General features: G+C 60.2%; 43 protein-coding genes and 2 tRNA genes (2 of these 45 cut by a window edge). 20 read left to right on the top strand and 25 right to left on the bottom strand.

The features are described 5' to 3' along the window. The 3 genes in view from P272_RS0108375 to P272_RS0108365 are tightly spaced (each overlapping or abutting the next) and all read right to left on the bottom strand, a layout consistent with a single transcriptional unit that may run on beyond the window. Positions 1 to 1,445: the 5' portion of an ABC transporter ATP-binding protein gene (locus P272_RS0108375; RefSeq protein ID WP_044097940.1), read on the bottom strand. It extends 7 nt beyond the left edge of the window; 1,445 of the gene's 1,452 nt are visible here — the first part of the coding sequence; the start codon lies at positions 1,443 to 1,445; its stop codon lies beyond the left edge, outside the window. Then, positions 1,423 to 2,121 (bottom strand): energy-coupling factor transporter transmembrane component T, encoded by a 699-nt coding sequence (locus P272_RS0108370; RefSeq protein ID WP_044097939.1) that lies wholly within the window; start codon positions 2,119 to 2,121, stop codon positions 1,423 to 1,425. Before P272_RS0108370 ends, P272_RS0108375 begins: the two co-directional genes overlap by 23 nt. Then, on the bottom strand, positions 2,118 to 2,726 hold the full coding sequence (locus P272_RS0108365; protein WP_029679076.1) for an MptD family putative ECF transporter S component: 609 nt from the start codon (positions 2,724 to 2,726) through the stop codon (positions 2,118 to 2,120). Before P272_RS0108365 ends, P272_RS0108370 begins: the two co-directional genes overlap by 4 nt. 219 nt (positions 2,727 to 2,945) lie before the next feature. Between P272_RS0108365 and P272_RS09490 the strand changes: the two genes are divergently transcribed. The 4 genes from P272_RS09490 to P272_RS08750 all read left to right on the top strand — a co-directional run bounded on the left by P272_RS09490 (position 2,946) and on the right by P272_RS08750 (position 8,137). Next, positions 2,946 to 5,009, top strand: a complete 2,064-nt coding sequence (locus P272_RS09490) for an ATP-binding cassette domain-containing protein (RefSeq protein WP_081709125.1) — start codon at positions 2,946 to 2,948, stop codon at positions 5,007 to 5,009. Further along, positions 4,993 to 6,756 (top strand): amino acid ABC transporter ATP-binding/permease protein, encoded by a 1,764-nt coding sequence (locus tag P272_RS08755; protein WP_052323257.1) that lies wholly within the window; start codon positions 4,993 to 4,995, stop codon positions 6,754 to 6,756. The genes P272_RS09490 and P272_RS08755 overlap by 17 nt, the downstream gene beginning before the upstream one ends. A gap of 443 nt (positions 6,757 to 7,199) precedes the next feature. Beyond that, positions 7,200 to 7,421 (top strand): hypothetical protein, encoded by a 222-nt coding sequence (locus tag P272_RS09460; RefSeq protein ID WP_172636737.1) that lies wholly within the window; start codon positions 7,200 to 7,202, stop codon positions 7,419 to 7,421. Further along, a complete protein-coding gene (locus P272_RS08750; protein ID WP_081709123.1) occupies positions 7,385 to 8,137 on the top strand; it encodes a Na+/H+ antiporter NhaC family protein in 753 nt (250 codons plus the stop codon). The genes P272_RS09460 and P272_RS08750 overlap by 37 nt, the downstream gene beginning before the upstream one ends. Positions 8,138 to 8,400: 263 nt before the next feature. Here the strand turns inward: P272_RS08750 and P272_RS0108350 are convergent, their stop codons facing one another. Both P272_RS0108350 and P272_RS0108345 read right to left on the bottom strand, forming a co-directional pair. After that, positions 8,401 to 9,849, bottom strand: a complete 1,449-nt coding sequence (locus P272_RS0108350) for a PrsW family intramembrane metalloprotease (RefSeq protein ID WP_052323254.1) — start codon at positions 9,847 to 9,849, stop codon at positions 8,401 to 8,403. A gap of 35 nt (positions 9,850 to 9,884) precedes the next feature. Beyond that, complete coding sequence (locus tag P272_RS0108345) at positions 9,885 to 10,622, bottom strand: hypothetical protein (RefSeq protein WP_029679074.1); 738 nt, start codon at positions 10,620 to 10,622, stop codon at positions 9,885 to 9,887. Positions 10,623 to 10,947: 325 nt separating this feature from the next. On the opposite strand from P272_RS0108345, the gene P272_RS09590 reads away from it, so the two are divergent. Further along, entirely contained in the window at positions 10,948 to 11,232 is a 285-nt protein-coding gene (locus tag P272_RS09590; protein WP_029679073.1) for a helix-turn-helix transcriptional regulator, read from the top strand. Between the two features lie 393 nt (positions 11,233 to 11,625). On the opposite strand, the gene P272_RS0108335 is transcribed toward P272_RS09590, so the two are convergent. Further along, positions 11,626 to 11,698 (bottom strand) — tRNA-Ala (locus P272_RS0108335). Between the two features lie 37 nt (positions 11,699 to 11,735). After that, positions 11,736 to 11,809: transfer RNA gene (locus P272_RS0108330), tRNA-Ile, on the bottom strand. A 104-nt stretch (positions 11,810 to 11,913) separates the two neighbouring features. Between P272_RS0108330 and P272_RS0108325 the strand changes: the two genes are divergently transcribed. Further along, positions 11,914 to 12,522 carry a M48 family metallopeptidase gene (locus tag P272_RS0108325; RefSeq protein ID WP_029679072.1) on the top strand — a complete coding sequence of 203 codons (609 nt, stop codon included), beginning with the start codon at positions 11,914 to 11,916 and terminating at the stop codon, positions 12,520 to 12,522. Positions 12,523 to 12,574: 52 nt separating this feature from the next. On the opposite strand, the gene P272_RS0108320 is transcribed toward P272_RS0108325, so the two are convergent. Continuing rightward, complete coding sequence (locus tag P272_RS0108320; RefSeq protein WP_029679071.1) at positions 12,575 to 13,717, bottom strand: DNA cytosine methyltransferase; 1,143 nt, start codon at positions 13,715 to 13,717, stop codon at positions 12,575 to 12,577. 202 nt (positions 13,718 to 13,919) lie between these two features. Here P272_RS0108320 and P272_RS09170 point away from each other — a divergent pair, with 202 nt between their 5' ends. The 3 genes from P272_RS09170 to P272_RS0108305 all read left to right on the top strand — a co-directional run bounded on the left by P272_RS09170 (position 13,920) and on the right by P272_RS0108305 (position 17,875). After that, complete coding sequence (locus P272_RS09170) at positions 13,920 to 15,110, top strand: restriction endonuclease PLD domain-containing protein (protein WP_172636736.1); 1,191 nt, start codon at positions 13,920 to 13,922, stop codon at positions 15,108 to 15,110. 9 nt (positions 15,111 to 15,119) lie between these two features. Next, positions 15,120 to 16,988: a Z1 domain-containing protein gene (locus tag P272_RS0108310; protein ID WP_029679069.1), complete on the top strand. Its 1,869-nt coding sequence runs from the start codon at positions 15,120 to 15,122 to the stop codon at positions 16,986 to 16,988. Positions 16,989 to 17,107: 119 nt separating this feature from the next. Then, positions 17,108 to 17,875, top strand: a complete 768-nt coding sequence (locus P272_RS0108305) for an SDR family oxidoreductase (protein WP_029679068.1) — start codon at positions 17,108 to 17,110, stop codon at positions 17,873 to 17,875. A 107-nt stretch (positions 17,876 to 17,982) separates the two neighbouring features. Here P272_RS0108305 and P272_RS0108300 read toward each other — a convergent pair whose 3' ends face one another. The 3 genes from P272_RS0108300 to P272_RS0108290 form a co-directional block, all read right to left on the bottom strand. Then, on the bottom strand, positions 17,983 to 19,365 hold the full coding sequence (locus tag P272_RS0108300; protein WP_172636735.1) for a Na+/H+ antiporter NhaA: 1,383 nt from the start codon (positions 19,363 to 19,365) through the stop codon (positions 17,983 to 17,985). Positions 19,366 to 19,856: 491 nt separating this feature from the next. After that, positions 19,857 to 20,336: a Dps family protein gene (locus tag P272_RS0108295; RefSeq protein WP_015021094.1), complete on the bottom strand. Its 480-nt coding sequence runs from the start codon at positions 20,334 to 20,336 to the stop codon at positions 19,857 to 19,859. Between the two features lie 261 nt (positions 20,337 to 20,597). Continuing rightward, entirely contained in the window at positions 20,598 to 21,983 is a 1,386-nt protein-coding gene (locus P272_RS0108290; RefSeq protein WP_044097938.1) for a hemolysin family protein, read from the bottom strand. Positions 21,984 to 22,139: 156 nt separating this feature from the next. Here P272_RS0108290 and P272_RS0108285 point away from each other — a divergent pair, with 156 nt between their 5' ends. From P272_RS0108285 to P272_RS0108275, 3 genes are all read left to right on the top strand, one after another. After that, positions 22,140 to 22,703 carry a peroxiredoxin gene (locus P272_RS0108285; protein ID WP_015021096.1) on the top strand — a complete coding sequence of 188 codons (564 nt, stop codon included), beginning with the start codon at positions 22,140 to 22,142 and terminating at the stop codon, positions 22,701 to 22,703. Between the two features lie 120 nt (positions 22,704 to 22,823). Further along, positions 22,824 to 24,575 carry an FAD-dependent oxidoreductase gene (locus tag P272_RS0108280; protein WP_029679065.1) on the top strand — a complete coding sequence of 584 codons (1,752 nt, stop codon included), beginning with the start codon at positions 22,824 to 22,826 and terminating at the stop codon, positions 24,573 to 24,575. Positions 24,576 to 24,920: 345 nt separating this feature from the next. Beyond that, positions 24,921 to 25,106, top strand: coding sequence for a hypothetical protein (locus P272_RS0108275; RefSeq protein ID WP_029679064.1), 186 nt, complete (start codon positions 24,921 to 24,923; stop codon positions 25,104 to 25,106). A gap of 776 nt (positions 25,107 to 25,882) precedes the next feature. Here P272_RS0108275 and P272_RS08970 read toward each other — a convergent pair. Next, on the bottom strand, positions 25,883 to 29,365 hold the full coding sequence (locus P272_RS08970) for an RCC1 domain-containing protein (RefSeq protein ID WP_052323253.1): 3,483 nt from the start codon (positions 29,363 to 29,365) through the stop codon (positions 25,883 to 25,885). 305 nt (positions 29,366 to 29,670) lie between these two features. Continuing rightward, positions 29,671 to 32,430: a phosphoenolpyruvate carboxylase gene (locus P272_RS0108260; RefSeq protein WP_029679061.1), complete on the bottom strand. Its 2,760-nt coding sequence runs from the start codon at positions 32,428 to 32,430 to the stop codon at positions 29,671 to 29,673. Positions 32,431 to 32,736: 306 nt separating this feature from the next. Here P272_RS0108260 and P272_RS0108255 point away from each other — a divergent pair, with 306 nt between their 5' ends. Then, entirely contained in the window at positions 32,737 to 34,491 is a 1,755-nt protein-coding gene (locus P272_RS0108255; protein ID WP_253269693.1) for a threonine/serine ThrE exporter family protein, read from the top strand. On the opposite strand, the gene trpS is transcribed toward P272_RS0108255, so the two are convergent. Further along, the gene (gene trpS, locus P272_RS0108250) at positions 34,488 to 35,573 is read right to left on the bottom strand and encodes a tryptophan--tRNA ligase (RefSeq protein WP_029679059.1); all 1,086 of its coding nucleotides are present in this window, start codon (positions 35,571 to 35,573) and stop codon (positions 34,488 to 34,490) included. The two genes, P272_RS0108255 and trpS, sit on opposite strands and share 4 nt — an antisense overlap. A gap of 153 nt (positions 35,574 to 35,726) precedes the next feature. Here trpS and P272_RS0108245 point away from each other — a divergent pair, with 153 nt between their 5' ends. Next, complete coding sequence (locus P272_RS0108245) at positions 35,727 to 36,110, top strand: DUF3073 domain-containing protein (RefSeq protein ID WP_029679058.1); 384 nt, start codon at positions 35,727 to 35,729, stop codon at positions 36,108 to 36,110. Between the two features lie 6 nt (positions 36,111 to 36,116). Here P272_RS0108245 and P272_RS0108240 read toward each other — a convergent pair whose 3' ends face one another. Further along, positions 36,117 to 36,536 (bottom strand): sterol carrier family protein, encoded by a 420-nt coding sequence (locus P272_RS0108240; protein ID WP_029679057.1) that lies wholly within the window; start codon positions 36,534 to 36,536, stop codon positions 36,117 to 36,119. 133 nt (positions 36,537 to 36,669) lie between these two features. Beyond that, the gene (locus P272_RS0108235; RefSeq protein WP_015021110.1) at positions 36,670 to 36,900 is read right to left on the bottom strand and encodes a hypothetical protein; all 231 of its coding nucleotides are present in this window, start codon (positions 36,898 to 36,900) and stop codon (positions 36,670 to 36,672) included. Positions 36,901 to 37,053: 153 nt separating this feature from the next. Here P272_RS0108235 and P272_RS0108230 point away from each other — a divergent pair, with 153 nt between their 5' ends. After that, positions 37,054 to 37,815 (top strand): rhomboid family intramembrane serine protease, encoded by a 762-nt coding sequence (locus P272_RS0108230; protein ID WP_081709120.1) that lies wholly within the window; start codon positions 37,054 to 37,056, stop codon positions 37,813 to 37,815. A gap of 393 nt (positions 37,816 to 38,208) precedes the next feature. On the opposite strand, the gene crgA is transcribed toward P272_RS0108230, so the two are convergent. After that, a complete protein-coding gene (gene crgA, locus P272_RS0108225; RefSeq protein WP_029679054.1) occupies positions 38,209 to 38,628 on the bottom strand; it encodes a cell division protein CrgA in 420 nt (139 codons plus the stop codon). A gap of 90 nt (positions 38,629 to 38,718) precedes the next feature. On the opposite strand from crgA, the gene P272_RS0108220 reads away from it, so the two are divergent. Together P272_RS0108220 and P272_RS0108215 are read left to right on the top strand one after the other, a co-directional pair. Continuing rightward, positions 38,719 to 39,471 carry a DUF881 domain-containing protein gene (locus tag P272_RS0108220; RefSeq protein ID WP_029679053.1) on the top strand — a complete coding sequence of 251 codons (753 nt, stop codon included), beginning with the start codon at positions 38,719 to 38,721 and terminating at the stop codon, positions 39,469 to 39,471. Next, positions 39,472 to 40,587 carry a class E sortase gene (locus tag P272_RS0108215; RefSeq protein WP_029679052.1) on the top strand — a complete coding sequence of 372 codons (1,116 nt, stop codon included), beginning with the start codon at positions 39,472 to 39,474 and terminating at the stop codon, positions 40,585 to 40,587. It abuts the gene before it with no gap. Positions 40,588 to 41,031: 444 nt separating this feature from the next. Here the strand turns inward: P272_RS0108215 and pknB are convergent, their stop codons facing one another. From pknB to P272_RS0108175, 8 genes are all read right to left on the bottom strand, one after another. Beyond that, on the bottom strand, positions 41,032 to 43,194 hold the full coding sequence (pknB, locus tag P272_RS0108210; protein ID WP_081709119.1) for a Stk1 family PASTA domain-containing Ser/Thr kinase: 2,163 nt from the start codon (positions 43,192 to 43,194) through the stop codon (positions 41,032 to 41,034). Further along, entirely contained in the window at positions 43,191 to 44,183 is a 993-nt protein-coding gene (locus P272_RS0108205) for a serine/threonine-protein kinase (protein WP_029679050.1), read from the bottom strand. The genes pknB and P272_RS0108205 overlap by 4 nt, the downstream gene beginning before the upstream one ends. Further along, the gene (locus tag P272_RS0108200) at positions 44,180 to 45,643 is read right to left on the bottom strand and encodes a peptidoglycan D,D-transpeptidase FtsI family protein (RefSeq protein WP_029679049.1); all 1,464 of its coding nucleotides are present in this window, start codon (positions 45,641 to 45,643) and stop codon (positions 44,180 to 44,182) included. Before P272_RS0108200 ends, P272_RS0108205 begins: the two co-directional genes overlap by 4 nt. After that, positions 45,640 to 47,181: an FtsW/RodA/SpoVE family cell cycle protein gene (locus P272_RS0108195; RefSeq protein WP_044097937.1), complete on the bottom strand. Its 1,542-nt coding sequence runs from the start codon at positions 47,179 to 47,181 to the stop codon at positions 45,640 to 45,642. The genes P272_RS0108200 and P272_RS0108195 overlap by 4 nt, the downstream gene beginning before the upstream one ends. A gap of 2 nt (positions 47,182 to 47,183) precedes the next feature. Further along, on the bottom strand, positions 47,184 to 48,752 hold the full coding sequence (locus P272_RS0108190) for a BofC C-terminal domain-containing protein (RefSeq protein WP_044097936.1): 1,569 nt from the start codon (positions 48,750 to 48,752) through the stop codon (positions 47,184 to 47,186). 6 nt (positions 48,753 to 48,758) lie between these two features. After that, entirely contained in the window at positions 48,759 to 49,274 is a 516-nt protein-coding gene (locus P272_RS0108185; protein WP_373564724.1) for an FHA domain-containing protein FhaB/FipA, read from the bottom strand. A 36-nt stretch (positions 49,275 to 49,310) separates the two neighbouring features. Continuing rightward, entirely contained in the window at positions 49,311 to 50,015 is a 705-nt protein-coding gene (locus P272_RS0108180) for an FhaA domain-containing protein (protein ID WP_015021121.1), read from the bottom strand. A 198-nt stretch (positions 50,016 to 50,213) separates the two neighbouring features. After that, entirely contained in the window at positions 50,214 to 51,083 is an 870-nt protein-coding gene (locus tag P272_RS0108175) for an InlB B-repeat-containing protein (RefSeq protein WP_029679045.1), read from the bottom strand. A gap of 348 nt (positions 51,084 to 51,431) precedes the next feature. Here P272_RS0108175 and P272_RS0108170 point away from each other — a divergent pair, with 348 nt between their 5' ends. The 3 genes from P272_RS0108170 to P272_RS0108160 form a co-directional block, all read left to right on the top strand. Then, complete coding sequence (locus P272_RS0108170) at positions 51,432 to 53,840, top strand: S9 family peptidase (protein WP_029679044.1); 2,409 nt, start codon at positions 51,432 to 51,434, stop codon at positions 53,838 to 53,840. Positions 53,841 to 53,896: 56 nt separating this feature from the next. Next, positions 53,897 to 55,204, top strand: a complete 1,308-nt coding sequence (locus P272_RS0108165) for a chloride channel protein (protein ID WP_052323252.1) — start codon at positions 53,897 to 53,899, stop codon at positions 55,202 to 55,204. Positions 55,205 to 55,480: 276 nt separating this feature from the next. After that, positions 55,481 to 57,671, top strand: the 5' portion of a protein-coding gene (locus P272_RS0108160) for a YhgE/Pip domain-containing protein (protein WP_029679042.1). The gene runs 443 nt beyond the window's last position; only the first 2,191 of its 2,634 coding nucleotides appear in the window; its start codon is at positions 55,481 to 55,483; its stop codon lies beyond the right edge, outside the window.

Here is a 57,671-nt window from a genome sequence, read left to right as displayed (position 1 = left end):
GCTTGCAGGAGGTTGCCCAGTTTGCGGCTGTCCCTGACCGGTCTGCCCTGGCGGAAGGTGATGAACCGCTGGCAGGTCTGGGCCAGGAACTCCTGGTCGTGCGAGATGACGATCACCATGACCCCCAGGGAGCGCATGTAGCGGATCATCCCGGTCACCTGGTTCATGTGGAGCAGGTCCAGGCCGCTGGTGGGCTCGTCCAGAACCACCAGGCGCTTGCCCGACAGTATGGCGGCCGCGATGGCCACCCGTTGCTTTTCCCCGCCGGAGAGGGTGTTGGGGTGTCGGCCCAGGAGCCGCTCCAGGTCCAGCTTTCGCGCCACCTCCTCAAAGAGGTCGGTCCGCTTGGCTCCAAGGAGCATCTCGCCCTCCACGGTCTCGCTGAAGAGCTGGTAGTTGACATCCTGAAAGACCATGTAGGAGTCCTCGACACGCTCCCTGGCGGTCTGCTTGGTCCCATTCAGGCTGATTTCCGACCTGTCGCCAGGTTTGAGCAGTCCGGTCAGGACCGAGGCGAAGGTGCTCTTGCCGGCACCGTTGCGGCCGATGATGCCGGTGATGTCGTCGCTGGACAGGGTCAGGTCGTCCACATCCAGGGCAGGATCCTGGTCGTGGTGGTAGGCATAGGTTAGGTTCCTGACCCGCAAGAGGTCGGGGGTCTTCTCGGTAGTGACCCTGGCTGGGGCGCTCGCATTCTCGGTCGCGTCCAGATTCAGGGCCCGCAGCCCCATGGCCTGGCGACTCGGGGCATCCAGCCCCCTCATGGCGGCCGGGGTCAGGTGCTCCGCCAGCCTGCCGTCCTCCATGACCAGGAAGTCGTCGGCCAGGCCGTCCAGGTAGTAGAGGCGGTGCTCGATCAGGACCATGGTCAGGCCCCGGTCCTTCAAGCGGCCCAGAATCTGCGCCAGGCTGGCCACCGCTTCCACGTCCAGATTGCCGGAGGGCTCGTCCAGGACCAGGATCTCCGGGTCCATCATGCAGGAGGAGGCGATGGCGATCATCTGCTTCTCGCCCCCGGACAGGGAGAAGATGTCCCGGTCCATGAGCGGAGCTATGCCGAAGAGGTCGGCCACCTGGTCTATACGCTCCCGGATGGCCTCCGGCTGGACCCCGGTGTTCTCCAGGGGGAAGGCCAGCTCGCTGCGGACGTCGGTGGTGAAGAACTGGGTCTTGGGATTCTGGAAGACCGACCCCACCTGCTCCGAAAGCCGGTAGATGGGCCGGGCCGTGGTGGGTTCGCCCCCGATCAGGCACTCCCCCTCCAGCTTGCCCTCGTAGAGTTCGGGAATCAGGCCGTTGATGACCCTGGACAGGGTGGTCTTGCCGCAACCGCTCGGCCCGGTGACCACGGTAAGCCGTCCCTGGCCCATCCGGCAGGAGACCTCCTGGAGGGAAGGCTGGCTGGCGCCCTCGTAGGTGAAGCTAAGCCTGGAACATTGCAACATAGGCTCCACATCCCATAAGGACCAGGCCCAAGGCGCACATGAGCGCATCCAGTCCGGTGAAGGCAATCCGTTGGATGGAGGTCTTGGGTCCGGGGTCGCCGATCCCCCTGGTCAGGGCGGCCGAGGTCAGGTCGGAGGCCACATTGGTGGCGTTGTTGAGCAGGGGAACGTAGATGTACTCCATGGTTCGCATCGGATGCCGTACCATGTCCCCGGTGGTGACCGCGATCCCCCTGAATTTCATGGCCCGTCTGATCTGGGCATAGTCGTGCCTGACGGTCGGGAAGAAGCGGAAGAGGACGCTGACGGGGATGACCAGCCACTGGGGAGCGTGGATCTTGCGCAGCAGGTAGACCAGCTCCGAGACCTTGGTGGTGCCCATCATGAAGGCCGCAACCAGCACCAGGGGGAGGACCCTGCCCACGCCGACGAAGAGGAAGAGCAGGTAATGCCCCGGCAGGTTCTCGGGAAAGACCATGGCCAGGGAGGCGCCCAGGGCGAAGACCAGACAGACCAGAAGCCAGGCCTGGCCCTTCCTGACCCTGCCCACGATGACCTGGAAGCTGCAGAAGTAGATGTTGATGGCCAGGACCAGCGGAGTGGGGAGGGTGACGAAGATCAGGGCGTTGGCGAAGATGACCAGCAGGAATCTGGTGTAGATGGAGATGGGCCTCATTGCTTGGCGGGTATCCGGTTGAAATGCCGGTCGACGATCCGGGCGCCTATCCATGCCCCAAGCAGGGCGCCGACCAGGGTGGCCAGAATGCAGACTAGGAAGGTGGCTCCGGTGATGGGCGCGAAGACCCCGTCGATGTACTCCTGGCTCTTGCCGCGGCGGACCAGGCTGGCCACATAGGCGTCCTTCATGAACCAGAGGGGCAGAACTGGGCCGGTGCAGCCGAAGGTGAGGATGACATAGCTCAGGTAGCGGGCCAGGTTGGGACAGCTCTCCCCGAGCGAGGACTGAACCAGGTCAGCCAGCAGGCCGCAGAAGGCGTAGGGGATGAAGGAGAGGGCGAAGTGGCCGAAAACCAGCAGGAAGAGGCCCATGATGACGCCGACGATGGTGATGGCCCCGAACCTGGGCACCCGGCGGATCATCAACATGTAGACCGGGCCGGAGACCAGCCCCACCACAGCGGGGATGAAGAGGGAGGACAGACCGGGCATGACCAGGCCAGCCAGGAAGACGGTGATGAAGTTGCCCACCGCCATGCTGACGAAGTAGAGGGCCGTGAAAATGCCGACGTTGACCAGGTCTTTTGTCTTCAGTGCTTTCATAAAGGATCGCTCCCATCTGGGTGGCGGTCGCTCGGCCCTAGGCCATATCCGCCGATTTCAGGTTGTGCCGTCAAGTTTAGGAGGGCCGGGAGGGAAAGTAAATGATATTTTTTTATGTCTCTTGCCAGTGCTTCACAATCAGGGTATTGCCTGGCGCGCGAGGATTTTGTTAGTGTCCACTGAGAGGGGCGTATCAGAAAGGCGGCACGGAGAACAGGCATGATCAGCAAGCGACTACTTCATCTACCGGGAGCCAGGATGGGCGCCAGCCTCCTGCTGGCCCTCCTGCAGACGATCGGCGCGTTGGCGGAGGTCCTCCTCCTGCCGGTGGCCATCGCGGCCGTGGGCCGTTCCCTTGGCCTGCCTGTCCCTCATGCCCTTGCCTGGGTGCCTGGTCGGCCCGGACCCTTGGCGGCGCTGATAGGCGGGCTGATCCTGGTTCGGCTCCTGGCCCAGGCGGTCGCCAGGTCCGTCAGCGCCCGGCTGGCTGATGGGATGGGCAAGGCGCTCTCCCAGGCCCTCTACCTGTCCGTGTTTGACCCCAATAGGCAGGAGGACGACCTGGGCGTTCCGGCGCAGACCCTGGCCAGGCTTTCGACCGAGGGGGTCAAGTCGGTCGTCTCCTACTTCACGGCCTACATTCCGGCCCTGGTCCAGACCGCCCTGATGCTGGTCGTGGCGCTGGCTGTCCTCCTGCCTGTCAGTCCGCTGGCTGCGGTGATCGTCGTGATCGGCATGGTGGCCCTGCCCCTGGCCTCCAAGCCCACCATGGGCGAGAACATCAAGGTGCAGCTGGGCCAGTTGCGCAAGTATGACAAGGTCGGCGTCCACTTCGAGCATGCCCTGAGGGGGCTCAACACTTTGAAGATCTTCGGGGCAGACCAGCGGCAGGCTGATGACCTGGCCGAGGAGTCCGAGGGGTTTCGCCGGATAACCATGGGGGTCCTGGGCGGGCAGCTGCGCTCGCTGATCAAGGCCGACGTGGTCATCTACACCAGCCTTATTCTGGCGGTTGCAGCGACGGTCCTGATCGGGCAGGGCGGGCCCGCTCGAGTGCTGTCCTGCCTGGTTGTTGCCCTGGCTGGGGTCCGGCTCTTCGCCCCTGAGCGGCAGCTGGTCTACATGATGCATTCTGGCATGGTCGCCATCAAGCAGGGCAAGGCCATCGACGATATTCTCCAAGCTCGGCAGGGGAGCGACGGGGAGTCAGCGGCTCTGGGGACGGCTCCTGAGTCACGCAAGAAAGTGGCGCCGGAAGAGGTTCCGGCAACGATTCCGGAAGCCTCCGAGGAAGTGGTTCCGGAAGCGAGTCTTGAAGCATCTGAGGAAGCAGCTCGGGAGTCTGAATCGGAATCCGCCTCTGAACCTGCTTCGAAATCTGCATTGGATGCTGTTCGGATTTCTGTGCCGGGATCCGCCTCGAAGCCTGCTCTGAGTGCTGTCGGAATGCCTGCAACGCGTTCTACCGATGTGATGAGACAGAATGCTGGTTCGGTGCAATCGGGCTCGGATCATGCAGATCAGGCGGATATGTCTGACGACGATTCGTTGGGCATCCGCGCTCGCGCTCTGACCTACACCTATCCTGACGGCTTCCAGGCTCTGACCGATTTGAACTTCAATCTCCCGGCCAAGGGACATGTGGGTCTGGTCGGCGCTTCGGGCTCCGGCAAGAGCACCCTGGCGGGCCTGCTGTCCGGGCGCCTTCAGGGGTATGCCGGAGAGCTGACCATTGGCGGGCGCCAAATCAGCGACCTGTCGCGCGAGGATCTGGTCGGCCTGCAGACTGTGGTTCGGGGAACCGATCACCTCTTCACCGGAACCATCAGGTCCAATCTGGACCCGGCCGGACTGGGCTACTCGGATTGGGAGCTGCAGGATGCGCTGGACCAGGTCGGCCTGACCGGTCTTGTCCAGAGCAAGGGCGGGCTGAATGCTCCCATTGATCCTGAGGGAGGCAATCTCTCCGGAGGGCAGCGCCAGCGCCTGTCCATTGCCCGCGGACTCCTGCGACGTTCCCCCGTCTACATCTTCGACGAGGCTACCAGTGCCGTGGACCGTGAACATGACGCCACTCTGGCCGCCTTGATGGACGCGCTGGGCAAGGAGTCCCTTGTCCTGACCATCACCCACCGCCTGGCCGGGGTTCGTAATGCCGATGCCATTCTCTTCCTGCAGGGAGGCCGTTTGGCGGAGTGCGGTGGCTTCCATGAACTGATGGATGCCGGGGGCGGATTTGCCGCCCAGTGGAAGGAGCAGGCCCAGTATGAGGACGGGGAGTGACGACGTGCAGCAGACGACTGGCAACCTGGCGATGATGCGCCGCATGGCACGGCTGATGAAGCCTCTGGCCGGTACGGAGGGCAAGGCCATCCTCTGCGGCAGCCTGGGCCACCTCTTCGCGGTCTGGAGCATGATGGCAGCCGCAGCGGCCCTGATTGGCCTGGTTACAGACTGGTCCCCGTTGAATGGCCAGTGGGTCGTCTGGGCCCTGGTGGCGGTCCTGACTGCTCTCAGCCGTGGGGTCATGGCTTATGGGGAGCAGTACTACAACCACGATATGGCCTTCAGCATGCTCCGTGACATTCGCACGACGGTCTTCGACAAGATGCGGTCCCTGGCCCCGGCCGGCCTGCGCGACCAGGCGCGCGGGGACATGGTGACGGTGATCACCAACGACATCGAGCTACTGGAGATTTTCTACGCCCATACGCTTTCGCCCATCGCCATCGCCCTGGTGACCTCCTTGGCCAATTTGGCCCTGCTCACCTGGCTCTCACCCTGGATGGGACTTGTCGCCGTGGTATCCTACCTGATCGTCGGTCTACTCATCCCCATCCTGAGCGCCAGGCCCACTTTCAAGGTGGCCATGCAGGAGCGGACGGCCCAGGCCAGCCTGCACTCCCTCCTTCTGGAGACCCTGCAGGGCCGCACCGAACTGGCGGGGCTTGGGGCTCTGGGAAATACTCGTCGCCGGGTGGGAGCCGTTACGGACCAGATGCTGGATGCCCGCGGGCGCACCTCTGGGCGGACCATCGCCAACGATATGGTCACCAACGTGGTCACTCTGATCTGTGCTGGAGCCTTCACGTTGATGGCCTGCCATCTAGGTTCGGCAGGGTTGGTGGATCCTGCTCGGGGAATGATCGGACTGGTCGGTTTCCTCTCTTCCTTTGCTCCCTTGATACCTGTGGCTCGGCTAGGGGCTGGCCTGCAGCCTACACTGGCTGCTGCTCGGCGGGTCTTCGCGCTTTTGGGCAAGGAGCCGCCTGTGTGTGAGGTGGAATCCGATCATGGGAATCCTCTGGCGGAGTTCACTGGAGAGGAGGCCAAGGCAGTTTCTTTCTCCTACGCCGGCAAGACTTACACGGGTAAGGACGATCCAAGCAAGAATGACTCGGGTGAACATGGCGGCCGGACTTCGATTTTGGATGGCCTGGATCTTTCCATCAAGCCTGGCGAACTGATTGGCATCCAGGGGGCCAACGGGGTCGGCAAGTCCACTCTGATCGACCTGCTAATGCGGTTCCAGGAGCGTAGCGGCGGAGATCTGGCCGTCTCTGGCCTGCCTATCGAGACCATCCGCACCGCCGATCTGCGTGCTCAGCAGACTCTGGTGAGCCAGGACACCTACATATTCAGTCTCACCTTGGCTGACAACATCGCCTTGGCTCGGCCCGAAGCCAGCAGGGCGGATATCGAGCAGGCGGCCCATGATGCCTGCCTGGACGATTTGATTGACCAGCTGCCCGACGGCCTGGATCATCTGCTTGCTGATAATGGCTCGGACCTGTCCGAGGGGCAGCGGCAGCGGGTGGCCTTGGCTCGTGCCTTCCTGAGCTCAGCGCCTTTCATGCTCCTGGATGAGCCAACCAGCAACATGGACGCTCTCTTGGAGGGCCGGGTCTTGACCAGGCTGATCGAGCAGAAGGGCGACCGTACCTGTCTGATTGTCTCCCATCGTTCCTCGGTCCTAGCCCGGGTAGACAGGTTGCTGACGCTGCAGGATGGCAGACTTATCCCCGCCTGAACGTTTCATAAAGAACGAGGTGCAATTCGAGGTGCAATTTATGGTGTCGCTTCGAATTGCTGCTGGCAGTGTTACCGACGTAATTTGATCCGGCGCTGGTCCATTTCAACGGGTGATTCCGGCAGCGATTCCGTCTACTGACTATGCAAATGGGAAGCCCGATTGGAGTCAGTTCTGAGAAAAGTGGTTCAGCCAAATAGGAGTCTGCTCTCATTAGGGGTGGTGGTATTCCGACAAGGTTCCGCATAAGTGAGGTTCACGGAGCTTAGCTGTCTTAGAACAGCTGAAAGGCGGACGATTCCGTTTGATAAAGTCGAGGTCTTTTAGTGCATAAGTAAAGTTATCGCTTTACTGATTCACTTCACTATAAATAGGTGAATGTTAGCTTTGAACAACGGCGCCTATTTCGAGGACAAGTTATTCCTTTGTCCGGAGACGCCAACTTGGCCGCGGTCATTACCCATGTGAATGTGTTTACGCATATGACGCACCTGTTGTGGATCACCTTCCTCTCCTTGTTGGTGGCAGCGATAGCAATGTTCGTGGCGGGCCGTGGTGTCCAGTCCACAGTTGGCAGCGGCTTTGATAAGGTCGCTGAGACGAATAACACGCTTTCACAGGCCTTCACTTGGAACGTGCCCATGCTGCTTTTATACCTCTCCTGATCATCCTGATCAGGTCAGCGTGGAAGAAGCCGACTATTCCGGTCATGCCGCTTTCATCGGTGGTGGCCATGTTCAATACCGTCGTCATCCAGCATTTCTCCTTCGCCAACGCATTCAACGCCATCGTCAACAAATTCGACATCCCTGTGCTCCCCAAGGGTTTCAACTTGGGTCCCGCAGCCAAGGGTGTCACCAGTCTGCTGAACAGGGGAGGCATGGAGAGCATGATGACCCTCCTGATTGCGTTCTGTACCCTGTCCTTCGCAGGGGTGCTTTCGGCCTTCGGAGCTTTGAACAAGATCGTGGAATCCCTGCTCAAGATCAGCAAGAGCACCGGCTCATTGATTGTCGTCACCCTGCTGACCGGCATCCTGACCATATCCACTACCTGCAACGGTCAGGTCTCCCTCCTGCTGCCTGGCGAGCTGCTGAGGCCTGCATACATTCGCCGAGGTCTGCATCCCTGCAATCTGGGCCGAAGCATAGAGGATTCCGGTACCATATTCGAGCCGATCCTACCTTGGACCGCTGCTGGTGCCTATATGGCGGCCACATTGGGCGTACCCACTCTTTCCTACATGCCTTGGGCAACCCTCTGCTGGACTGGCGTGATCTTCGCCACCATCTGGGGGTATACCGGAATCGGCATCCGCAAGCTGACGCCGGATGAGCAGAAGACCATGCTCGCCGAGCTGGACAAGGAGAAGGAAGCATAGAGTAATTTCCCCTGCTATAGCTAATCAGCGCTGCAACCGGGCAAATCGTGTTGTGGCGCTTTTCGAAGCTCACGTGCCTGTCCCAGAACCTTAGCGGTCGGTTCGGTGTTGACGATAGTCATTGGAACGACAAGGACTGTCACGATGATTAGTGCTTAACGTGCAATTCGAGGTTATTCTCGTGAGCCGTTCTCCGCGATTCAATTATTTTCATATCCCTTGCACGCTTATGGGCCAGTTACATGTGGTGACTGTTGAATGGTTTACTGCTGGGGTTGAGCAGTGTTGCCCGGTATGGTTTGCAATCGGCTGATTTGTTGCAGACCTGAGTTGATGATTACGAAGAGTACTGTCCAAGCGAGCACGATAAGAATTAAACGGTACAGGTTGGAGTTGATAACAGCATTGTATCGGAGCTGGGGAATGAGGCCCAGGTCCCAGGCGGTGTGCAGAACGATAGGGATCCAGAAAAGGGAGAGGAATCTCCTGTCCAGAAAGTGCCTGGTTTGTAGCTTGTCCCCGTTCATAGCGATGAGCAGTGCTGCGCCGGTGATGGCTGCCCAGGCGACGTGGCCGCCGATCGACATCCACCCACGCAGAATCAAAATACTGTTCATGGCGGGGAATCCGCATGTTTGAATGATCTCATCAAGAGTCATTTGTGGGGTGCAATTTGAATTTTGTACAATTGCTTTCACGTTAGTTAATTGATCGAATCCGTATCCGGCAGTTTCAAAGACGGCAAATCCAGCTCCGATCGCACCACCGATGAGCAACCCGTTGAGAATGTACCGGGGTTTGAGAATCTTGACGAATACTGCTAATGCTGCCAGTTTTGCCAGTTCTTCTACAATGCCAGTCATCAGCGGTAAAAACCAGCCCACACTGACGGCTGCCGTAAACCGATCCAGGAACATGGTCGCAATGAGTGAGAGCACGCCGCCAATGAATAGCATCTGGAGCACGGACCAGAAACTGATGTTTCGTGGCGCGTTGCATTCGAAGAAGAAAATAAGCGTGGAGAACGGTACCGCCAAGGCCCCAATGAAAATCAAGCCAACGTAAGAAGGGACTATTTCGTTTACGGATTGTAGGAAGTAGAGGAGCACATAGGTGGCAATGAAAAATACGAGGATGCGCGAAAACAGCCAGGGTCTGGGCCAGGTGGCTGCGATGTCGCCTTCCCGGGGAGTGGTGAAGGTGGTACCACCGATGAAAATTCTTTCGGCTTCCTTTCGTGAGTGCTTCTTGAACACGTTGGAGAAAGTGTCCTTGAGGTTGATATCTACTGCTCCTTCACCTCCAGCAAGCCGATTGATCGCTGCCGTGACGTTGAAGCTTGCCTTCTGGGTCGGCTGCGTTGCAGGCCCTCCGGGAGGCGTTAGAGGCTGCTGCGAGTATTGGTAGGGCTGCTGATAGGCGGTATTCTGCTGTGGAGCTGCCATGTAGGGAGTGGATGGTGATGGTGGAAATTGTTGCGGTTGGGGTGGTTGCGGTGCTGTGAACTGGCTGGGTCGCGTTTCCTGTCCTATTGCAGACGCCGACTGCGGGGGCGCGATCGGTTGCTGGGTATCAGCCGGAGTTTGCACATGGTCTGGGGCCGTGCTCTTTTGGAATTCGCCGTTTCTTAGTGCCGACTGGTATTCCTCCATGGTAGGTTCCCTGCCGTTGGTGGTGATGAAACCTTGATGCCACTGTTGTGGTGTCATCATTGCCTGTTCTCCTTTGGGTGTGACGGATTGTGGTTTCAGTTGTTGCTTGAGGGGAATGCGGCAGGGAACTCCTTGCGCAACATTTGAATCGCGTCATATGCAGTGTTGGCAAATTCCTTGTTCGATTCGCTGGCCTTGTCGAGCTCTTCGTAATCGTCTGACGCGCATGAAGTGATTGGGTTTTTCGTGTTAGCAATCTTTTCAGCGGACTGATAATCGTTCAACATGCTTTGGGTCAAGGTTTCGTGTCCTGTATTCGCTAAGTTGTAATCATCGGTATCCTCGTCGATGGTTTGCAAATCCTCTTTGAGGATCTTGAGATTATTCTGAGCCGTTTGCTGGTTTGCTTGACATGAGGCCAGTGATGTGGTTTTGAGGTGATAGCTGTAAGCGACCAGCGCCCCGAAAATAATGGCTATGACCGCAATAATGGTGATGATGATATTTCTGACTGTGTGTGGTTTCTTGGCCGTGCTCACCGGGGCTGAAGGCATCATCATGCCGGTCTGTGGTTGATACGCATACGCTGGCTGCTGGATCGGCATGCTTTGAGGCTGCATTGTTGCCTGTTGTTGGCCTGCCGGCGGCTGTGGGTACTGTGCGGCTTGAGTAGGGACTCCCGTCGGTGCCTGGACAGTGTTTTGGGAGTTGCCGTTGTTGGGGTCGTTGAGTTGGACATCGCCATTTTCTATGGCGTGCTGGAGGTCGTCAGAACTGGGGTCGCGTCCGTTGACCATCTGGAAGTAGTCCTTCCATTCGTCGATGCTGGCCATGGGTATTCTTTCTCTTTCTTCTGGGTGGATGGAATTGATGGCGATTGTTTTTGGGTCTGTTAGGTGCCGTAGTTGGCTTCATGGAGTGCGTGATCTGGCATACGGTGCCGATGGTTGTGGAGGGTTCATCCTTTTCTGAAGCCAGCCGTGCCACGAGCGTGGTGTTGCTCCCATAGGCCCTCCTCGGCGTGATCCCAACTACGGTGCGTGGCATTTTCTGTCCTCGGCCCGGACTGCTGTCAGACCTTCCCTAAAATCGCCAAAGCTGAAATTATGCTACATCTATGTAGCTACATGAATGTAGCAATTCGTTTTGCTGGAAACCGTGGGAACGCATATCAAGACAGCCCGAGACTGGGCCGATTACGTCAGAGAGCTTGGTCAGAGCCTGCAGAGGATACGAAATGCGCGCGGCCTGAGTCAGGAGCAGGTGGCCTATGGTGCCGGCCTGTCGCGATTACAGTACCAGCGCTTGGAATGGGGGCATAGTTCCCCAAGCCCAAAGGCTTCGAATCCGACGTTGAAGAGCCTGATAGCGATCGCTGAGGTGCTTGACTGCACGCTGGACGAGATCATTCCAACCGACTGGCCGGATCTACGCGCACGATAGAGTTGTAGGCGCGACGTTCAGCCCGGATCCCATAGCTCAAGGTAGCCAGCCACATGATAGCGAGCGCTTAGTCGACGGCGAAGATGTTGTGCAGTCTGGGACTGGCGGGGTGCCGGGGCTTGGTTCTCCACGTTCAAGCTTCCAGTTGGTGAAGCGTGAGAGGCCTCAGCCCAGGTACTATCCGGGGAATTGATCCTTGTTAGGTGAAGGTTGGCATATATTTAGTGTTGTAAAGATGACAGAGAAGATGCATTTCGCTCTATGAGCTTCATTCCTTAGAGTGTCCACACCCATGGCATCGTTTTCAGCCATATCCTAGGTACAGTTAGATAGTCAATTTGCCAAAGAGATGAAGTACAAGGAGTCTTGAAGAACCTCGGAAATCCCTACCTGTGGAGCTAGCCGGATTCGAACCGGCGACCCTCTGCTTGCAAAGCAGATGCGCTACCAGCTGCGCCATAGCCCCGTGAATGTGAAAAGAACTTCAACCGCGCAAGAATGCGTGGGCCTGGGAGGACTTGAACCTCCGACCTCATCCTTATCAGGGATGCGCTCTAACCAGCTGAGCTACAGGCCCATGCCGTGTGACCGAAGAATCACACAAATGGATAGCTTACCATAGTGTCCTCTCAAGTCAATCTCGGCGGCGTCGCGTCGCGTCTTGGCGGAAGAATAGTGGCCATGAGGCGGAAACGGCGTGCGGAACCAGTCAGGTCGGAGCAGCTGGAGGTCGGTGGTGAGACGGTTCTGGTCATCAGGAAGCGGATCGCCAACGTCTATCTGCGGGTCAAGCCGCCTGACGGCCATCTGGAAGTGACGGCGCCTCTGGCCCTGAGCGACGACCGGATTCGTGCCTTTATCGACGGCAAGCGCCGCTGGATCGCAACCACTAGAGAACGTCTGGCCCGCTCGTGCGATGTCTACGCCCAACCCGGAGCCGATGGTCAGCTGTCGCCGGACCGGTCCGAGGCCGAAGCCAAGAGAATTCTCCAGGAGAGGCTGCCGACTCTGCTGGATCGGTGGGTCCCTGTGGTAGGTCGCCGGCCTGAGCGCATCAGTCTGCGGAAGATGAAAACCCGCTGGGGGTCCTGCACCCCCGCCACTGCCAGCATCCGGCTCAACACCGACTTGGCCTGGCTGGATCCTGACCTGCTGGAGTATGTGCTGGTTCACGAGCTGACCCACCTCTACGAGCATGGCCACGGCCCCGGCTTCCGCGCGCGGATGGATTGCTATATGCCTGACTGGACCGAGCGCCGTCGTCGACTCAACAGCTATCTGGCTTTGTGACTCATATGGTGACTGCCTTACCTACGTCCATTTCTTCTATGACGGCTGAGGATTATAGCTTCACTAAGCTGGCGATTTCAGAGCCGCTGATTTTGCTCAATGCATCAGGCTGAAGTTTAGCTGTAGGACAGACATAAGGATACTTAATTCCAGCCAGGGTATTCAGAACGGCCTTTAGTATGTAGTGCATACCTTTTGGGGGGATGGCCATGCCAATTTGTTTCCTTACAGATTCTTTTCCCCCTAGAAAGTAGAAAGAATCTGGGAAAGTTTGCAGGCGGGCACGTTCTCGGTTGGTCAACGCGCGGTTTTCGCTCCAGTGGTACATGTGCGTCCCGCCTCCTCCTGAGCCAGTAACGGTGTAAGAGGGCTTGTGTCTATCTAATCTTTTGTAAATATTAGATAACTTGGCTCCTTTAACTTTTAGCCGATATTGGGGTGGTATCGACAATGACCAAGCATTACCACCTTCAGGGATGTATGACAGCATTTTTGTCGTTTTTTGATTGTGTTTAGTCGGTTCATTATTAAAAGCATTTTTAGGAATAGGTGGTTTAGTCAGTGCTTCTTCTGCTGTAACATACTCTTCTGGATTTGGTGTCGTTGGTGCCGGTACACGATATATATAGCCTTTTTTATGGAGGTCGTTTCGAATACCGACGATGATAATACGATGTCGTGTTTGGGGGACGCCATATTGTTCGAATTTAAAAAAATGTGGAGTAACGGTATAACCCGCATGAATCATAGCACTTATAACTTGCATAAAGGCCTCGCCTTCATTTGCAGAAGATAACCCACCGACGTTTTCAGCAATAAAAACACTTGGCTGGAATTCTTTTAAAGCTTTTATGCCATACGTGTAAAGAGGACCGAATGAGCCTGAAAGACCCTTTTGCTTTCCAACGACAGAAAAATCGTTGCACGGAAAACCAAATATCAAGGCATCTATATCGCCCAGTAACCTATGGTTTGATAAATCAAAGCGACGCACATCTTCGCAGAACACAGTGTCAGCATAAGGATCTCCAAGAATATTTTCTTTGTATGTTGCGACTGTGTCAGGGTCAATGTCATTAGCCCAGGCGTGTTTAAAGCCCCAAACATTGCCAGAATTGTCCATGACTTTAGTTGTTTTGGCAGCATAAGCCCCTCCGCCGGGACCGGCGAATAGTTCTGCTGTTTTTAATAGCATCGGTGGTTACCTTTCAAATCGAGGAGACTTAACTACCTTGGTTAAGCATATGCATATGCCTAAACCTAGAAGTTGATTCTATCCCTCATGTTTTTGTGGATCGCTGTTCTTTTATGCTTAATATGATAAAAGCGAATGAGTATGTCTCTAGCTGAGTGAGGTCAATGTGGTCAACTGTGTCTTAACATCAGTCATTCCTCCATTGTCTGATGATGAAACGACTGTTTCGTTACCAGCTACTATTAAGCATCTTCTTTCTGAAGCATCTGTAGTTGATATTGCCGTTGGATATGTGTCTGTTGAAGGATTAGATGAGCTCAAGAAGCTTGTTCAGGCAAATGCTAATCTTCGGAAAATCAATTTGATAATAGGTATGTACTACTATGCAGGTATCCCCAAAAGCATAAACACCAAAGTGCGCCAGTTACAAAAAGAGTGGGAATCAAGACAAATAGGCTCTGTTTGGTTTGTTACCAGTATGCAGTATCACGGAAAACTCTATTTATTCCAGAACGGACCAGATGTAGATAAGGCCAAACCATATAAGGCTGTCATCGGCTCCGCTAACCTCAGCATACTTGAAAATACACAAAGAGGACAGTATGAACTTGGCACAACAGTTGATAATGCCACAGCTCTTCAACAACTCGTAGAACATGTGAATGAACTTAAGGAAAAGTGTTGTGTGAAAGTCGATGATGATGAACACTTGCAAAAGCTGAGAATTGTATCGGAGCAAATCAAATCTCTGAATGGAATTACGGATGTCTTTGCAATTTCTCAGGATCAAGTCAATTTCTATAAGCGACAAAAAGCTTCTGTGCATTTTACAATTCCCATAAAAGCACCTGCATATGAACACCGGTTTTCTATTAATAGATCAGACTTCGCAAGGTCAAATATCAACGTTTGTTATGGTGCTGGTCGTCTAAATCCAGCAGGTGGATATACACCGCGTAGCTGGTATGAAGTCCAGATAACGGTGTCTCGAAGAATTACAGAACAACCAGGATATCCTGTCGACCGGCCCTTCTGGATAATTACTGATGATGGGTATAAATTCGAAGCTCACACGACTGCAGCGCACAATAAGCAGCTAACAGCCTTTGTCAGTGAGAATAACGATAGGGTATTTGGGCGTTGGATAAAAGGTCGCTTAGCGACGGCGGGTTATGTAAAACCGGTAGATAAAGTCAATGATGATACTGACCGGGAAGGAGTGATTACAACTGAAATGTTGGAAAACGCAGGAATGCGTAATTTAGTCCTTACAAAAACAAGCCTTCAAGAAACCGGGCGGCTCGTTGAACGTAACTGGAATGTTCCGCAGAAACAGACAACTTCGGATGAGCTTGGATTACTTGATGTATGGACAGCAGAATTCACAAATTAAGGGGAATAGATGAAATATCTGGATGAATACACAAGGCAATATGTGGAGCAAGGAAAGGGCGCGCTGGCACAATCTGTAACTGATACAGCTAACAGGTTTGTTGATAATTATTTTGACAAATTTGATTATCGCTCTAATTTAGTCATACTTCTATTTGGGAACATTCAGTCTGGAAAGACCAGCCAAATGTTTGGAGTAGCTGCTGCCGCCGCCGATAAAGGATTTCCGTATTTCCTATTAGTCACAACGGATAATAAATTATTGCAACAGCAAACTTATGAAAGAGCAGTTAGGGATCTGCCCGGATTCGTGGTATGTGATGAATCCGAAGAGGAAAAATTTAAAAAATGTAGGGACCGCCCAGTGCTTGTCGTCCTAAAAAAGAATGTAAGAGTGTTGCAAAACTGGCGCAATATACTAAAGAATTCGAATAGGTTGAGAGGTAACCCATTATTTATCATCGATGACGAGAGCGATGCTGCCTCATTGAATACTAAAGTGAATGAAGATGACGTATCCTCGATTAATGGGACTCTCTCGGACATTAAAAATGATGCCTCTTCCTCCATTTACTTGCAAGTCACAGGAACTCCACAGGCATTGTTCCTGCAGTCAGAATCTTCTGGGTCAAAGCCTGAGTTTACTTATTACTTTAAACCCGGTGAAGGTTATCTGGGTGGTGATTTCTTCTTTCCCCCTTATAACACACCGTCCTTTGTCAACTTTGTGGATAATGAAGATCCAATTGAAGTAGCAAAGAGGGTGGTGATCAGACACTTGGTTGTGTCTGCTCAGGTTCTTCTTTCTGGAGATCAAGTATCTAATTGTTTGGTGCATCCGGGAGTAAAACAAATTGCCCATAAAGAATACAAAAGAGAGATAGAAAAGGGTCTTGCATGGTGGACATGGAATCACGGTGGAGATCTTGAACGTGCTGTAGCTAAGGAATATGACAGCATTCACCCTGTCAAAACACCGAAAAGGTCAATGGGCGATATACTAGCTAAAGTCAAAGAAATGCTGGAAAATCAGGAGTACAACATTGTGACCTTAAATGGTAGGTCGTCTGATGGCAGTGATGAATATGCTTCGGGTTGTAATTTTATAGTCGGAGGCCTATCTCTTGGCCGCGGAGTAACGTTTGACCAGCTTAACACCTTTTACTATACGAGAACAAGTAAAAGACCACAAGCTGACACTATGTGGCAACATTCTAGAATGTTTGGATATGATCGAGATCCCGGGCTTATTTCTATGTTCATAAGCCACGAATTGTATAAACTCTTTTCCGAGATTAACGAGACCAATAATTCAATTATTGCTCAGATCACAAGTAATCATAACGCCGTTATTTCTTATCCCGAAGGATTGAGTCCTACAAGAAAAGGAGTTTTAGATATGTCCTTACTTAATATTATTCCCGGCGGCGCTAATCGGTTCCCATCTTCTCCGCGGAATAATTCTTATAAAGATATCTGTGATTTGTTAACTGATTACAGCGGCTCTGAACCTCCAACACCTATCAATCTAAAGTTGATGATTGAAATACTCAAACATGTTTCGGCAGATGATATGAATATCGACGCTTATGCGAAAATGCTTGAATCTGCTCAAAACGAAAATCCTTTAACGCAGGGCATGCTCTTAGTGAGAAGGCATCGCAACATTACGAAGAACTCAGGCGCATTGCTTTCTGAAAATGACTGGAAGGCTACCAATCAGTATGCAACCCAATTTGTGCTAACCATGTATCAAGTAGACGGGAAGAAAGAGCAAGGTTGGGACGGAAACCCTGTATGGATTCCAAATATAAAGTTGCCAAAATCAAAAGATTTTTATTATTTATCTGACGATACAGTGTCGCTCGATAAACAATAAATTTCTCACCTCTCCCGATTGGCGGTTGATAGGCCAATAGACTATAAGTATTCACTTTCATATGCACATATTCAATCGCGTTAAGGCAAAACTAAATATGAGCATAAGGAGCAGTTGAAATGACGGAATCCAAGAAGACAATCAAGCGTGCTGTGGTGACCGGCGCCTCCAGTGGCATCGGGCAGGCCAGTGCGCGGGCCTTGGTGGACAAGGGCTGGAAGGTGGTTGGCCTGGCCCGGCGCGAGGACAATCTCAAGGCTTTGGCTGACCAGCTGGGTCAGAACTTCACCTATGAGGTCTGCGATGTGACCGACGAGGACTCCACTCAGGCGGCCGTCGATGCCGTGCTCAAGGGCGGGCCGGTCAAGGCTCTGGTCAACTGCGCCGGCGCGGCCTTCGGCAAGGACCCGGTGGCTACCTCCAGCCTGGAGGACTGGCGCGGCATGTACGAGCTGAACGTTATCGGCACCCTGAGGGTCATACAGAAGCTGCTCCCGGCCCTGAAAGAGTCGGAGGGCACGGTCCTGGTCATCTCTTCGACGGCAGGCATCGAGCCCTACGAGGGCGGCGGCGGATACTGCGCTTCCAAGGCGGCGGAACGGGTCATGGCCCGCATTCTGCGGCTGGAGCTGATTGGCCAGCCGGTGCGCGTGGTCGACATCGCTCCGGGTCTGGTCCACACCGACGAGTTCTCCCTGAAGCGGTTCGGCGGGGACAGCGACCGGGCCGATGCGGTCTATGCCGGGGTGCCCGACCCCCTGACCGCCGACGACATCGCCGGATGCGTCACCTGGGCCCTGGAGCAGCCCGACACTGTGGACATCGACCAGATTGTGGTCCGTCCCCGGGCCGAGGGCTCCTACACCAAGCTCTACCGCCGCAGCTGAGTATGGTTGGGGGCCGATTCCGTAGGAAACGGAGACTGGCATGGGATGATTCTGGCAGAGGGATGATTCTGGCAGGGGAAGAGCCTGGCTGTGGCTGAGGCATGCAGTCAAGATGAGACGCGCTTGGTGGACCGTAACCGACCGGGAATTGTGCCGACGGCCACGATGAGTACGGACAGGACCGAACCTGCCAGCACGCCCAGCAGGGCTGATTCCAGGTGCGGGGATCCGGCGAAGGCCAGGTTGGCGATCAGGAAAGACATGGTGAAGCCGATTCCGCAGAGCTGGCAGAGGCCGATCATGTTTCCGGTCGTGGAGCCGGCAGGTCGCCGCAGTCCCAGATGACCTGCCAGGACCAGCATGGTCAGGATCCCCAAGGGCTTGCCCAAGGCCAGTCCCAGCGTGGCGCCCCAAAAGACCCGGTCCGTCAGCAGTCCGGGTCCCAGCTGATCCAGGGAGATGGACAGCGAGAAAAAGGCGAACACGGGCAGGACCACCAGGGCGCTCAAAGGGGTCAGGAAGTGGTCCAGCCGTTCAGCCGGTGATGACGTCGGGTTGCGGTTTGGCTTAATCCCAGTTGGTTCAAACCCAGCTGGTTTGGTATTAGCTTGACTGGTCACTGGTGGATGGGTCTCGGTCGGCTCGGCACCGGACGGTTCTGTATCGGTTGGCCTATGCTCGGTCGGCTCAGTTAAATTCGGCGCGGTACTGGCCGAAGACTCTTCCGCTTCTGCTGCTTCCGCTTCAGTCGCCTTCGACCTGGCGACAGGAGCCAATAGCCCCATTGCAACTCCCGCCAGCACCGGATGGATTCCAGCCTTGAAGAGGCTGTACCAGGCCAGCAGACCGCCTGCGAGAGCGCCCAACAAGCAGAGAAATACCAAGGGTCGCCAGAGCAGGGCGGAACGGCTCACCGCTCGGACCAGCAGGGCCCAGACCACAAGACCGACCAAGCAGACAAGCAGCCAGCCCGGTTGTCCCAAGCTGGAGTAGCCAAGTGCGATCAGCAGGACGCCGATCAGATCGTCGAAGATGGCCAGGGTCATCAAAAACGCCTGCAGGGCGGGTCCGGCCTTGGGCAGGAGCAGTTGCAGAGCCGCCAGGGAGAAAGCTACATCGGTGGCCGTTGGGACAGCCCAGCCACGCAACCCGGCAGGGGAGCCCAGGTTGAACAGGCAGTAGATCAGGATCGGAACGGCCACACCACCCAGAGCGGCCAGCATGGGCAGCAGGACCTGCCTGTGGTCGCGCAGAGTGCCCGTGGCAGCCTCCTGGCGCAGGTCAAGACCCATGGTCAGGAAGAATATGGTCAGCAGCCCATCCTGTATCCAGTCCTTGAGAGACAGGTTCAGTCCACCGGGCAGATCCAGAGGAATCCAAGTGACAAGAGCGTTCAGCCCCGGCCCGGTCTCTGGCAGATTGGCCAGGATCAGCCCGGCCAGGGCGCAGACCATCATGAATAGCCCGGTGATCCGATCATTTTCAGCCAAGGATGACAGAGCGGCGAAGAAGTTTGAAGGATGGAGTCGGTTGTGTCGGTCCCTGTCAGATCCACCCTGCCCACGCTGTGGATTTGATGGTCGGGCATTCGATGACTTGGAATCCGACGGTTCGGAATTCGGTTGGGTGTCTGATGGTCGGGAATCCGACTGCCCGGGATTGAAAGGTTTGAGATTCTGTTGTGGATTCGAATCGTCGTAATCCTGACGACGTGGATTGACAGAGAATGCTGGGAATGTAGGCGTGGGCGGCATGATGCTCCTGGTCGGGCGGGTAGGGTTCGGTCTTCCATGGCCGACCAGTCTTCCCGGCGTGAGGCGGCGCCCGGCCGTCTCCCAAGTGTCAATTCTATCCTGAAGCCCAGCAGTCTATCTCGGTTAGAGAAAATGCCGGCGGCCCTGCACCTTTCACGATGCAGGGCCGCTGGCATATCGCTTATCGGAGCTGTGACGAGCTCTCAGAACTCAGCAACTCAATAAACTCAGAACAGGTGGCTGCGCATGAACCACTGGAAGTGCTCCAGCTCCTGCACGTGGTCCTGCAGAATGTTGGAGCTGACGATGTCCAGGTCGTCCAGCTCCTTGATGGCCTCGCGGTCGCGCTTGATGAAGGTGGTGTAGTAGGTGTCCAGGGCCTTCAGGTAGTCCAGAGCATCTTGGCGGCCGGTCATGGTGATGCCATCCCAGTCGCGGTTCTTCATGATGTCGTCGGGCCGTCCGGCGGGGGAGCCGCCCAGGGTGGCGATGCGTTCAGCGGTCTCGTCGGCCATGTTCAGCACCGAATCAACCTCGGGGTCCATCATCTCATGAATGCCGATGAATTCCTTGCCCTTCATGTTCCAATGGGCGTGCTTGAGGATCAGGGCAGTCTCCTGTTCCTGGCTCAGACGGCTCTGCAGGATGGCGATGACCTTTTCACTGGTCGCTTCGTCGAGTCCCGGTACAGTGAAGTTCAATGCCATAATCGCTCCTTAAATATGAAATTATGCCTGCGGTCGGGTCAGCCCGACCTTGTATCTCCAGACTAGAGGAAAAAGCAAGGAAACGCTTGGATTTTGCGGGAATCAACCAGTGAAATCATTCACGGACCATCTGCTACGCTGATAGTCATTTTTTCTTGACCGGCGTGGGACGGTCCCCGGCTGACTGCCAGCTGGGATTCGGTTGGACCATAGCTAGGCTCCGGTCGTAGCGTCGACTCGGTCAGATTGGACCCGGTCCGGTTATCTTCGGTCTGCTCCCGCTTTGGAATTCGACCTGTCTTCATCTTTCCTGTCTTCGCCGCCTTCGTCATCATCGCCAGCCTGGTCCTCAGCCTCCTGGCGCCGCCTGACCTCGATGGTCTCGATGCGCCGCCCGTCCACCTTGGTCACCACCATGTCATATCCGTCGTCGGAGTGGACCACGTCGCCGACCTGCCCCATCCGTCCGGTCTGGGCCAGGAAGTAGCCGGCCAGGGTCTCGTAGGGGCCGTCCTCCAGCTCGATCCCGGTCAGGTCGGCGAAGTCCTCGATGGTCATGCCGCCGTCGACCGTGGCAACCCCGTTGACGAAGGCGGTCGCCTGGGGATGGGCCGGGTTCTGCTCCTCTGGCAGGTCGTACTCGTCGCGGATGTCGCCCACCAGCTCCTCGGTCATGTCCTCCAGGGTGACGATACCGTCGGTGCCCCCGTACTCGTCGATGACCACGGCCAGGTGGATGCCCTTCTTGCGCAGTTTCTCCAGGCTGGGCAGAAGCCTGGAGGTGCCGGGCAGGGCGATGCCGGGCCTGGTCACGTCGGCCACGGTCTTGGCATGGGGGTTGCGCACGTCCATCAGGTCGCGCACGTGGACGAAGCCCAGCACGTCGTCGAAGTCGCGTCCGGTCACCGGGTAGCGGGAGTAGGGTTCGTCGTGCACGAATTCGACCGCCTCCTGCAGCGGCATGTCCCCGGCGATGAAGACCACGTCGGCCCTGGGACGCATGACCTCGGCCACGCTGGTCTCGGAGGCATCGAAGACGTCTCCCAGGATCATCCGCTCGTCCTTGCTCAGGTTGGTGTTGGATGAGACCAGCATCCGCAGCTCGTCGTCGCTGACCTCGGTGTCGGTCTGCTGGGGGTCGAAGCCCAGGATGCGCACGATGAGGTCGGTGTTCTTGCCGATCAGCCAGATCAGCGGCCTGCACAGGGTGGTGAAGACGTCGATGGCCGGAACGACGGCCCTGGCGATGGCCTCGGTGCGCTGCATGGCGATCCGCTTGGGCACCAGCTCGGAGATGACGATGGAGCAGTAGGAGATGATCAGAGTCAGAATCACCGTGGTCAGAGTGCCGGCCAGACCCTCGTGCACGCCCCACCCGGTCAGGACGGGCACCACGTAGGGGGCGATGGATGATGCGCCGAAGGAGGCCGAGAGGAAGCCCGTCAGCGTCACGCCGATCTGCACGGCGGAAAGAAAAGTGTTGGGGTCGCGGGCGATGCGGGCCACCCGGGCGCCGCGCGCGTCCTGCTGCTCCATCTGCTCCAGCTGCGAGCCTCGCAAGGAGACCAGCGCCAGTTCAGTCCCCGAGAAGACGGAACCGAGCAGGAGGAAGAAGAGAATGAGCAGGATGTTCAGCCATAATGCCATGCCTTCAATGCTAGGGTATGGACGTCCCATGTGCCCTATGTCACACCCCAGCGGTGAACCTCCGTCTTCCCCATATAGCGCTACCTGACTAGCATGAAACACGGAAGCAGGTTCGGCTTCAAGCCGACATTCCCAACGCTCCCGAAAGGATTTTTCATGTCACAGCTTCAGCACGAATTGACTGAGTTCACCACGCAGGCCTACCAGGACAACAAGACCTTCCCGGTCTCCAAGAAGGATCTGCTGGGCCACTGGTCCCTGCTCTTCTTCTACCCTGCGGACTTCAGCTTCGTCTGCCCCACCGAGCTGGAGGATCTGGCCAGCAAGTACGAGGACTTCAAGAAGATCGGCTGCGAGATCTACTCCGTCTCCTGCGACACCGAGTTCGTCCACAAGGCCTGGCACGAGGCCAATGAGAAGATCGCCAAGGTCCAGTACCCCATGCTGGCCGATCCGACCGCAACCCTGGCCAAGGACCTGCAGACCTACAACGAGGCCGAGGGCAAGGCCGAGCGCGGCGACTTCATTCTGACCCCTGAGGGCAAGGTCGTGGCCTACGAGGTCATCTCCTCCAACGTGGGCCGCAACGCCGACGAGCTGCTGCGTCGCGTCCAGGCCTCCCAGTTCGTCTACGAGCACGGCGATCAGGTCTGCCCTGCCAAGTGGGAGCCCGGCGAGGACACCATCGAGCCCAGCCTGGATCTGGTCGGCCAGCTCTGATCCGCAGCTGCCAACATCGGGAACTCGCCGATCGGAAGCGACCAGGGCGGGTTCCCTTTTCTGTATTCACGACCAGCATCCAAAACAGCACATCCGTGCATTCCTTCGGAAGAGGCATTCATGACGGAAGACAAGAATCTCTATGACGTGGTCGTCATCGGCGGCGGCCCTGCAGGCCTGAGCGCAGGACTCTATCTGGCCCGGGCGAGGTATCGCACATTGATCCTGGAGAAGGACGACTTCGGCGGCCAGATCACCATCACGGCCGACGTGGTCAACTACCCGGGCGTGGCCAGCACCGACGGCCGCAAGCTGACCGAGACCATGCGCCAGCAGGCCCAGAACTTCGGAGCCGAGTTCATGAGCGCCAAGGCCACTGGCATCGAGGCCCAGGGCGACATCAAGGTGGTCCACACCTCCCGGGGCGACCTGCGCACCTTCGGCATCCTGATCGCCACCGGCGCCAGCCCCCGCAAGATAGGCTTCCAGGGCGAGCAGGAGTACGCGGGCCGCGGTGTGGCCTACTGCGCCACCTGCGATGGCGAGTTCTTCACCGGGCGTGAGGTCCTGGTGGTCGGCGGCGGGTTCGCAGCCGCCGAAGAGTCGGTCTTCCTGACCAAGTACGCCACCAAGGTGACCCTGCTGGTGCGCGAGGAGGACTTCACCTGCGATGCCGCCGTGGCTGACGAGGCCCGTGACAACGACAAGATCGAGATTCACTACTCCACCGAGCTCAAGGGGGTCTCCGCTGGCCCCGGCGGGCTGGTCGAGGCCACCATTTTGGACCGCAAGAGCGGACAGACCACCACCTGGAAGCCCCAGGACGGCGGCACCTTCGGCGTCTTCGTCTTCGCCGGCTACGTGCCCCAGACCGGCATGCTCAAGGGCGTGGTGGATCTGGACGACCACGGCTATGTGCTGACCCACGGCTACCTGGAGACCTCGGTGCCCGGCATCTACGCCGCCGGGGATCTGCGGGTCAAGAACCTGCGCCAGGTCATCACCGCCACCTCCGATGGTGCTGTGGCCGCCGTGGAGCTGGAGCGCTACGCCTCCAATATGTCGGACAAGACCGGCCTGGTGCCGCCGCGTCCCGAGGATTCCCCCTACGCCCGCTCCGAGCGGCAGGCCGAGAACTCCGCACTGGCCTCGGGCACCTCGCCCGCGCCTGTGGCCCAGGAGCACGACCAGGCCCCGGCCAAGACCTCCGGCTTCTTCGGGCCGGACATCCGCAAGCAGCTGGACATGGTCTTCGGCAAGATGACCGGAAAGCTGGAGCTGGCCCTGGATCTGGACGGCAGCCAGGTCTCCAAGGAGTTGGAGGCCTTCGTGGGCGAGTTGGTCGGGCTCTCCGACGGCAAGCTGACCTCCAGGGTGGACTCCCGCACGGATGAGGACGGCAAGGATTACGATCCCGCTGGCGACCTGCCCGATGCCCGCCCCAGCGTGCGCATCTGCCGCGTGGATGACCAGGGCGTCTCCCAGCCGACCGGGTTGGCCTTCCATGGCGTGCCCAGCGGCCACGAGTTCAACTCCTTCGTCCTGGCCCTCTACAATGCGGCGGGCCCCGGCCAGCAGGTGGATCAGCCCACCTCGGACCGGATCGATGCCATCAAGGACCAGGTGGACGTGATGATGCTGGTCTCCCTGACCTGCACCATGTGTCCGACCACGGTTCTGTCCGCACAGCGGGTGGCGGCCCAGAACGGCAAGGTGCGCGCCGAGGCTTACGACCTGGCCCACTTCCCCGAGCTCAAGGACCAGTACCAGGTCATGAGCGTCCCCTGCATCGTGATCCGCAAGGATGGCCAGGAGACCGTGGAGTTCGGCAAGAAGTCCGTTCCTGAAATGCTGGATCTGATCGGAGCCTGACCTCGGGTCCGAGCCTGAACAGAGTCTGAAAGGGCGCTGGTGTCAATGCCTTTGTGGCGATGATGCCAGCGCCTTTTTTGGTGTAAGCCTCTGAATTACGTTGATGGAAAATTGCTGATGCTATCCACGGTCTACACGGTCCGCCGCCTTCATAGCGCAAGCGGTGACCGTTGTCATCATGATCGGCTTGACAGTATGGGATGATTACGCTTTATCCTGCTACATCCTGACCAATCCTCCGACCCAGACCACTCCTTTCGGTCCTGGCTCATGGCGTAATGGCCCCCGGCCGCAGCCGTGCCATCCTGGTCCACGTCCAGTTGGACGAATCCCTGCATAATCGTGGTGTTTATCTACGTATTCCCGGTCTGGATCGGCCCAGCCAAGCCCAGGGCATCGCTGGAGCAATTGGATCCGACGGATCCGCTGGGCACCGTCGAGGTCACCGCCACCTATCTGGAGCGCGTGGGCATCCGCATACCTCGCTGCCAGCCCGATACCATCTGCCTGATTGACCTGGTCCGGGTCTGACCCGCCGCCATCAGTCATACCGCAGGGATGAAGGAGCACTGAATCATGAACCCAACCAGCCTTAGCCTGGGAGAGCCGGACTGGATTACGCTGACCATTGATACCGACAGGGAGACGGCGCTCGCAGGCCCTGGACTACATCCGCCAGGACATCGCCCAGCCCGGACGGCTGGCACTTCTACAACCGGAGCCTGACCGCCGACTAGAAAAACCAGTTCAGGCAGGCCCTGGCCTCAACCGGGGGCACCCATGCTACTCCGTCGGACTGGCTGGTCAATGCCTGCCCTGAGATCTGGACTGACGACAGCGGCATCCGCCGATACTCCTGGTATCAGCCGGCTGGCCTGGAGTTCGCGGACATGCCCGAGCGCACGACGGGTATCTTTCCGCCGTTTAAAAGTAGATGGCGACCGTGCTCGGTTGGGATGGGCACAGCCGCCAGTTCGCCGGATTGCAGTGATGGGAACCCGGCCTTACTCGTGCGAAGTACAGTGGGGAATATTCGATAATGCCATTTACAGAGCCTCCCAAGAACTCTGCCGACTGTCTCCCCAACAGACGGTGCATGTCATTCGCTTCTGCATCTTTGTACAGTGATACAACCCTATCATCGCGCAATGACTATGACAGCCAGATCCAGTGTCGGCGGAACTCATGGCTGACGGAATGAGTAAACAGCGGCCGGGCTGGCTGTGGTTGTATGCCCGTGGCCGTTCCGGCCGTGTTTCCGCCTCCTCCAGGCGCGGGCGGGGGGATTGATCCGTCCCAGGCCTGTCTTACTCGTGCGAAGCGTGCAACAGTTGGTGTGCTTCCCTCCTGTGGCGGCGTGAAGCCAGAACCCCGCCCATGCCGGTCATGCCCGTAGCGAAGGCGAGGAGGATGCCTTCCCCTCCAGCCCGGGGAAGCACGCCTGCAGGCAGGTACGTGTAGGTGAGGGACTTGTTAATCAGGGTGCTTCCCTCGCCGCCCAGCGTGTAGCCCACGCTGACCGTGACCGGGCCCGGCAGGTGTTCAGGTGTCAAGACCGTGACACTGCTGTCGTTTATATAGTTCAGATTCGTGGCAGGGCTGGTGTCGAACGTAACGCTGCTGATCACCGGGGACAGGCTGAACGCCACCGGAGTGGGAATCGATGAGTTGCTGATAGTGCCGTTGCCGAGCTGACCAAACTGGTTGTATCCCCATGCCCAGGTTTTTCCCTCTTTATCGATTCCCAGCGAGTGATAGCCGCCAGCGCTCACTTGTACGGTTGTCACCGCGCCTGCATTCTTGGGGTACTGTACCAGCGCGGGAATCTCCGATTTGCTAGTAGTGCCGATACCAAGCTCACCGCTATCGTTGCCTCCCCACGCCCAGGCGTTACCGTTCTTGTCGATCGCCAGCGAGTGATAGCCGCCGGCACTCACCTGTATGGCTGTCACTGTGCCCGCGTTCTCGGGATATTTCACCATTCCTGGAACAGGATTCGCATCAGCGCTGCTGGAACCGTTGCCGAGCTCACCCAGTTGGTTCCATCCCCATGCCCAGGTGTTTCCTTTTGTGTCTATTATCAACGAATGATCGGCTCCGGCACTCACCTGTATGGCTGTCACTGTGCCTGCATCCCTGGGGTATTGCACTGGCACAGGGATTGCTGAGTCGATGTTGTTGCCGTTGCCGAGCTGGCCGAACCAGTTCCATCCCCATGACCAGGTGTTCCCCTTCGTGTCTATTGCCGCCGTATGGTGAAATCCTCCGCTGACTTGTATGGCTGTCACTGTGCCTGCATCCCTGGGGTATTGCGCTAGCGTGGGGATTGCTGAGTTGATGTTGTTGCCGTTGCCGAGCTCGCCAAACTGGTTGAATCCCCATGCCCAGATGTTCCCTCTCGCATCAAGCGCCAAGGAATGATAGTATCCGGCGCTCACCTGTACAGCTGTCAGCCCACTGCGGGGATCGTTAGGGTCAATCACGCGCAAGGGAACGGTCGAATAGCCGCCGCTACTGCCGTTGCCGAGCTGACCCGATTCGTTATTCCCCCATGCGTACACGTATCCGTCGCTGCCCACTGCCAACGACTGCTCATCCCCAGCGCTGACCTGCACGTAGGTGAAATCCGCCGACGCGCCTGCAGGCTTTTTCACTATGACGGGTTTGTTTCGCTGTGTGAGTGTCCCGTCGCCGAGCTGGCCGTAGTTGTTTCTTCCCCATGCGTAAGCGTTTCCGTCACTGCCGACCGCCAAAGTAAACCCTCTGTCTCCGAAATCTCTTGAGCCGCTGATCTGGTTGAATTTGATGCCTTGGCCAGGGGGTGGGGTGATGGTGGTGGTTTCGTTGCCGAACTGGCTGCCCTTGTCGGGGTTGATGGTCCATGTGCTTGGTGTCCATTTGGCGGTGAGGGTGAGGTTGTCGGTGACGGGCTTGCTGAAGTCGTAGGCGATGTCGCTAATGAACCATCCGTCGAACTGGTGGCCTTCGCGCACTGGGTCGGGGGTGGGCCGTTGCACTCGCCCGTACGGGTAGGGGACCTGTTGGGGTTGGGGCGCCTGGCTTCCTCCGTTTGTGTCGAAGCTGACCGTGTGGGTGGAGCCTTGTCGGATGTCTCTGGTCAGCGGCTGGTCGACGGTGTAGTTGAGGCTTCTGGTGAAGGGCTGGCCGTCCTGACTGCCGGTGATGGTGATGGTGGCTGGTCCTGGCGTGTGGGCTGGTATGTCCGTCTGCCAGGCGTCGTTGCTCTTGTCGGGTGTCAGTGGCTGGCCGTCCATGCTGGCTGTTTCCAGGGTGGGCGTTGTGGTGGTGTCGGGTCTTGCCGGCTGGCCGGGCCGGCCCTGCCCGTCCAGGCTCCACTGGTGGAGGCCGTCCTGCCTGCTGATGGCGGTGATCCTGCCGTCTGCAAGGACGGCCTGCGTGTATGGCTGGTTCCCGTTGTCGGCGCGCATGGGTGTTTCGCCGGGCTTCCATGCCCAGACGTGGCCCTCCCAGTCGGTGATGATGGCCTGGTTCTTGTCTGCCGTGATCCTGCTTGCTTTCATGCCCTCCGGCAGGCTGACGGCTGTCGGGTTGGTTGTGCTGTCGGCCAGGTACCAGGCCTGCCCGTCCGCGTCCAGGAGGAGGAACCCCTGGTTGAGGGCCTGCGCCTGGACGGTGCGCGTGCCCGGGTCCTGCCTGACGGGTTCGGGCTTGACATCGCCGGGGCTGCTCGTCTCCCAGGTCCAGGCCTGCCCGTCAGAGTCCACGATGAGGGTCCGGCTGGCGGAGGCGGAGGCGGTGACGGCCTGCGCCTTCCCGGGCAGGATGGTCGTGGCCTGCTCCAGGAGTTTCGGATTCGGGTCCCGGCTGTCTTTCTGGCTGTCTTGGAAGGCGTGGACCTGTCCTTTACGGTCCACGGCCAGGAGCCGGTCTCCGTTCAGGCTGATGCTGGTGAACCGGGTGTCCTGTCCGGTGTCGAGGATGGTGGGCGTTGATTGTTGGCTGTCCCAGGTATAGATGTGCTGGTCGGATCCGAGTGCCGCCTGCCATTGGTCGCCTGCCGCGGCCTGCAGGTAGTGGAACCCGTCGGATGCCTGCGTGGGGGAGGGCACCTGCACGGGTGTGTGGTCCTGTGTCCAGGTGTGGATGCGGCCGTCCCCGGTCAGGCCCACAATCTGGTCTCCTGCGGCTTGGATGCTCGTGTAACAGGGTTCCTGCCTGTCGGGCGGGCTGATGGTCAGCCGGGTGCCGGTGGCGGGCCCGTGCTCCGGGCTCAGCGTCCAGTCCGTGATCCTCGACCATTGGGCTTTCAGGGTGGTGTCCTTCAGGACGGGGGTCCGGAAGTCATAGGGCCGGCCGTCGAGCGTCCACCCGTCGAACCGGAATCCGGGACGTTGCGGGTTTTCTTGCGGGGGAGTGGCGAGGGTGCCGGTCTTCACGCTCGCCTGTGTTGGCTTGCTGCCGTCGGCCGGGTCGAAGCGCACCGTGTGCGCGGCCTGCTCGTCCGTCTTGTCGGATGGCTTGGCCGGAGAGGGGTCTGCGCCGTTGGTGGTGTCCTTCGGCGTTAACGGGGTGCCGGGGTTTGATGCCTGGGGGTTCAGGGGCGGGGCGGTTTCCAGCGGCGAGGGCGAGGGCAGCGGTGTGCCGGCTGCGCTGCCGGGGGTGTGCTCAGCTGTGTGGGGGGTCCGGCGGCCCCCCTCGATGGATGGGGGAGCGTCCGCCTGGGCGGACGCGGCGCCCAGGCCTGCCAGCAGGCCCAGCAGGAGGATCGTCGCCGGTAAGACACGACGCAGACGGGTACCCAGATGCATAAGCCGACAACCTTTCGCCCATACCGGACACAGCCGCTTCCACCATCCCTCTAAGCGTGCCGATGAATCCCTGCTTACAACGTTCCATCCGTCAGGAAGCCGTCCAGTTCCCCAGTCCTCAAGCCGCCCCAGCGCCAGCCGTACAAGCCATATCGAAACCCAGCCAACTCCCCAACACCACTACACTCAACATTTTACTCGAAAAAACGCAAAACTCGTGTCAAGAGACGACTGGATGTAATGAGGCCCCGCCTCCTGCTATCTGCAAGAGAACGGGGCCGCATTCTTAAACTACTAAGCGGAGATCAGCCGGTGTTCTGCAGGCCGGCGGCGACTCCTGAAACGGTGCAGAGGATCAGGTAGATGAAGTCGGCCTGTTGGCTCTTGCTGAGCTCCTCCTTGTCGTTGCGACGACGCAGGGCACGCAGGGCGCGCACCTGGGTCACCGATAGGGCGTCCACATATGGAGAGCGGATCCGGATGGCCTGGCCCAGCACGTGGCGGTGCTGCAGGGGCCATTCGTCGCCCACGATCTGCAGAACCCACTTGCGGGTCAGTTCCATCTCCGAGAGAACCTTCTGGCTCAGGTCATCCCGGTCTCCCAGGGAGAGGTACATCTTGGCGATTCGCTCGTCGGTCTTGGCCAGGCTCATCTCGATGTTGTCGATGAAGGTGCTGAAGAGCGGCCACTCCTCGTAGGCCTGACGCAGGGTCTCCAGGTCGCCGAACTTCTCGCAGGCGGTGCCCAGGCCGTACCAGGCTGCCAGGTTGATTCGGGCCTGCGCCCAGGAGAAGACCCAGGGTATGGTCCGCAGGTCGTCCAAGGACTTGGCGCCCAGACCGCGCTTGGCCGGTCGGGAGCCGATGGGCAGCAGGCCGATCTCGTTCAGGGGCGTCACGATGGAGAACCAGGGGGCGAAGTCCGGCGTGTGGAGCAGGTCCAGGAAGCGCTCGTGGGCGGCCTGGTCCAACTTGTCGGCCATGTCCGCGTACTTCTCGGTCATGGTGGTGTTGCGCTCCTCCACGCTGGGCGCGGACTGAAGCAGGGTGGCTGCAGCCACGGACTCGATGTGGCGGATGGCCAGGACCGGGTTGCCGTAGCGGGCGAAGATGACCTCGCCCTGTTCGGTCAGCTTGAACCGGCAGTTGACCGAGCCCACAGGCTGGGCCAGCACGGCACGGTTGGCAGGGCCGCCGCCACGGCCTACGGCGCCGCCGCGTCCATGGAAGAGGGTCAGGTCGATGTCATGGCTCTCGGCCCACTTGGCGATGCGCTCCTGGGCGGAGTGCAGGGCCAGGGTCGCTGAGACGGGGCCGGCATCCTTGGAGGAGTCGGAGTAGCCCAGCATGACCTCCATCTTGTTGCCGGTCTCCTTGAGCCGGGCCTGGACCTCGGGGATCTTGATGATCTCTTCCAGCACGTCCACCGAGTTCTGCAGGTCCTCCAGCTGTTCGAACAGGGGGATCACGTCGATGACCGGCACGTCCTCGGCATGCTCGAAGGCCAGCCGGTTGAGCTCGTAGACGTCCTTGACGTTCTGCGCTGACTTGGTGAAGGAGATGATGTAGCGGCGGGCGGCCTTCTGGCCGTTGCGCTTCTGGATGGCTCCCAGGGCCCGGAAGGTGTCGAGCACCTCGTGGGTCATGGGCTGCAGCTCGCCGCGCTCGCCGTGCAGGCCGTGCTCGCGGATGTCCTCCAGGGCGCGGGCGTGGACCAGGGAGTGCTGGCGGAACTCCATCTCCACCATGTGGAAGCCGAAGGTCTGGGCCTGCCAGATCAGATCCTGTAGGGGGCCGTAGGCCTGACGGACTGCGCCCGCCTTGGCCAGGGAGTCCTGGACCACGCGCAGGTCGGCGATGAAGTCGTCGCAGTCGGCATACATGAGGTCGGCATCACGCTGGATGGTGGCCTGCAGACGGTCGGCGATGACCAGGACCACGGCCCGGTGCAGCTCGTTGTGCGAGATGGTGGTGGCCCGGTCGGTCAGGCGCTCGCTCATCTCCTTCTGGTGGCTCCACAGGCTCCTCAGCTCGGGGCTTGGGGGCGTGGTGGTCACCTCCATGGTCATGTTGCGGCCCACGGTGGTGGTGGCCTTGACCAGTGCCTCGAGCATGTGGTCGGAGAACTTGCGGGCCACCTTGCGCGAGACCTTGGCGGTCACGTTGGGGTTGCCGTCACGGTCGGAGCCGATCCAGCTGCCCGGGTGGAAGAAGGCGGGGCAGGCAGGTTTGACCATGCCGGCCTTCTTGCCCAGCATCCAGTCGTCGAAGCGGCGGTAGACCTTGGGAATGGTCTCGAAGAGTGTGGCGTCGAAGATGTCCAGAATGGTGTTGGCCTCTTCGACGGGCGTCGGCTTCTTGGCTGCGATGGGCGAAGTGCGGAAGAGGGCGTCGATCTCGTTGTGCAGCAGACGCTCGTTCTCCTCCAGCTCGGAACCGCCCAGACCGCGGCGAACGGCCAGCAGGTTGGCGATGCGCCGGATTTTGCCCTCCACGGCCTTGCGCCGCGCCTCGGTGGGGTGGGCGGTGAAGACGGGGTGGAACTCCAGCTTCTCCAGCAGTTCCGAGGCCTTGGCCGGGCCCATCTCCTGAAGGAGCTGGCTGTAGGCGCTGGTCATCTCGTTGATGGGGTCGGTGCCCTTGACCTTCAGGTCCACCTTGCCCTCGCGCTCATGCAGGACCTTCACCCGGTAGTTCTCCTCGCAGAGGTTGGCCAGGTGGAAGTAGGTGGTCAGGGCGCGGGCCAGCAGCTGGGAATCCTTGACCGAGGTGTCGTCGATCAGGGCCACGGCCTTGGACAGGCCGTCCTCGTCAGGCACGGGGTCCGAGGGGTGGCGGTTGAAGTGCTCGGCGCTGGCCGTCATCACGTCCTCGCGCAGGGAGTCGAAGCGTTTGAGCAGCTGTTGATCGAATTCCCCCAACACATCCCTGAGCAGCCGCAGGCACAAGGCCATGTCCTCATCCAACGATTGAGGTAGCTTGCGTTCCTCCGGCCCCTTGGTCCCGGTGCCGGATGTGACCAGGGTCGCATCGGCAGCCGTGATTTGCTGATTACTATCTGTCATCAGTCCTCCTTGTCGAATCGCAGGTTGCCCGGTCTTCGACCATTCCACGGCTCCTCCGCGGTTATTGGTGGTCGGCGTTGCAGGCCCACAGCCTTCGGTTCGATGGCTCGCGGCCCATTCTAGGACGCTTTCGGGTCGAATACGTTTCATGGCCCTATGCGGCGGTGCAAGGGTACGTGACCCGGGTGGAGTATGAATGTGGGTGTGAAATTCAAGAGCAGGAGTTCCAAGGACGGCTATCGCGGCAGGACCGCAGCCGAGGTCAAACGGGTCAGCAAGTACCACACCCACTCCATTCCGTTGGACATGGAGGATATTGAACGCGATTATGACAAGCCCATCGTCGAGGCCTGCATCGCGGCCAAGACCAGCCTGATCGTGCGGGTGGGCATGCTGGAGCTGGGGGCCGGTACGGGAAGCTTCCGCGTGCGCGAGATGATGCACAGGATCGCCTACCCCATGGGCGTGCATGTACGGGCTGACGTGAACCTGACCGACATCGAGGCCACTTGCACGGATGGCGTGTCTCGGATCACCGAGGTGGTGGACCTGCCCACCACCGGGGTCAACACCGAGCGGATCTGGCTCCTGGAGCACTTTGCGGACTGGCTCAGCGTCAAGTGTGGGCAGGCGGGGACCTACCACACCATGACGGTGGTCTCCCGGGAGCTGGTGGACAACCTGGACGAGCCGAACGTCTACGCGGCGGCCCGTAAGGCGGTCAAGGAGGTGCTGGCCCAGGATCAGGAGGCGGCCAAGGCGCTCAAGGATGCGGTGGCCACCGCTGTGCACAACGAGGACGAGATCAGCCAGAGCCGGATCGATGCGGCAGCCATAGACACCAGGACGGCCGCCGGCTTGGGCACCGTAGGCTCCACGCCTCGGCTGGATGATTCCAACGATTCCGGGGTTGCTTCAGCTTCTGCTGTCGCCGCGGTTGAGAATTCGGATTCGAGTGCCGCTGGTTCTGCAACCACTGAATCTTCTGCAACCAACCAAGAGCCCGACTCTGCGACTGGGCGGCCTACCTCCTCTGATAAGTCCGCGTCACCAGAGCCGCAGGCAACGGGTGGCATCACAGTCCGGCAGGCGCATGAACGCCTGGACTTGATCGAGCGACGCAAACCCCTCTACTCGCCCCTCTTCTCGGGCTTCGCCTCGGCCGTGGCCTGCGCAGCCTTCGTCTTCCTGCTGGGCGGCGGCCCCTACGACATGGCCGGAGCTTTCGTCGGCGCTGGCATAGGCCAGTGGATACGTCGTCAGATGCTGGGCAGACGGATCAACCAGTTCTTCGCCACCGGGGTTGCAGTCATCATCGCCGCCCTGGCCTGCGTCGGCACGCTGAGACTGGTGGGCATCTTCGACCCGGTGGCCCTGAAGCACGACACGGCTTACATCGGTGCCATCCTCTTCGTCATTCCTGGCTTCCCCCTGGTCACCGGCGGCCTCGACATCGCCAAGTTGGACTTCCCCTCGGGGGTGCAGCGCATCACCTACGCCTTCTCGATCATCCTGGTGGCCACACTGGGTGGCTGGGCCGTGGCGCGGATGGTCATGCTCAACCCGCAGGGTTTTGAACCGATGAACCTGAGTCCCTGGCTGATGGCCGGACTTCGTATGATTGCGGCCTTCTGTGGGGTCTGGGGCTTCTCGGTCCTCTTCAACTCACCCCAGCGCATGGCCCTGGTAGCCGCTGTCATCGGCGCCCTGACCGACACCATGCGCCTGGAGATGCAGGACCTGCTTCATGTCCCTCCGGAGATGGCTGCTTTTCTGGGTGCCTTCCTGGCCGGCATGCTGGCCACGGTCTGGCGCTCCTCGGTCCGTCACGGCCTGCTGCCGCCCCACCTGGGCTACCCAAGGATCAGCCTGACCGTGCCCTCCATCGTCATCATGGTGCCTGGCTTGTATATGTACCGGGCCATGTTCTACCTGGGGCAGTTCAATACGCTCAACGCCCTGGACTGGGCCTTCCGGGCCTTCATGGTCATCATCTGCCTGCCCATCGGCCTGGTCACGGCCCGGGTGTTGACCGACCGCTCCTGGCGGTACGACGTCTAGTAGCGCATCCCCATGGCCGAGCGGACCTGGTCAAGGGTCTCCTCGGCTATCTGGTTGGCACGCTTGTTGCCCTCGACCAGGATGTCACGCACGGTGTCCATGTCCTTGGCCAGCTCGGCCCGGCGCTCACGGTGAGGTGCCAGGAACTCGTTGACCGACTTGGTCACATAGGCCTTGAGGGCGCCCGAGCCGGCATTGCCGATCTCCTCGGCGATGTCCTCGGGCTTCCGGTCGGTCACCAGGCCGGCTGTGGTCAGCAGGGCCGAGACCTGGGGGCGGTTCACAGGGTCGAAGGTGATCCTGCGCTCGGAGTCGGTGGGGGACTTGCGAATCAGCTTGGCCGTCTCCTCCGCAGTGGCGCCCAGCATGATGGAGTTGCCGTAGGACTTGCTCATCTTGCGTCCGTCCAGACCCGGAATCTCAGGGGTGTCAGACAGGATGGCATCAGGTTCGGGGAAGACCGGGGCTTGGCCGGGGTAGCGCTCGTCGAAGCGGCGGGCGATTGTCCGGGTCAGCTCCACATGCGGCAGGTTGTCCTTGCCGATGGGAACCACGTTGGCCTTGCAGAAGAGTATGTCGCAGGCCTGGTGGACCGGGTAGGTCAGCAGCAGGCCGGTCAGGGCGTGGCCGCTGGCCTCCATCTCGGACTTGACGGTGGGGTTGCGGTGAAGCTCGGCCTCGGTCACCAGGGAGAGGAAGGGCAGCAGCAGCTGATTCTCTGCGGGGGTGGACGAATGGGTGAAGATCATGGTCTTCTTGGGGTCGATGCCCGCAGCCAGATAGTCCAGCACCAGGTTGAGCACGTTGTCGCGGATGTGCTCGGTGGTGTCCCGGTCGGTGATGACCTGGTAGTCGGCGATGACGATGTTGGTGTGCACGCCGCGATTCTGCATCTGGACGCGCTCGCGGATGGAGCCGAAGTAATGACCCAGGTGGAGCCTGCCGGTCGGGCGGTCGCCGGTCAGCATGGTGTAGCCGCTGGGATTCTTGTCCAGCTCGGCCAGCACCTGGTCGGACCGATGCTTGGCGGCTCTGAAGCTGTCGCTGATCTCGTTGCCTGCCGCTGTGACTTCTTCCTGCATGGTCCCACCCTCGTCGTCGTGCCGAATGTCCTTCTGGGAATTGCTTTTATGGTAAAAGTCCGAGCCGACAAGATGCGTAGGTGGTACTCTCATAAATGATGCAAATTCACATTCAAGTTGCCTAAGTGCACGTTACCTGGCGAAGGGGGTCGGATGGGCCGCGGACGTCAGAAGGCTAAGCAGACGAAAATAGCCCGGAAGCTCAAATATCTGACAACGGACACGGATTACGACGAGCTGGCCAAAGAGCTCAGCAGCAAGGAACCCGGAACCAGGGGCAAAGATCCCTTCAAAATGGTTGAAGAGGAATACTCCAAGCCGGATTCTCGCAAATCGGGGGGCCAGGACCCCGAGGACTCCACGGACGATGATCTGGACGATTACGCCCGGTGGGCCGCCGAGGCTGCTGCCAAGGCCACCTCTGGGGAGATGCCAGCCACGCCCAAACCGCACAAGCGCATACCCATTCCCGTGCCCAGCGCGCTCAAACATCACAAGGATCAGAAGAGCGCAGCCAAGGGGTCGTCGAGCAAGTAGCCGGCCTCATACCAGCGGCAACAGCTCGTGCAGGTCGTCGCGCTCGCCCACAGCGCTGATATGCCCGGCGGCGGTTTCTTCGCTCCAGCTGGTGATGCCGGCGGCCAATCGTAGCCAGACATCCGGGTCCAGTTCGATTACGTCGGGCGGGGTCAGGTTATGCGGGTCGGATGCCGGCCCATCCAGAATCTTGACGGCTCCCCAAGGGGCCACCCTGACCTCCACGCCGGGGCCGGGGGCCTTGATTTCCAGCATGTGCAGGGAATAGCGGACAGCCATGGCTTTGCTGCGCCTAGCTGTTTGTGGGGCCACTGACAGGCGGTCACCCTCCGGGCCCAGATTATTTGCAGCCTCCTTGGCCGCATCCCGCCAGGCCAGGAAATCCCGGCGGCCTTCTTCCATGTCTGCTTCCCGTATGGCACTCATGGCTCCATTGTGACGCGTCGCCCCAACAGGCGTGTCCAGCAGGTTGCGGTCAAGTCAAATTCAGGCATGAAAAAAGGAATCCGTTGCCCTCACGTCCTTGACGCTGGGTCGGATTCCTTCCCGACCGGAACGGTCAGGCCTGTGCGCCCGCTTGCAGAGGGGTCTCGGGATCCTCAGACCCCTTGTCCTCCTCGTCCTTGGCCAGGCCCAGGTCGACTGGCGATGAGCTGTTCTCCCAGGGCTCCTCCCAGGGATCATAATCCGGGTTCTGCTGCTTGTATACGAACAGAGCGACAACGCCGGCCAGCAGCGTGCCGAAGAGCAGTGCAAAGAACTTCCAGCCGTTTGAAGATGAATTCTCCATGTTTGGCTCCTTTCGACGACTTTCGTCGGTCCTGCCCACTTCGACCGACCTAGTCATCATCCTAGTAGAAAGCGGCGAACTGTGGGGCGCATCGGTGCCATTGCGGCACGGAAACCGCACACCCCGGCCGGACGGTCAGGTAAGGTAAGGTTCATGGTCAATGGCACGGGCACCAGTTTCACAGGCGGAGGAAATGGTCGGGGGCCGCTGGGATGGATCCGGCGGTACTGGGGTGACCATGCTCCGGTGGTGACCATAGCCATCACTCTGATCTGCATAGTGGCCTGGGTCATCCAGATGGCCCTGTACCTGCTGGCCCCACTTCGTTATCAACGGCTTTTGCTTGGCTACTGGGCCTTCGTGCCGATTACGGCCATTCATGAGCCCTGGATGTTTGTGACCAACATATTTCTGCACGCCACCAATGTCTCGCACATCCTCTTCAACATGATCACCCTCTGGGTTGTGGGGCCGGTCCTGGAAAATCTGATAGGGCATGGACGTTTCCTGGCCCTCTACATGATCAGCGGGCTGGGCGGAGACCTGGGGCTGATGGTCTATGCGGTCCTGGCGCCCAATGGCTGGGGCACGTCGGCCATAGGGGCCTCGGGCGCGCTCTTCGGGCTCTTCGCAGCCATTCTGGTGGTCTACCGCCGTCTGGGGATTGACATCCTTTCCTTGGTGGTCTGGATGGGCATCAACTTCTGTATGCCCCTGTTCGTGCCCGGCATTGCCTGGCAGGACCACGTTGGTGGGTTCATAGTCGGCGGCCTCTTCATGCTGGCCCTGTTGCACATGGGCCGGCCCGGCTCGCGGGTGCATGGTCTGCTCTCCTGGCTGCTACCCACGTTGATCTTCCTGGCGGCCCTGGTCCTGCTGGCTCTGGGCTGCAACATGTTCAACCCCATGCGCTGAAAATCAGCGTCTACCTGTTGCTGACCGCCTGCTGTCGATTGCGAACTATTTCGTCCCCGGTTCGGGTCTGGTAATTGATAAATGACATGGATGTCATCTATCCACATTTGTTGACAATCGTGTGGATAACCTGGGAATAAGTATTCAGAACTGGTGCATATATACCAGTAAAAAGTGGATAAGTGAAGGAAGAACCCAATCAGCAGTAGGGTTGTGGATGAGTGCATTAGGTCATCCACGTGGAATCCGGGCGATTGTGGATAACTTTGGCTCGAGTCTCGAAACAGTGGATGAATCCCCACATGCCTGACGTAAGGGTGTGGACGGATATGCAAAGAACCCCACAGCCGTGCCTGCGCGGTTGCGGGGTTCTGAAAGAGTGATACGGCTGGGTCAGTGCCACCACATGGTCATGAGGAAGCCGACCAACAGAATGCCAAAGCCCACTGCCAAGTTCCAGTTGCCGATGCCAGGGATGGGGAAGACTTTGCCCATGGTGGAGGAGATGTAGTAAACCACGATCCAGATCAGGCCCACCAGCATCAGCGTGACGAAGAGGGGCACAAACCAGCGCGGATTAGCCTTGGTGTTCTTGATGGTGTCCTCCACGCGGCGGGTGTTCTCTTCCTGACGCTGCACGATGCGGCGCATCTGCGGTGTCATGTGCTTTTTGTCAACGCTCTGGTTGAGCACTGCCTCCACCTTGTCCATGGACAGGCCGTACTCCTCGTCCTCGGCATCCTCGCCAGTGTCGGCGGTCTTGCTCCTGTCCACCGCCTGGTCCTCGTCATCATGGAGTTGATGCTCTGCCATGAGGTTATTCTCCTTCAGTAGATCTACTAAGACATAGTAGCGGTTAGACTCGAACGTAATACTATCGCAGACGAGGATGAGGGTATGCCTATGACCAGACGGACGGGACGGCACGGTGCGCACAGGTCCCTGGTCGGCACAGTGTCCGTGGCTGTGGTGCTGGCCTTGGTCGGGTACATGCTGACCACCAACATCCGTGTCAACAGGACGGTCACGGTCACCTCGGACACGGCCGGATTGGTGGAGGAGCGCGAGAACAAGGCTGGTGAGTTGCGCAAGGACATCAATGACATGAGCTCGCAGATCAACGCGCTGAAGACCCTGACCGATGACAAGGGCAGCTCGGACCAGGCCCGCGAGGACCCCGGCTCGGGCACGGTGCTCAAGGCCGTCCAGGGGCCTGGACTGACGGTGACGCTCAATGATTCCCCGCTCTGGCAGCAGAAGGTGGGTTCCGACGGGTCGACGGCCAACATCAACGATTACGTCATCCACCAGCAGGATGTGGAGAGTGTGGTCAATGCGCTCTGGGCCGGTGGGGCCGAGTCCATGCGGATCCAGGATCAGAGGGTTCTGCCCACTACAGCCGTGCGATGCGTGGGCAATGTGTTGCTGCTGCATGGCCGAAAGTACTCGCCGCCATATAAGATTTCAGCCATAGGACCAGTCGACAGGATGACCAAGTCCCTGAATACTTCGCCATCCATCCGGATTTACAAGGAGTATGTGAATACGGTAGGTCTGGCTTGGAATGTCGAATCTTCGGATAATCTGAGATTCCCTGAGACGACGGCTGTCCTACAGCCACTCCAGTACGCATCGGTAGATGAGAAGGCACGGTAAATGACGACAGAGGACTCGGAGAATGACACAACGCCGGTCGATAAACCGGCGGATAAGCGGCGAACCTGGCTGGTGGGCATTGCAGAAATCGTGGGGGAGCTGCTGATCACGCTGGCCGTCGTCTGCGCACTCTACGTGGTCTGGCAGCTCTGGTGGACCGGTGTGCAGTCCGAGCATCAGCAGTTGGAGGCCCGGGCCTCGACCTCCTGGAGCAACCCGGGATCGGGCGACACCCGCAAGGTGGCCAAGCCTCAGAAAGGGGCGCCCCCGGTGCAGCCCAAGCAGGCCTCCGAGGGTGAACTGATAGCCCAGGCCTACATTCCTCGTTTCGGACAGCATTGGGAGCGCAACGTGGTTCAGGGCACGTCGCCCCGAGAGCTGGCCTACGCGGGACTAGGCCATTACCCCAATACGCAGATGCCGGGCGAGATGGGCAACGTGGCCATTGCAGGACACCGCGCAGGTTATGGTGAGCCGCTGGGCCATGTGGACGAGCTGCGAGTGGGCGATGCCATCGTCCTGCGCACCAAGGATTACTGGTACGTCTACCACTACACCCGCTATAAGATCGTCGCTGCCGACGAGGTCAGTGTTATCGCTCCCAACCCTTATTCGCCCAAAGAGGCTCCTGATCGGCGCATGATCACGCTGACCACCTGTGAGCCCAAGTACACCACGGCCACCCACCGCTGGATCAGCTGGGGCGAATTCGACTATTGGGCCAAAGTGTCCGACGGAGTGCCCAAGGAACTGCTGGGTGACCGCGGCAGCGATGTGGCCTTTGCAGATGACAAGGGCTCGGTCATGGCCAGGCTGGGTTCTCTGCAGCCGGTCTTCCTGGTTTTGGCAGCAGCCTATCTGATCATCTACCTGGCGGCCCTGGCTGCCTGGCGTTACCCCCTGCTGCGGCAGATTCGCAAGGGCGAGAAGCCTCAGCCCATGATCAGCCTCTACGGCTGGCTGCTGCGGCACCAGTCCGGAATAGCTCCGATTCGATGGCTTCTGCTGATTCTGCTCCTGCTGGCTCTGGCCTGCGCCCTGATGGAATGGGGCTTCCCCTGGCTGGCCAGCAACGTGCCCATGCTCAGACAGATGTCCAACTACTCCACCTTCTGACCTAGGGGTGTAGAAGAGCGGCGGGGCCGCAGGATTCAATGTGATTCTGCGGCCCCGCCGCTTGTTGATGCCACAACTTCGCCGACTGCCAGAAGCGACTGTCCAAGGTCTATCTAAGACGCCTCTGTGGCCATGGTTTGATAGCCATGAATTTTCGGTCGCAGTACAGATGACGCCAGTCTGGCGGCCGAGGCGGATTCGTCGCGATATGGCGGTGCGACTTGGCAAGGTCCAGTCTGGAAGTTGTGCATTGGTCGTTATGAACCGGTCGCTGGACCCTGACGCTTAGCTTGGCCGAAGTCATGACCGGGATTTGTGGACGCGAAGTCGCGATTCGCAGCCTAATGGCGTGGCCTGATAGCCATTACTCCGTCCCAGACCGCATTCGCTCTGCCTAGAACGATATGGCCCGGCGGCAAGACTGTGGTCGCCGGGCCATAGGAGTCAGTTGGTGGAGCTGACGGTGGTCACCGTGATGGGGGTGTTGTCGTCCACCTTGCTGCCGGCTCCGGGACTTACAGCGGTCACCTTGTCCGTGTCCTTGCCGACGGAAGTGATCCTGTCGGCGCTGACGCCGCTGTTGGTCAGCTTCTGCCGATAGCTGCCCAAGGTCTCGCCCTGGGAGAAGGGCGGGACGCTGATGGCCGTGGTCAGGGTGATGGTGTCCTTGGACTTGTCGAAGGAGGAACCTGATGCGGGATCCTGGCCGGTGACCACGGCGTTGTCATTGTTGGGACCATTGACTGTTATGTTGACACCCTGGCCCAGGTTGCGTTTAGCCTCGCCCAGGGTCATGCCGACATAATTGCCCAGCTGCATGCCGTTGCTGACGGTGACCGTGATCATGGCTCCCTGCTGGATGGAGGACCCGGCGGCCGGATCGGTGCTGATCACCATGTCCTTGGCCACGGTGTTGGAGGCTTGCTCGCGGATGGTGATGTTGAAGTGCAGACTCTGCAGGATATTGGTCGCGTCGTCCTTGGTCTTGCCAGACAGATCGGGCACCTTGGTCATGCCCGAGGAGATGTAGATCAGGATGCTGGTTCCCTTGGCCACGCTCTGGCCTGCAGCGGGGTCCGTGCGGGTCACATGGTCCTTGGGAACGTCCTGGCTGTCTTCCACGGAGGCGGCGGGGGAGACCTTGAATCCGGCCTTCTCCAGGGCGCTGCGGGCCTCCTGCTGGGTCATGCCCTTGACGTCGGGGATGGCCGTGTCCTTGGGCCCGGAGGAGAACCAGACGGTCACTGTGGAGCCCTTGGGAGCCATGCTCCCGCCCTTGGGGCTCTGCTTGGTGAAGGTTCCCTTGGGCTCGGCCGAGTCGTTGTCTTCCTTCTCCTGGTAGTGGAAGCCTGCGGCAGTGACCTTCTCACGGGCGAGGATTCGCGACATCTGCGCGTTGATGGTAGGCACCTCGGCCATCGGATGGCGGTTTCGGCCCAGGACGTTCCACGCGCCCAGTCCGACGAGCACCAGGACCAAAGCCGCCACGATGGCGCCGATGATGATCTTCTTGCGCCGTTTGGACTTCTTCTGGGCCGCCTTGGTGGCCGTGCGCTCCGCTGTGGCAACATCGGTGGCAGCGGCCGGGTTGAGCGGGTCCTGAACAGGGTTGAAGGCCTGGGTGGCGGCCGTCTCCTCTTCGGTCAGTGGCATGGTGGCCGTTTCGGTGCCCTGCTCGGCGTCCTTGCGGGCCTTGACATTGGCCAGGTCGGTCAGCGGGTTGAAGGCGGCAGCCACCGGGGTCCCGCCGTTCATGAAGGCCAGGATGTCGCTCTTGAAGGCGGCGGCCGTGGCGTAACGGTTCTGGCGGTCCTTGGCCATGGCCTTGGCGCAGATGGAATCCCACATCTTCGGCAGGCCGGGCACGATGGTGCTGGGCGGGGTGGCCACCTCGGTGACGTGCTGGTAGGCGATGGCCACGGCCGAATCCCCGTTGAAGGGCGGCCGTCCGGTCAGCATCTCGTAGAGGACGCAGCCGGCCGAGTAGAGGTCGGAGCGCATGTCCACGCTCTCGCCACGGGCCTGCTCAGGGCTCAGGTACTGGGCCGTGCCCACCACACCCTGGGACTGGGTCATCGTGGCGGCCGAATCGTCCATGGCCCGGGCGATGCCGAAGTCCATGACCTTGACGATGCCCTGTTCCGAGATCATGATGTTGCCGGGCTTGATGTCCCGGTGGATGACGCCCATGTGGTGGGAGTAGTCCAGGGCGCTGAGCATGCCCAGCATGACCTGCTCGCTGTCGCGCTGGCTCAGGGCCCCGTTCTCCTTGAGGATGGAGCGCAGGGTCTGGCCCTTGACGTACTCCATGACCAGGTAGGGCACCCGCTCATGGTTGCCCTGGTCGTCGGTCAGTATCTCCTCGCCCGAGTCGTAGATGGAGACGATGTTGGGGTTGTTGAGCAGCGCGACCGAGTGGGCCTCCCGCCGGAACCGCGATAGGAAGACCTCGTCGTTGGCCAGATCGGACCGCATGATCTTGACCGCGACCGTCCTTCCCAGACGCGTGTCCACAGCCTTGTGGACCTCGGCCATGCCACCGCGTCCGATCAGCTGTCCCAGACGGTAGCGTCCGTCCGCTAGGGACGGCGGCAGTGTGATGCTCATAGGGTATCCCCTCCGTTCGTCGCTTCAAGGCCGCGCTGTGCGCTTCCTTCTCCATAGTGCCCCCAGAAGGGCCTGAAGATGTCTTTTGCCGCGTGTGGCCTGCTCATAATGCGTCTAGGCATGGGTGCGCGCGGGTCGATGACCTCCGTCTCGCCCAGCTGCTGGTCCAGCAGCCGTTGCTCGATCCTGGCCAGTGTGTGCGAGACCACCAAGGCATTCGCCGGGCGGTCTCGCGGGTCCTTGGCCAGCATGGACATGACGAAGTTCATGAGTTGGTTGTCCACCGAGTTAGGCAGCGGTGGCACAGGGTCGTTGACGTGTGCTGCGGCGATGTCCACCGGGGTGGCGCCAGTGAAAGGTCGGTGCCCGCAGAGTCCCTCATAGGCCACCACACCCAGGGAGTAGATGTCGGACTGGGGCGTGGCCTGGAGGCCCTGGGCCTGCTCGGGAGAGATGTACTGGGCCGTGCCCACCACCATGCCGTCCTGGGTGATCTGCCCCTGGTTGGTGGAGTATGAGACGCCGAAATCCGTGATCTTGACCTCACCGGTGTCGGAGACCATGATGTTGGCCGGCTTGACGTCCCGGTGGATGACCCCGTGCGAGTGTGCCACGTAGAGCCCCCGGGCCGTCTGTATCAGGATGGGCAGCAGCTCGATGGGGTCCAGGGCACCCCGGTCCCGGTAGATGTCTGCCAGGGATTGGCTGGGGACGTACTCCATGATCAGGAAGCCGATGCCGTCGTGCTCGTAGTACTCGAAGAGGGCGGCGATGTTGGGGTGGGCCAGGTTGGCGGAATTGTGCGCCTCGGCCCGCAGCCGCAGCAGCTTGGACTCCTCGTTGGTCAGATCCTCGCGCAGGGCCTTGATGGCCACCACGCGGCCCAGTTCTATGTCGTAGCCCTTCCAGACTTCGCCCATGCCCCCCTGGGCCAGGCGGCGGTCCAGACGGTACCGTCGATGAATGAGCTGTCCTTGTATCAGTTTCACTTGGCAGCCTCCTGCATGACGCGTTTCATGATCGGCCCGGCGGCATCTATGCCGTAGGAGGAGATTCCATGCACCACAACGGCTACGGCTACCTTGGGTTTGTCGGCCGGAGCGAATCCTATCATCCACCCGTCATTTGCCGTATTGCCCGCACCGATCTGAGCCGTGCCGGACTTGGCGGCCACCTGCATGCCGGGGATGGCCAGATTCGGATAGCTCTTGGTGGTCACTGCCTCCATCATGGTGGTCAGGGCCTTGGCGGTGTCCGATGAGAAGGCCTGTGAGTAGACCGAGGGCGTTGTCTCACTGATGACGCTCAGGTCGCTGGAGCGTACCCGGTCCACCAGGGTCGGCTGCATGAGCTTGCCGCCGTTGGCCACGGCAGCGGCCGTCATGGCAGCCTGTAGCGGTGTGGACAGGGTGTCCCCCTGGCCGATGGAGGCCAGGGCCAGCCGGTCCTGGGACTGGTCCTCGGGGAACTTGGAGGCCACGGCCTTCATGGGCCGTCCTGTGGAGTTGGTCCCGTCCAGGGTGATGGTGGAGCCGTAGCCGAACTTGCGGGCCTGTGCTGCCAGCGTCTTGTCGCCCAAGGCGACCCCCAGCTGGGAGAAGGCCGTGTTGGATGAGTAGGCCAGGGCGTTCTCCAGGCTGATCTTGCCGTTGGACCCGTTGGCAGCTGAAGTGGAGTTGGTCAGATTGTAGTTGGTGCCGGGCAGGGTGTATGAGGCCCCGGCCGGCAGTTGGCTGTCGGGGTGATACTGGCCGGACTCCAGGGCGGCGGCGGCCACAACCACCTTGAAGGTGGACCCGGGCGGATACAGCTGCGAGGTGGCCCGGTTGAGCATGGGGTTGTCGGAACGGGAGGCCAGCTTCTGGTAGGCCTGGGAGGCGTCGCCGCTGTCGTGGGCGGTCAGGTCTTCGGGGTTGTAGCTCGGCGTGCTGACCATGGTCAGGATGCGGCCTGTAGAGGGCTCGATGGCCACCACCGAACCGGACAAGTTGCCCAGCATGGCGTAGGCGGCCTCCTGCATCTTGGGATTGATGGAGGTCTCGATGGAGGCGCCCTTGTTCTGGGTGCCGGTGAAGAGGGACTTGAGCCGGTCCATCCACAGGCTGTCCGATTGGCCGCTCAGCAGGCGGTCGCGCGAGGCCTCGATTCCCCGGTCCGCCGGGCTGGTGATGGAGTAGTAGCCGGTGATGGGCGAGTAGACGGCACCCTTGTGGTAGTGCCGCTGGTACTGGAAGGAGTCGTTGATGGGGTCGGACTGGGCCATGACGGCGCCGTCCGAGGTCAGGATGGCCCCTCTGGGTGCCGCGTACTCGTGGTAGAGGGCACGCAGATTGCGGGGGTCCGAGTTAAGGCTGCCCGCCCGGATCACCATGATGATGGAGCTGGAAAGCCCCAGGATGACGAAGAGGACGATGACGGCATTGAAGAGTTGACGCAGGGCCTTGTTCACTGTCCACCTCCTCGTACCTGGCGGGCGGGGATGCGGCCGGTGGCTGGCAGGTCGGTCTCCTCATCCTGGTCGGTCGGCTCGGTCGGCCCGGCATGACGACCGTGGGATTCCTGGTCGTCAGAGCCTGAGTCGGAGTCCGAGTCGTCCTGTCCGCTGCGCTTGCTGGTCTCCTGCTGACGCAGCACGGCCAGGGCCTCGTACTTGAAGGTGTCCGAGCTGACCTCCGGTGCTGGCTTGTTGGCCGCGTTGGAGATGATGATGAGCAGGACGGCCAGGATGCAGTTGGCCACCAGGCTGGAGCCGCCCGCCGCCATGTAGGGCATGGTCAGGCCGGTCAGGGGGATGACCAGGGTGATGCCGCCCACCACGGTGAAGACCTGGAAGGCCATGGTGAAGACCAGACCGGAGGCCAGGAGCTTGCCGAAACCGTCCTTGATCTTCATGGCCGTGATCATGCCCGAGGCCACGATGACCAGGTAGAGGGCCAGAACCACCAGCAGACCGCTCAGCCCCAGCTCCTCACCCACCGACGTGTAGATGAAGTCGGAGTTGGCCAGGGGGGTGATCCAGGGGCGTCCCTGGCCCAGGCCGGTGCCTGTCAGCCCGCCGGCGGCCAGGCCGAAGATGCCGCGCACCAGCTGGCCGGACCCGCCGAAGGCCTTGCCGAACTCAGCGTCGCTGAAGGGGTGCAGCCAGGCGTCCACACGGGCGCCCACATGGGCGAAGATCATGGATGCGGCCACGGCTCCGATGACGAAGAAGACCGAACCTATGGCGATCCAGCTGGTGCGGCCGGTGGCCACATAGAGCATGGAGACGAACATGGCGAAGTACATCAGCGAGGTGCCCAGATCGTGCTGGATGACCAGGACGGCCAGCGAAATAAGCCAGACGATGATAATGGGGCCAAAGTCCTTGATCCGGGGCATCCGCATGCCCAGGAACTTCTTGCCGCCCACGGCCAGCTGGTCCCGGTGGTCGAACAGGTAGGCGGCGAAGAAGAAGGCCAGGAAGAGCTTGGCGAATTCGCCGGGCTGCAGGGTGTGCGACCCCACGCCTATCCAGATGCGGGCGCCGCCGATTTCGCGGCCGATGCCGGGCAGCATGGGCGACAGGAGCAGGACCAGACCCACCACCATGCTCACATAGGAGAAGCGACGCAGCAGCCTGTAGTCCCGGAGCAGCACCACCAGCAGCCCACACAGGACCAGGGCCAGACACAGCCAGATCAGCTGGGTGAAGCCCACCCGTGTGGGCTGGCCGATCCGGGCGTTGCGCAGATCTATGCGAGTGATCAGGGTGATGCCCAGGGAACTCAGGATGACGATGCTGGGCAGGATGGCCTGGCTGCCATAGGGCTGGAAAATCTCCAACAGGACCCAGAGGGCGATGAAGAGGGCGGCGGTGACTACCAGCAGGGCGGCGTAATCCCCGGGGAAGCGGCCCGCCGCACGGGCGAACATCTGGAAGAAGCCGATGAATCCCACCAGCAGGGAGAAGAGCAGAAGGCCTATGCGGCGCAGACGGGTGATGATCATGACTATTGCCGCCCGCTCTGGTCGGTTTCCGACGGTGAGGGCGAGGCTGAGGGAGAAGTCGATGCCTGGTCGGACTCGTCCTTGGCCTCCTTGGTTTGCTCGCGTTTGAGGTCGCCGGCCTCCTTGCGGATCAGACGGGCATGCTCCTTGGCGTCGTCCATGCTGGAGACGGTGATGCCCTCTTCCAACTGGTCACGCCAGGACTGGGGCAGTCCCTTGACGGCGATGTCCGTGGTCTGCACCGGGTGGGACAGCGAGAGGGCGAAGGCCTTGGTGGGCACGCCCTGGTAGATGGCCACTCGGCCCTGGTCCGTGCCCAGGTAGTACTGTTCCTGGCTCCAGTGGTAGGCAGCCGCCGTGCCTCCGGCCAGGACCAGGATCACCAGGGTGATGATGCCGGCCAGAATCAGCCGAATCCGCCGGTGCCGTGAGCGCTGGCGCTTGCGCTGCTCCAGGTGCTCCTTGTGGATGGCGTCGGCCACGTCCGGGTCGTAGGGGTCGGCTGAGTCCGAGCCGTCCTTCTTGTGAACGATGGGGATTTCGCTGGTATCGGGCACATGCCGTTCGCCGCTCTCCTCGCGGGCAGCCGAGGGTTGGGCGGTGCGGCCTTCGCCATCCTCGTCCTCCTGTTTGTCGGCATCCCGGTCCTGTGTCAGGTCGGCGGCCCGCTTGGCGGGGGACTCCCGGGACTCGTCGCGCAGGCGCGGTGCGGCCGCTACGGGCTCATCCAGGATGTCGGCCAGGGCCTCCAGGTTGGAGCTGGCCGCCCCGCCGACCAGAGGGGTCTGATGGGGCAGGTCGAATGCATCGGCGTCCAGGGCCAGTGTGGCATCGGCGATGACCACGGTCACGTTGTCGGTGCTGCCGGCCTTCAGGGCGAAGGTGACCAGTTGCTGGGCGCACTCCGCCTGGTCCGAGACCGAGGACAGCACCTCGGCGATGGTCGAGTCCTCCAGAACGCCGCAGAGGCCGTCCGAGCAGATCATCCAGCGGTCTGCGGGCAGGGCCTTGGAGATGGAGATGTCCGGGCGGGGGTCGATGTCGAAGTCCCCCAGGACCCGCATGACCACGTTGCGCTGAGGGTGGTTGCGGGCTTCGGTCGGGGAGATGCGGCCGGTGTCGATCAGATGCTGCACGTAGGAGTGGTCCTGGGTCATCCGGATCAGCTTGCCCTCCCGCAGCAGGTAGGCCCGGGAGTCGCCGATATGGGCCAATACCCAGGAGTCGTCGGCCAGAGCCAGGGCCGTGACCGTGGTGCCCATGCCTGACAGGCGATGTTCGCGCTTGGCCTTGCCCACGATGGCGTCATGGGCCGCGATGACCGAGGTCTCCATCATCCGGGCCAGGGACTGCACGTCCTGCTCCCGGTCGTCGCGTTCGATGTGGGCCAGGGATCGGATGGCTATGGTCGAGGCCGTATCCCCGCCTGCGTGGCCGCCCATGCCGTCGCACATGGCCACAAGGCGCTCACCGGCGAAGGCGGAATCCTGGTTGTTGCTGCGCACGTACCCCACGTCTGAAACCGCCGTGGAATAGAGGAACAGCTTTTGGCTCGCATCGTTCCTGGTCATGGGCGGCTACCTCAACTCGAAGGTGGTGGCTCCGATGCGCACGGGAACCTCCGCCGGTAGGATTGTCGGCGCCGTGATTTTCTGTCCCGAGACGACGGTGCCGTTGGTGGACCCCAGATCCTCGATGGCCCATCGGCCCGATGCAGGATCCTGGTAGACCCGCGCATGATGGCCGGAGACGAACTCGTCGTCCAGCACCAGGGTGTTCGAGGAGGAGCGGCCCAGGGTGATGGGTCGTCCGGACAGCGGCGTGGAGGAGCCGGCCAGAGGTCCGTCGATAACCACCAGCAGGGAGGGTTCATCGCTTGCAGGCTCTGTCTTGCTGACCGGGGCGATAGGCACGGATCTGGCGGCCGCCGGCAGCTTGCGCTGGGCTGCGCGTTCACTGCGTCGGCGGGTATGAGAAGTCTTGGGGCTGAAGGTTTCGATGTCTTTGCGGAGTGAACGGATGGCCAGCCATACGAATACCCATAACAGAGCCAGGAATCCGTATTTGAGGATGGCGAATGTCAGTTCAGTCAGCATAATGATTCGACCTTACTTCAAGGTCTGGGCGACTTACGAATCCTGTTCCTGCGACGATGCCCAGTAGAGGATGCGGGTACGGCCGATGGTGATGGTATTGCCGTCCAGCAGGGTGGCTGCGGGTACCTGATGCCCCTCTACATAGGTGCCGTTGGTGGACCCCAGATCGCGGGCTACCACGCCCTTGTCGGTGATCTCGATCTGCAGGTGTCGGCGGGAGATGCCTGCGTCGTCGATGACGATGTCACAGGAGGATCCACGGCCGATGGTGGTGATGGGGGCGGTCAGCAGGTACTGGCGACCGTTGATCTCCAACACCGGGCAGTCCTTGGACTCTTCGGGTGTGGTCACGGGTGCCGCGTTGCCCTGGACCGACTCGGCAGACAGGTGGAAGTCGCCCTTGTTCAGGTTGAGGTCCTCCTCGAAGATGACCACGACCGGGCCGACGAAGGCATAGTGCTGGCTTTCGGCGTACTTGGTCAGGTTGTCTGCCAGCTCGTTGGCCAGAGCCTCCGAACCCCACTGCTCAATGCGGTCGAAGTCTGGGGTGGATAGTCTGAATCGATACTCGTTGGGCGCCACGGTACGGTCGCGACCGACGGGCATGGCCTGTGAGTCTATCTCACGCTCGAGGGCGCTCGACAGGTCGACGGGCTGTAGGTCCTTGGAGCCGAACTTCGAGAAGACACCGTTAACGGCGCCTTCCACGCTCTTCTCGAAACGATCGAGAACGCTCATAGTCATCCCTTTCCATATAACCCTTTCATAGTACGTGACCCTGCCGGAAGGGGGTAATGGGCGGTCGGATGCTTGCAATTTCTTCAATGAACAGGTTCGAACGACCGCGACTGCCGGGTATGGATAAGGCCCCATGGCCACAATGGACCAGGGGCCTTTGAACTTCAATCATCATAGGTCAGGCCGAAGCCTGCGGACTCACAGAGCCAGCTTGCGACGCAGACCCAGGGTGATGCCGGCAGCCAGGCAGAGGCCAGCGGCGATGGCCAGAGGAGCCGTGGCGTCGGCGCCGGTCTTGGCCAGATTGTTGTTGTTCTTGTTGTTCTTGGCGTCCTTCTTAGCCGGATCCTTGGCTGGAGCCTTGTTGTTGTCCTTGGCAGGCTGCTTGGTGTTGTTGTCAACCGGAGCGGTCTGACCAGGCTTGTTAGGCTCGTTGGGAGTGGTCACCTTGGTGTACTTGGCCATGAAAGTAGTGTCTGCGTTGTAGGTGCCACCGGGGACGTAACGGGACCCGCCATTTTCGTTAAACCAACCGTCGAAGGTGTAACCATCGAAGTTGTGAACCGTGGGTTCCTCAGATAGCTTTCCCTCACTATTGGTTTGCATCACGTCCGCGGTGGATTCTTCGATATCTTCCGGATTCATAGTGACGAAAGTGATGTTGTAAGTGATGGGGTTTATCTGGGCGAAGTTAGGATAGAGATCCTCGTCTTGGGTGAAAACATGGGTGTTGAAGTCGATTTTTTGTGAATTTGGGTCATCAGCTGGGCCACCAGATCCATTGATAGACCAGCCATCAGCTTTCGTATTCTGATCGGGCACTATAGGCTCTGGAATCGTGCTGGGATCCAGCTTGCCGCTGTCGTCGGTGTTCAGAGTGGTTGTCTTCTCCTGCCCCTTATCCCCCCGAGGACCATAGGGGTCGTGGAATGTGATTTTGTAGCTAGCGGCCTTGGTCTGGACATTCTTGCTCTCCACAGCCTGGGCCACGGTGGGCAGCAGTGCTAAGCCGCCAGCCAGGGTGGCGCCGGCAGCGAGTACTGCGCATGCGCGTTTGAAACGAACCATGATATTCATTGGTTACCTCTATTTTCTCTATTGTCGGTTGCTCCCCAGATACATTCATGGGGTGTCCTGCCTTGACACTCCTACCCCTGGGAAACAGGCATCATCGACCAATCTTTGGCGACAACACGCTACAATTCTAGCGCACGGAATGGTCATCGGCTGGTCGTGGTTCGAAAATATGTCTTATTTGAAGATAAAAGTTTCTCATGTAGAACGATTAACGTCTGCTGAAGGCAGGGTGGCGCCTCGCAGTTGAGCTATTGGAATTCCCCTTTGGCACCTGGGCGCTTATCATCGTGGCAGACGCATGATCATGGGGATCATGTCAGAGATAGTCGAGGAGCGAGCATGGCCGAAGAGGTGGATCGGGCGATGGAGGCATATCCGCGGGCCAAGGCCCGGACCCTGCGGTTTACGTTGGGTGCGCCACGGTCGGCCCTGGCGGTGGGGGATGGCTCACGGGCCGTATTCCTGCGCTCCGACGGACCTGAAGACCTGGTGACCGGGCTCTGGCTGTCTGCCTTTGGCCAGGATGGCCGCCACCATGAGGTGCTCCTGGCCGACCCCAGGGCCCTGCTGGAGGATGCGGACCAGGAACGGGTGCCGGCCGCCGAGCTGGCTCGCAGGGAGCGCTCGCGGGAGGGCGGCGAGGGCATTGTCGATTACAGCGTGGATGCTGCCGGGGATCGGGTGGTCTTTGCCTTGGGCGGTCGGCTCTGGCTCTCGCTGATAGCCCCCGATGGTCTCACCGCCTCCACGCGGGCTCTGAGCTTGGAAGATAGCGATTCTGCTGTGCTCAATCCCGCCATCAGCCCGGACGGCACTATGGTGGCCTATACCACTGGCGACCGGTTGATGGTGGTCACTATCGGGCAGGGTGCCGAGCAGGACCGTGAACGGGCTGTCCTGGCCCTGCGCCCAGGCACCGATGATCGAATGCGGCTGGGGCTGGCCGAGTTCGTGGCCGGCGAGGAGATGGACCGCTACCAGGGATTCTGGTGGTCGCCGGATTCCAAGGCGCTGCTGGTCGAGCACACTGATTCCTCTGATGAGCCGATCTGGTACATCAGCGATCCGGCCAATCCCCAGGTCGGGCCGTGCGCCCGGCGGTATCCCCAGGCTCTGACCGCCAACGCCCGCGTCGGACTGAGCCTGGTCCTCCTGGGCCAGGATGACGCCGACCCCTGGGTGGGCGAGGTGGACTGGGACCATCAGGCCTTCGAGTACCTGGCTGTGGTCCGTTGGCAGGACGGGCATCGGCCCCTGCTGCTGGTTCAGAACCGTCGGCAGACCGAGGATAGGATCCTGGATGTGCAGGTGCCGGATACCCGTCAGGGCTTGGAGCCGGGACAGAATATGACCCTGCTTGATCCCGAGGCGGCGCCCAAGGTGGCCACCAGGGTGCTGCAGACGCATGACAACGATCAGTGGATCGACCTGGTGCCCGGGTTGCCGGCCTACCGGCCCCAGGGTGGGTTGGTGGACACCTTCATCGATACTGAAGCCGACACCACGCGGCTACGTTTGGACGGGAGGGTATTCTCCCCGGCTGGCTGCCAGATTCGGCAGGTGCTGTCCGTGGGGGACCGCGATGTGCTGGCGGTGGTCTCCACCGACCCCCGCAGCTTCGACCTGATGCGTCTGAGCTATGACGGCTCCATCCATGTGCTCAACCGTCTGCCTGGAGTGTGGACCGCCTCGCGAGCCGGCCATGGCATCGTGGTCAGCGGCCGGACCATGGCCTCGGCGCAGGGACAGGTGCGCCACTGCTACCTGGGGGCTGACGGGGATCTGGACCGCCTGGGCGCTGAAGGGCTGGGCCTGGTGGGTGAAGCCCGCCCCGACAGCAACGCTAGACAGACTGGCGAGTCTGTGCGGCCGGAGCATCAGGATCGCCCTGATCGCCGGGCCGTGGATGCTGGTCATATCAATAGCCAGGGGGCTATGAGTGCCGTCCTGGCCGACACCAGCAGCGATCCCGGGTTCACCCCCAACGTGGACTTCGTGCGCATGGGTCAGCACGAGCTGTTCGCAGCCATCGTCAGGCCGTCAGAATCCAGCCCCTACGCCAGCGCCGACAGCCTGCCCGTCCTGCTCAAGCCTTACGGCGGGCCAGGTGCCCAGCAGGTGGTCTTCAACCAGTCCTACTACTGGGAGTCCCAGTGGTGGGCTGATCAGGGCTTCCTGGTCCTGACTGCCGACGGCCGGGGTACGCCGGGTCGTGGTCCTGCCTGGGATCGGGCCATCTTCGAGGACATGGCCCAGGTGACTTTGGATGACCAGCTTGAGGCTCTGGAGGCCCTGCCGGACTTCGCTCCCGAGGCCGATCTGGGACATGTGGCCATGATTGGCTGGTCTTATGGTGGCTTCCTGTCGGCCCTGTCGGTCCTGCGTGCTCCCGACCGGATCCATGCGGCATGCGCGGGAGCCCCTCCCACGGACTGGACTCTTTACGACACTCATTACACCGAGCGCTATCTGGGTCTGGACCCGGCCGTCTACCGCCGCAATGGAATCATCGACGATGCCCCGTCGCTGCGCCGCCCGCTGATGCTGATTCACGGGTTCGCGGACGACAACGTCTCCGTGGCCAACACCCTCAGGCTCTCCGGCGCTCTGATGGCGGCCGGTCGTCCCCATACGGTCCTGCCGCTGACTGGCATCACCCACATGACCAATGACGAGACCGTGGCAGAGAATCTGCTTATTCTGCAGCGGGACTTCCTGCGGGAGGCCCTCAAGAACAAGACGGACTGACGAAAGGCTGCTTAGGCTGACGCCCTGCTGGCGGTTGCTTCCGCTAGATTGGGGTTGTGCATAATCAACGAAAGCCCGACCAGGCTCCAGGGCCCAATCGCGGATTCCAGCTTCCCCGCAGCTGGGGCCTGGCGGTTTCGGTGCTCTGCCTGGGTCTGTTGGTCGGACTTTCCTCGGGCCTGCTGGCAAGGTTCTTCGAGCTGACTCAGGCCGGTCTACTGGGTTTCACCGAGACTCCGGAGGCTCCCACGGCTGAGGTGGTGCCGCCTATCAGAAGGCTGGCCTCAGTGACCATTGCCGGACTGGTGGCCGGACTGGTCTGGGCCTGGCTGCGGACGGGGAACAGGCTGGTTCCCTCGGTAGGCCAGGCTGTCAAAGGTGCGCCTATGCCCCCGGGACGGACTGTGGTTCATGTGCTTACTCAGATCTTTTTTGTGGCTGCTGGCGGCTCCATAGGCAGGGAGGTGGCCCCTCGCGAGGCCGGGGCTCTTCTGGGCGGTCTCTGGACCAGACTGGGCCGACGTTTGGGACTGCGTGATCAGGATGGTCCGCTGCTGGTGGCCTCTGCAGCTGGTGCAGGATTCGCCGGCATTTACATTGCGCCTCTGACCGGTGCCTTCTTCGGTATTGAGGTGTTGCTGCGGCGGGTGGATGCCGAAGTGGTGACGGTCAATCTGGCCATGTCGGCTCTGGCTACCCTGGCCGGCGGCTCCATCAAGGGGTTTGGTCCTTACTATAAGGTCGGCTCCGAGCCTTTCCGGCCCTGGCTTATGGCAGTGGTCCTCTTCATCGGACCGGCCATGGGACTGCTGGGGGCCGGATTCCGGCGGATGACCTCCTGGGCAGAGGCCCATAGGACCAATGGTCCTGCGGCTATCTGGCAGCTGACGGGGATCGCCCTGCTGACCGGTCTGGTCGCTCTGGCCGTTCCCCAGGTCATGGGCAATGGCCGGGCCCTTGCCCAGATGGGCATGGATCAGCGGCTTCCTTCCGGGTTCTCTGGGCTCCAGCTGGCTCAGTCTCTTGCTCTTTTGGCCCTCTTCGCGCTGGCCAAGGCTCTGCTGACCACAGCCACCATCCGTGCCGGGGCCTTCGGCGGCACCTTGACGCCTTCCATAGCCCTGGGATCGGCTATGGGCGCTGTTCTGGGCCTGATGCTGGCTTGCCTTGTGCCAGGCCTGCCTGTTTGGCAGTGTGCCGTGATTGGCGCCGCCTCCCTGCTGGCCGCCTCCCAGCAGGCTCCGCTCATGGCTATGGCCATGTTGATGGAGGTCTGTCACCTGCCGGTCATGGCCTTCATGCCCATGGGCCTGGCTGTGGCCCTGTCGATGGCGGTCTCGCGTCTATTCGTGGCCAGATCATAAATAGCTGTCGGGAGCCCTGTCGCCCTGCCGGTCTGGCCTTGCGTGATGCCGATGGATTCCGTCCTCACTCATATACGATGAAACCAACATCGGACACATGCCTGCCCTATCGCCTCCAGCCTTGAGTGGGCATTCACAATCAGCTGACCGGTCTGGGCCAGTAAGGAAGGGTGGCTATACTCAGGCCGGACGTAAGTCCCGGGAGGATGCAGCCAATCCGAGTGGAGCAGGCCAGTGCCGTGATCCCCCGGACAGACAAGAAGGAGGTGCCTGGCGGTGAAGACCGTGTTGGCCATCTTCAGGCGAGATCTCTGGCGGATACTGCGCAACCCTGTGGCCCTGGTCGTGACCATCGGCGTGGCCGTGCTGCCCTCCCTCTATGCCTGGTTCAACATCATGGCCCTCTGGGATCCCTACAGCAATGTCAAGAACCTCCCTGTGGCGGTTGTCAGCATGGATCGAGGGGCGCAATCCGCGGAAACCGGCAGGATCAACGCCGGTAGATCAGTCATTCAGGAGCTGCGCGGCAACAAAAGCCTGGGTTGGAAGTTCATGGATGATGACCAGAGGGCCATCGACGAGGTCCACTCGGGCCAGTGCTATGCGGCCATCATCATCCCTGAACGGTTCAGCGCCGACCTGGTCGGCATCGTCGAGGGGACCGGGAACAGGCCTGCTCTGAACTATTACGTCAATGAGAAGAAGAACGCCATCGCCCCCAAGGTGACCGACACCGGCGCATCCACCATCGACCAGGAGATCAACACGGTCTTCGTCTCGGCCGTCAGCGATGCCCTGGCCGGGAAGGTCCTGCAGACCGCTGGCGATGCCCAGGGTGCGGCCGAGCAGAGCCGCAGCCAGGTGGTGGGCGACCTGGGGGACATCATCGGCCAGCTGGATCGGACGGACGGCCAGCTTGACCGAATCGGTTCCACCATGGGTCAGGCTCGTCAGACCGTAGCCGGTTCCAAAGACGACATCAAGAACCTGCAGAGTCAGATATCGGCCACCCAGGCCACCCTGAGCAAGGCCCAGGACCACATGACCAGGACCCGCGATGACAGTCTTCGTTTCTCCTCTGCCCTGAACCAGGCCCTGGCGGACGGGTCGGTACGACTGTCCAGTGCGGTCACTGATGTGAATACGGTGGCAGGCGGAATCACCGCCGATCTGAACGCCACCCAGGACAAGGTGGACCGGGTCAATTCCGGCCTGGGTCAGTTGGTCGATGCCAACGGGAAGGCCGTGGACCGGCTCCAGTCTGGTCTGGACCAGTCCGGGCTACATCCCGGGGATCCGGCCTATGAGAGCATCCAGCGGCAGATCGACGATCTGAAAAAGGCCAACCAGCAGCAGAAAGCATCCTTGGATGCCTTCAAGAAGAACTCCTCGACGGCCCTGAATTCGGGCAAGCAGGCCGCATCAGACCTGAGCTCGGCCATGACCGACACCGGCGACACAGGCATCAAGGCCCTGACTGCGGCCAGCCAAAGCCTGACGGGGACCACCATGCCCAACCTCCTTACCGGGCTGGATAACCTCAACGCCTCCAACGGCTCGCTCCAGGGCGCCCTGAACAGCCTGGCCACCACGGCCGCCCAGACTGATGCCCTGCTGGACCAGCTGGATTCCACCATCAGCCAGGCCCAGTCGACCCTGTCCACCACCAGGGCTTCCCTGGCCTCGGTCAGGTCCGACCTGGAGGGGGTTCGCACCGATGTGGCGGCCCTGGGGTCCTCGGCCGCCTGGAACCGGATGTCCCAGACCCTGGGGTTGAGCCCGGAATCCTTTGGGAAGGCCATGGCCTCGCCGGTGGAGCTGGCCTCGCACACGGTTTATCCGGTCAGCAACTACGGGTCATCCGTGGCGCCCTTCTATACCAATCTGGCCCTCTGGGTGGGCGGGTTCATCCTGATAGCCATCTACAAGCTGGAGGTCGACAAGGAGGGTATCCGCAAGTGTACCGCCACCCAGGCCTACCTGGGCCGCTGGCTTCTCTTGGTCTTCGTCGGCTTCTTCCAGGCGCTGATTGCTACAGTGGGCGACCTGATGCTGGGCATCCAATGCCATCAGCCGGCCCTGTTCGTCCTGGCCGGGGTCTTCGCCTCCTTCGTCTACATCAACATCATCTATGCTCTGGCCGCCTCCTTCAGGCACATCGGCAAGGCCCTGGCCGTGGTTCTGGTCATCCTGCAGATACCCGGCTCATCGGGCATGTATCCCATCGAGATGATGCCTGACTTCTTCCGTAATCTGAACCCATGGCTGCCCTTCACCTACGGAATCAATGCCATGCGTGAGACCATCGGGGGCATGTACGGCAACCACTATTGGCAGGACATGCTCCACATCTTCTGGTACCTGCCGGCGGCCCTTCTGATTGGACTGGTGGTGCGGCGGTACCTGCTCAACCTGAATGCCCTCTTCGACCGTCGGCTGGGCGCCACCGACCTGATGCTGACCGAGC

The sequence above is a fragment of the Bifidobacterium sp. 7101 genome (assembly GCF_000499285.1).
GTDB classification, from domain to species: Bacteria; Actinomycetota; Actinomycetes; order Actinomycetales; family Bifidobacteriaceae; genus Bombiscardovia; species Bombiscardovia apis_A.
Note: the sequence above shows the minus strand (reverse complement) of the source record. Positions and strands in the feature narration are given on the sequence as shown.

Excerpts from the sequence above, each read along its gene's own strand:
- P272_RS0108235 (WP_015021110.1), bottom strand. The coding sequence starts at position 36,900 with ATGGAGAATTCATCTTCAAACGGCTGGAAGTTCTTTGCACTGCTCTTC.
- P272_RS0108220 (WP_029679053.1), top strand. The coding sequence starts at position 38,719 with ATGACCAGACGGACGGGACGGCACGGTGCGCACAGGTCCCTGGTCGGC.
- P272_RS0108190 (WP_044097936.1), bottom strand. The coding sequence starts at position 48,752 with ATGACCAGGAACGATGCGAGCCAAAAGCTGTTCCTCTATTCCACGGCG.
- P272_RS0108370 (WP_044097939.1), bottom strand. The coding sequence starts at position 2,121 with ATGAGGCCCATCTCCATCTACACCAGATTCCTGCTGGTCATCTTCGCC.
- P272_RS0108175 (WP_029679045.1), bottom strand. The coding sequence starts at position 51,083 with ATGGTTCGTTTCAAACGCGCATGCGCAGTACTCGCTGCCGGCGCCACC.
- pknB (WP_081709119.1), bottom strand. The coding sequence starts at position 43,194 with ATGAGCATCACACTGCCGCCGTCCCTAGCGGACGGACGCTACCGTCTG.
- P272_RS0108285 (WP_015021096.1), top strand. The coding sequence starts at position 22,140 with ATGTCACAGCTTCAGCACGAATTGACTGAGTTCACCACGCAGGCCTAC.
- P272_RS0108305 (WP_029679068.1), top strand. The coding sequence starts at position 17,108 with ATGACGGAATCCAAGAAGACAATCAAGCGTGCTGTGGTGACCGGCGCC.
- P272_RS0108310 (WP_029679069.1), top strand. The coding sequence starts at position 15,120 with ATGAAATATCTGGATGAATACACAAGGCAATATGTGGAGCAAGGAAAG.
- P272_RS0108180 (WP_015021121.1), bottom strand. The coding sequence starts at position 50,015 with ATGAGCGTTCTCGATCGTTTCGAGAAGAGCGTGGAAGGCGCCGTTAAC.
- P272_RS0108345 (WP_029679074.1), bottom strand. The coding sequence starts at position 10,622 with ATGGCCAGCATCGACGAATGGAAGGACTACTTCCAGATGGTCAACGGA.
- P272_RS0108280 (WP_029679065.1), top strand. The coding sequence starts at position 22,824 with ATGACGGAAGACAAGAATCTCTATGACGTGGTCGTCATCGGCGGCGGC.
- P272_RS0108215 (WP_029679052.1), top strand. The coding sequence starts at position 39,472 with ATGACGACAGAGGACTCGGAGAATGACACAACGCCGGTCGATAAACCG.
- P272_RS09490 (WP_081709125.1), top strand. The coding sequence starts at position 2,946 with ATGATCAGCAAGCGACTACTTCATCTACCGGGAGCCAGGATGGGCGCC.
- P272_RS08970 (WP_052323253.1), bottom strand. The coding sequence starts at position 29,365 with ATGCATCTGGGTACCCGTCTGCGTCGTGTCTTACCGGCGACGATCCTC.
- P272_RS0108230 (WP_081709120.1), top strand. The coding sequence starts at position 37,054 with ATGGTCAATGGCACGGGCACCAGTTTCACAGGCGGAGGAAATGGTCGG.
- P272_RS08755 (WP_052323257.1), top strand. The coding sequence starts at position 4,993 with ATGAGGACGGGGAGTGACGACGTGCAGCAGACGACTGGCAACCTGGCG.
- P272_RS0108365 (WP_029679076.1), bottom strand. The coding sequence starts at position 2,726 with ATGAAAGCACTGAAGACAAAAGACCTGGTCAACGTCGGCATTTTCACG.
- P272_RS0108170 (WP_029679044.1), top strand. The coding sequence starts at position 51,432 with ATGGCCGAAGAGGTGGATCGGGCGATGGAGGCATATCCGCGGGCCAAG.
- P272_RS0108245 (WP_029679058.1), top strand. The coding sequence starts at position 35,727 with ATGGGCCGCGGACGTCAGAAGGCTAAGCAGACGAAAATAGCCCGGAAG.
- P272_RS0108295 (WP_015021094.1), bottom strand. The coding sequence starts at position 20,336 with ATGGCATTGAACTTCACTGTACCGGGACTCGACGAAGCGACCAGTGAA.
- P272_RS0108255 (WP_253269693.1), top strand. The coding sequence starts at position 32,737 with ATGGAGGATATTGAACGCGATTATGACAAGCCCATCGTCGAGGCCTGC.
- trpS (WP_029679059.1), bottom strand. The coding sequence starts at position 35,573 with ATGCAGGAAGAAGTCACAGCGGCAGGCAACGAGATCAGCGACAGCTTC.
- P272_RS0108290 (WP_044097938.1), bottom strand. The coding sequence starts at position 21,983 with ATGGCATTATGGCTGAACATCCTGCTCATTCTCTTCTTCCTCCTGCTC.
- P272_RS0108320 (WP_029679071.1), bottom strand. The coding sequence starts at position 13,717 with ATGCTATTAAAAACAGCAGAACTATTCGCCGGTCCCGGCGGAGGGGCT.
- P272_RS0108325 (WP_029679072.1), top strand. The coding sequence starts at position 11,914 with ATGAGGCGGAAACGGCGTGCGGAACCAGTCAGGTCGGAGCAGCTGGAG.
- crgA (WP_029679054.1), bottom strand. The coding sequence starts at position 38,628 with ATGGCAGAGCATCAACTCCATGATGACGAGGACCAGGCGGTGGACAGG.
- P272_RS0108350 (WP_052323254.1), bottom strand. The coding sequence starts at position 9,849 with ATGATGACACCACAACAGTGGCATCAAGGTTTCATCACCACCAACGGC.
- P272_RS0108195 (WP_044097937.1), bottom strand. The coding sequence starts at position 47,181 with ATGATCATCACCCGTCTGCGCCGCATAGGCCTTCTGCTCTTCTCCCTG.
- P272_RS0108260 (WP_029679061.1), bottom strand. The coding sequence starts at position 32,430 with ATGACAGATAGTAATCAGCAAATCACGGCTGCCGATGCGACCCTGGTC.
- P272_RS0108240 (WP_029679057.1), bottom strand. The coding sequence starts at position 36,536 with ATGAGTGCCATACGGGAAGCAGACATGGAAGAAGGCCGCCGGGATTTC.